Source organism: Vibrio sp. R11-SG3-ISO9, assembly GCF_059834255.1.
Window position 1 is genome coordinate 1 of sequence record NZ_JCBDGU010000055.1, and the last position, 57,671, is coordinate 57,671.

Consider the following 57,671-nt stretch of genomic DNA (forward strand, 5'->3'; position numbering starts at 1 on the left):
TTAGCCTTCTAGGTTAATCAAATAAAAGTGGCATTGCATTTGTCAGTGCCTCTTCCACAAATTAGCTCGTGGTGAGAGATGAGCGCTAAACAAACCCAGCTTCGGCTGGGTTTTCGCGTTTTTGGTATTTGGTAAAGTGTTTTGGGATATCTAATTGTGTCGTTGGTGGCGAGAGAGATTCCATATCTCGCTCGTTCCTCGCGGTAGGGAATGACGATAAATGGGCAACCGGTAACTAACTCTATATGTTCTAAACAGTCATCCCAGAGCCGAGTAGAACGAGGCATCAGGGATCTCGTTCTTGCTCAGGTACAGATAAAGGGGCCGATTGTCACTTGTAAAGGAAGCGTTCTATTTCTTTGATAAAAGGTGATGACCACCACCTCAATATCAAACGCAGTTAAATATCGACGCTTTCACAGTAAATTAATAAGTAACCATGTGCTTATAAATCCATCAATAGTTGAAACTTTAGCGAATATCGCCCGATTAATTGAACTACGATCACACTTTCTCTTGTTATTGAAAATAAAACCAAAAAAATCGATTTTTTTGTTAAAGCTTCTAATCAAAGCGCCGTTAAAGGGATTGAGAGAAATGAGATGTGCCAATGTGAGGTGAGAGACACAGCGGTACATCAGACAATATTGATGTGTGCTTTATGTGAGGTGAGAGTCACTGGCGTGCATCAGAAATGCCTAAAGGAGATCAACTATGGCAATTAATGTAAACACTAACGTGTCTGCAATGACGGCTCAGCGCTACCTAAATGGCGCGGCTGAAGGTACTCAAAAATCAATGGAGCGTTTGTCTTCTGGCTATAAAATCAATAGCGCAAAAGACGATGCTGCAGGCCTACAAATCTCGAACCGCTTAACGTCTCAAAGCCGCGGCCTAGACATGGCTGTGAAGAATGCGAACGACGGTATTTCTATTGCACAAACGGCTGAAGGTGCAATGAATGAGTCTACAAATATTCTGCAACGTATGCGTGACCTTTCTCTACAATCTGCAAACGGTTCAAACAGTAAAGCTGAACGTGTTGCAATCCAAGAAGAAGTAACAGCACTTAACGACGAGCTAAACCGTATCGCTGAAACAACATCTTTCGGTGGTAACAAGCTTCTAAACGGTACTTACGGTAGCCAATCTTTCCAAATCGGTGCGGATTCTGGTGAAGCTGTAATGCTATCTATGGGTAACATGCGTACTGACACTCAAGACATGGGTGGTAAGAGTTACACAGTTGAAGAAGGTAAAGACTCTTCTTGGACAGTAGCGGCAGGTTCTGACCTAACGATGAAGTACAAAGACAAGTTTGGTGAAGAGCAAGAAGTAAATATCTCTGCAAAAGCGGGTAACGATATTGAAGAACTTGCGACTTACATTAACGGTCAAAGTGAAGACGTTAAAGCTTCTGTCGGTGAAGGCGGCAAACTACAACTGTTCGCTTCAAGCCAAAAAGTACAAGGTGATGTTGAGTTTGGTGGTAGCCTATCTGGCGAGCTAGGTCTTGGCGACGGTAAAGAAGTAACTGTTAACGATATCGACGTAACTTCTGTAGCGGGCGCTAACGAAGCTGTTTCTATCATTGATGGTGCGCTTAAGTCTGTAGACAGCCAACGTGCTTCTCTGGGTGCTTTCCAAAACCGTTTTGATCACGCAATCAGCAACTTAGATAACATCAACGAAAACGTTAATGCATCTAAGAGCCGTATCAAAGATACTGATTACGCGAAAGAAACGACAGCTATGACGAAGTCTCAAATCCTACAACAGGCGAGTACTTCAATCCTAGCTCAAGCGAAGCAATCGCCATCAGCAGCTCTAAGCTTATTGGGCTAAGCTTACTTAGTAGGCGGCAATAGAGGTCTACCTTGGTAGGGCTCTAATGCCATGGCTCATTTAAGGTCGGAAGGAGAGTGTCATGGAAATATCATCCAGCGCATCGAACGTCCAGCCTTATGGCTCACCTAATGGCATTAAATTTGCATTCGATGAAGGTAGCAGTGCGCCAAGTGTTTCTAAACCACTAGAAGTTGCACCCAAAGAAAAGGTAGAAAAATCGCAAGAGGATGCTACCGAAGCGGCGATTCAATTAGCTCAAGATAGACAAGAGCTGAATAAAGAAGAGCGCGTTAAAATGGTAGAGAAGATGAATGAGTTTATCTCTTCTATCAACAAGGGTGTCGCCTTTAAAGTGGATGAAGAATCGGGTAGAGATGTGGTGACGATATACGAAGCCACAACAGGTGATATTATTCGCCAAATACCAGATGAAGAAATGCTTGAGATTTTAAGGCGCCTAGCGGCCCAAACCTCAAATAGCGGGCTATTGGAGGCGAAGGTTTAAGTCGTATTATTGAGGTGATTTGATGAGTTTAGGCCCACTTGGGATGTCGTCTGGCATGGATATCAACTCCATGGTCAGCAAAATTGTAGATGCGGAGCGCGTACCTAAGCAGCAACGTATCGACAATGAAAGAACGCGAATCGATTCCAGCATTAGTGCCTATGGAAGACTCAGAGAATCGCTTGATTCGATGAAGAACTTAATGACGAACTTTCGTCAGGAAAAAGCTTTCGCTGTGAGAACAGTTGAAAGTACCGATGACGGAGTTGTGTCTGCAACCGCTACTACGGATGCAATTGCAGGCAAATATGCCATCGATGTGTTGCAGCTTGCCCAAAGCCATAAAGTGGCTTCTGATGTTCTATCGGAAGACATGAAATTTGGCCCAGGTAAGCTGCAGGTTTCGCTTGGTGAGAAGAGCTTTGATGTACAAGTCGGTGAGCGCTCGAAACTTATCGACGTTGTACGAGGTATCAATGGCGCAAGTAATAACCCGGGTGTTCGTGCCTCGGTCATCAACGACGTTGAGGGTCCTCGCCTTATCGTCGCGTCAAACCTATCTGGTGTGGAGCAACAGATCAGCATTAATGTTGACGCTCAGTCGGATAATCCCCTCAAAAAACTTGAATACAAAACTCTTGAAGAGCGCGTAAAAGCCTTAGAATCGGCACGTCTCGCTGCTCAAGAGATCCTTTCAGAGCCTGCTCCAGGGCAAGAAACTGCCCCTATCGAAGCGGCAACTGAAACACCACAAGAGTTGGATGCTGATGGCAACCCTGTGCCACAAGAAGCGTCTGATTCTGAAAACCTACCGCTTGATTCAGAACTCGCTCAAGACCCAAGCAGCCAAACTTTTGGAGAGGCAGCTGCCGCAGCTGGCCAAGCAGCATTAGATGCAGCGAAGGCATCGGCTTCTGTTATGCCAGAAGACAATATCCCCGGTTGGACAGAAACTGCGTCAGGTACCTTGCTCGACTCCTATTACACGCCTGAGTTGGAACTGGATGAGAAAGCGATAGAGAAGGCGCCGGATGTTCCGGGTTGGACTAATGCCGCATCGGGCACATTGACAGACTCTTACGTGACACCGAAAGAAGCTCAGCAAAAGCTTGAGGCTGAGCAAGCTCGTATCGAAGAGAAAACCGCTGAAGAGAAGGCAGCGCTAGCAGAACGTGTTGCCAAGGGCGAGATTACTGAACAACAAGCTAAAGAGATTGAGCGTTCAAAACTTCCTCAAGAAGAGCGAGAGCACCTAGAAAAAATCGATAAAGCTCAAGCGGATCTAGAGAAAGCGCAGAAATCTTTTGATACCTATAGTGGTATGACTGAGGTTCAAGCGGGCCAAGACTCCATGGTTGTATTGGATGGCGTGGCTCAGCTTTCGAGTAACAACAATGTGATTGAAGATGCAATTGAGGGTATCGACATCACAGTAAAAGGCAAAACACCTAAAGATAAAGCTCCTGCAGAGATTGGTGTTGAGTATGACCGTGGTAGTGTGCGTCAGGATATTGAAGCCTTTGTTGCATCATACAATCAGTTCTACCAAGTGTCACAGAGCTTATCGGGTGTCGATCCGACCACTGGTCAAAAAGGACCATTGGCTGGTGATAGCACAGTGAGAAACGCAGACTCACGTTTGAAAAGTGTGTTCTCAACCAGCATTAAAGATGCGCCGCCAGATATCAGTTCCCTAACTGAGTTTGGTATCACCACAACTCGTCAAGGTACCCTCGAAATCAACTACGACATGTTGGACCGCCAATTGAACAACAACTTCGATAAGTTGGGTGATTTTTTTGGTGGTAACAATGGTTTTGCCAAAAAGGTGGAAGACGCCATTCAAGGCATTACAGGTGTAACAGGCTCAATTCGAACGCGTGAACGAAGCTTGGTTGAACAGAACTATCGTTTGGTCGATGACCAAGCGGCACTTGATCGCCGCATGGAAGGGTTGGAAAGTCGCACCCACGCTCGTTTTACTGCGATGCAAGAAGCGACCGGCAAAATGCAGTCCCAGTTGGGCAGTATGATGAATGCGTTGGGCTAATAGATGATGGACGAACTTCAGAAGCTTTGTGAACTAGATCAACAAATTATGGCTAAGTTCGAAATAAGTGAAATTAATACTGAAGAAATAATGACGCTTGTCGATAACAGAGAACAGTTGTTGCAAAACGTGCTTCATTTATTGGATTCACACCCCGACGTTAAGCAAAGCTCGGAATGGTACAATGCCATTACGAGAACAAGAAAATTGGTTGAATTGATGCAAACGGAAACGACACGAGTCGGCAAAGACTTGAAGAAGTACCGCCACGGAAACAAATCAGTTCAACAGTATAAAAAGTTTTTATAGAAGAGGTTTACTATGCGCGGTTCTTTACAGGCATATAAAAAGGTATCAGTGGATAGTCAGCTTACTGCTGCCTCACCCCATAAAATTGTTCAAATGTTGATGGCAGGTGCAATCGAACGTCTTATTCAAGGTAAGGCGGCGATGCAAGCAGGGAATATTCCTGTTAAGGGTGAGCGTCTGGGTAAAGCGTTAGACATCATTATTAGCCTTCGTAGCTGTCTATCAATGGACGATGGTGGTGATATCGCTAAAAACCTAGATCAACTTTATGAGTTTATGATCACTCAAATTTCTGCGGCGAATCACAAAAATGACCCTCAACCTATTGATGATGTGATTGATATCATCCGCGAGATTAAGAGCGCTTGGGACCAGATCCCGAATGAATATCACAATTTAACCTCTGCTGAAGTGGGTATTTAGAGAAAATTCAAAGTTCTAACCGATCTCACATGAGTTAATTGGTTGGTTGCCTTATTTTTTTAATCAAATAAAATAGAAGCCATTAGATAGCCTAATGGCTTTTTTTCGTTGCTGATTTTCATAATTTGTCTATCGTTAATCTTATCAATGATACTTTTTTCTGTTTTATAGATTACGTTGCTTAATGTTTTCCGCATCACACCAATAATAAAGGCAATACATCCTACTTATGCAAGGTTTGTCAAAACTGCTTGTCGTAGACGATAATGCTCAAGAGCGTCACAATTTAAGCACAATATTAGAGTTTGTAGGAGAGGGCTGCGAAGTTGTCAGCTCTGAACAAGCACACAAGGTCGACTGGTCTCAACAGTGGGCGGGGTGCATTATTGGCTCTATTAAGGGCAACGGCTTCACATCTTTACTCAATGAACAGCTGATCAACGCTAACCATATCCCCTTGTTAGTGATGGGCAAGCACAACTATTCTGTGGATGAGTTAACCAACTATGTTGGTGAGCTAGAACTGCCACTCAATTACCCGCAACTTAGTGATGCATTAAGGCATTGCAAAGACTTCTTAGGCCGAAAAGGCGTTAATGTCGTCTCATCAGCACGCAAAAATACTCTGTTTCGCAGCCTAGTCGGTCAAAGCTCTGGTATTCAGGAGGTACGTCACCTCATCGAGCAAGTCTCTTCTACCGAAGCAAACGTGTTGATCTTAGGTGAGTCGGGTACGGGTAAAGAGGTTGTAGCACGTAACATTCATTACCATTCAAAACGCCGTGGTGGACCTTTCGTTCCTGTGAACTGTGGTGCTATCCCACCAGACTTATTGGAGAGCGAACTTTTTGGTCACGAAAAAGGGGCATTTACCGGTGCGATTACCGCACGTAAGGGCCGCTTTGAACTGGCAGAAGGTGGAACCTTATTCCTTGATGAAGTTGGTGATATGCCAATGGCGATGCAGGTAAAACTGCTACGCGTATTGCAAGAACGTTGTTTTGAACGTGTAGGCGGCAACGCAACGCTGCAAGCTAATGTACGTGTCATTGCAGCAACACACCGCAATCTTGAGAGCATGATCGATGATGAAGCGTTCCGCGAGGACCTTTACTACCGATTGAATGTGTTCCCAATTGAGATGCCTGCACTGCAAGAACGTAAAGAAGACATTCCGTTATTACTACAAGAGTTGATGACGCGTATGGAAGCGGAAGGCAGCATGCCGATCTGCTTTACGCCACGTGCTGTTAATTCTTTGATGGAACATGACTGGCCAGGCAACGTTCGCGAGTTGGCGAATTTAGTTGAACGTATGGTTATTCTGTATCCAAACAGCTTAGTTGATGTGAACCATCTGCCAACTAAGTATCGCTATAGTGATATCCCAGAGTTCCAACCAGAGTTCAATAGCTTTGTGTCGGAAGAAGAGCAAGAACGCGACGCATTAGCAGATCTATTCTCTGAAGATTTCAGTTTTGATCAACAAGATGATCTCAATGATAACGCCAATGCTCCTCAAGAGCTGCCGCCAGAAGGTGTAAACTTAAAAGAGTTACTCGCTGATTTGGAAGTGAATATGATCAACCAAGCTTTGGAAGCTCAAGGCGGTGTGGTTGCTCGTGCGGCAGACATGTTGGGTATGCGACGTACAACCCTTGTTGAGAAAATGCGCAAATACAATTTGCAGCGATAAATCCTACTGAATACGGTAGCTCATAGAGAACCCTGATCTACCTTTTAATCAGAGATAGCCGAGTTGTTGACGGCTTAACTATGTGATAAATATAGCGAATAGCCTGATGTGTGTGGTGCATGTCAGGCTATTCTAGTATTTGAGGCCAATTTTTTATATGCACGCATCTGACCAACCAGAAAACCAATCACACTTAGACTCTGTTGAGCAGCAAGTTGAGCGATACAAGCAAGTACTCGATGTGATGCCTGCTGGCGTTATCTTGTTGGATACTCAGGGTGAAGTTAGAGAAGCTAACCCTGAAGCCCACCGCATATTAGGTGTCGAGCTGGTGGGAGAGAAGTGGTTCTCTGTGATCCAGAGTGCATTTGATCCCAAAGACGATGATGGCCACGAAATTTCACTGAAAAATGGACGTAAAGTTCGTTTGGCGATCTCAGCATCAGCCACTGGTCAGCTGATCTTAATTACTGATCTGACAGAAACTCGACTGCTTCAATCGCGTGTGAGTGATCTTCAAAGACTCTCTTCACTAGGAAGAATGGTCGCCTCTTTGGCGCACCAAGTTCGTACACCATTGTCCAGCGCTATGCTCTATGCTTCTAATTTAGCTGCGCCAAATTTGCCACCTGCCACAAAAACGCGCTTTCAAACTAAGCTTATGGATAGACTGCATGACCTTGAGAAGCAGGTTAATGATATGCTGTTGTTCGCTAAAGGTGGTGATAACAAAGTCGTGAAGCCATTTACGGTGTCAGAGTTGATCGCTGAATATCAGCCGATGGTCGAGACGGCACTCAAGACCAACAACATCGATTATTTCCAAGAAGTCGAAGGTGAAGAGACGCAAATGTTTGGTAATGCCAATGCCATTGCTTCTGCTTTGAGTAACTTGGTTCTCAATGCTGTACAGATTGCGGGTAAAGAGTCGCAAATCGATGTGTTTTTCCGACCGGTGAACGGCGAGCTTAAGATCTCGGTTCAAGACAGTGGCCCTGGTGTACCGAAAGAGCTGCAAGGAAAGATCATGGAGCCGTTTTTCACTACGCGCTCTCAAGGCACAGGTCTTGGTTTGGCTGTGGTACAGATGGTGTGCCGCGCTCATGAAGGGCGATTAGAATTAATATCAGAAGAGGGCGATGGCGCATGCTTTACGATGTGCTTACCACTAGAACGCACCTCTACTGCTGAAAGTATTTAAGTTTTAACTGAATTTACACTGGAGAATCACATGGCTCAAAGCAAAGTGTTAATCGTAGAAGATGATGAAGGTCTACGTGAAGCCTTGGTCGATACGCTCGCGCTCGCTGGCTACGAATGGCTAGAAGCGGACTGCGCGGAAGATGCTCTGGTCAAGTTAAAGTCTAACTCCGTTGATATCGTCGTATCCGATGTTCAGATGGCGGGCATGGGCGGATTAGCCCTATTAAGAAATATCAAACAGAACTGGCCGAATCTGCCAGTGCTATTGATGACAGCTTACGCCAACATTGAAGATGCTGTTGCCGCGATGAAAGAAGGCGCGATTGATTACATGGCTAAGCCATTCGCACCAGAAGTCCTTCTGAATATGGTGAGCCGCTATGCACCGGTTAAGTCTGATGACAACGGCGATGCTGTGGTTGCCGATGAGAAGAGCCTTAAGCTATTAATGTTGGCTGACAAGGTGGCTAAAACCGATGCTAATGTGATGGTTCTTGGTCCAAGTGGTTCGGGTAAAGAGGTGATGTCGCGCTACATCCATAACGCTTCTAACCGTAAAGATGGTCCATTCGTTGCGATTAACTGTGCTGCGATTCCTGACAATATGCTTGAAGCAACCCTGTTTGGTTATGAAAAAGGGGCCTTCACTGGTGCGATTCAAGCGTGTCCGGGTAAGTTTGAACAGGCACAGGGTGGTACAATTTTGCTAGATGAGATCAGTGAGATGGATCTTAATCTTCAGGCTAAACTGTTACGTGTGCTGCAGGAGCGTGAGGTAGAACGCCTTGGTAGCCGTAAGAGCATTAAGCTCGACGTTCGTGTGTTGGCAACCAGTAACCGTGATTTAAAACAGTATGTCTCGGAAGGTAATTTCCGTGAAGACTTGTATTACCGACTCAATGTATTCCCAATCTCTTGGCCGCCACTATGCGAACGCAAGGGAGATATTGAGCCACTAGCTAAGCATCTAATTGAACGTCACTGCACCAAGCTGGGGATGCCTGTACCAACGATTTCGGCTGATGCAATCGGCAAACTGGTGAGCTACCGATGGCCAGGAAATGTACGAGAATTAGACAATGTTGTACAGCGTGCGCTAATATTGAGCGAACAAGCTAACATCTCTGGAGAGCATATTTTGCTTGAAGGTGTAGATTGGCAAGATGCCAGCGGCCTACAGCAAATTGTTGAAGGTAACGATGTAGCAACGCCAGATGTTAAACCAATCGCCGAAGCCAACCCTGTTACTAAAGTCTCCTCTGCAGGCGAAGGATTGGGCAATGAATTGCGTGATCAAGAGTACGCGATTATTCTCGAGACGCTGATCGCTTGTAATGGTCGTCGTAAAGATATGGCTGAGAAATTGGGCATCAGCCCGCGTACTCTGCGCTATAAGCTGGCGAAAATGCGTGATGCTGGGATAGATATCCCAAACTAAGATACGATTAATCCTGCATTGAATGTGGACATAGAGTACGATATTTAATCACTCTGCCACTGTCTTTTTATAGACAGTGGCACATTAATTGCTCTATCAATAGTACAGCAACAAAGAAAGTCATAATTTTGACTCTGAGGTAGTAAATGAGAATAGATGGTTTACAAGGCGAGATGCAGGCAATGATGGTCGAAGCTGCAAACACGCGTCCGGCGGCGACTGGACAAACGGTTGGTGCAGATTTCGGCAATATGTTGACGCAAGCCATCAATAACGTGAACTCGTTACAGAAAACCTCAGGAGATCTTCAAACGCGTTTTGATAGCGGTGATGAGAGTGTCTCTCTCTCCGACGTAATGATTGCTCGAAATAAATCTAGTGTGGCTTTTGAAGCGACGATTCAGATCAGGAACAAACTGGTTGAGTCGTACAAAGAGCTGATGAATATGCCGGTATAGTGTTAGGTAGTAGATAGTGGCAGAAAATAGTCAAACAACAGATTTAGCCGTTAGTGATGCGAATGACCATGCACTCGTTGCAGGGGCCGACGTAGATAACGAAGGGCAAAATCCCGATCTAGGTGAGCGCAGTTCATCGAAGTTCGACATGGCAGTAGGTGATCTTGATCTCCTGCGTCAGGTTGTACTTGTTCTTTCGATCTCTATATGTGTCGCATTAATCGTGATGCTGTTTTTCTGGGTAAAAGAGCCAGAAATGCGTCCGTTAGGTGCGTATGAGACTGAAGAACTGATCCCAGTGCTTGATTACCTTGATCAGCAAAAAATCGAATACTCATTAGAAGGCAATACCATTTCGGTTCCGGCCAGTGAATATAACTCATTGAAGCTGGACATGGTGCGTGCCGGTCTGAATCAAGAGAAAAACGCAGGTGACGATATCCTAATGCAGGATATGGGCTTTGGTGTATCTCAACGTCTTGAACAAGAGCGTTTAAAGTTAAGCCGTGAGCGTCAGCTAGCTAAAGCGATCGAACAGATGAAACAGGTGCGTAAGGCACAAGTTTTGTTGGCGTTGCCAAAACAGAGTGTGTTTGTTCGTCACAATCAAGAAGCATCAGCTTCCGTATTTTTGACGCTTAAAACGGGGACCAATCTCAAGCAACAAGAAGTAGATTCTGTTGTGGACATGGTTGCTAGTGCTGTCCCTGGAATGAAAACGTCACGAATTACCGTGACCGACCAACATGGTCGTCTACTAAGCTCTGGTTCTCAAGACCCAGCTTCAGCGGCTCGCCGTAAAGAGCATGAATTAGAGCGTAATCAAGAGCAGGCACTTCGTGAAAAGATTGACTCTGTATTGATTCCAATTCTTGGTTTTGGTAACTACACAGCGCAAGTAGACATTCAGCTTGATTTCAGTGCTGTCGAACAGACTCGTAAGCGTTTTGACCCAAATACTCCTGCAACGCGCAGCGAGTACACGCTAGAAGATTACAACAACGGTAATACCGTGGCAGGTGTACCGGGTGCTTTGAGTAACCAACCGCCGGCGGATGCATCGATTCCACAAGATGTGGCACAAATGAAAGATGGCTCGCTAATGGGGCAAGGCTCGGTTCATAAAGAAGCAACACGCAACTTTGAACTGGATACCACCATCAGCCATGAACGTAAGCAGAGCGGCACGGTTAACCGTCAAACGGTTTCAGTCGCGATTAAAAACCGTCAGTCTGTGAACCCAGATACCGGTGAAGTGGTTCACACACCACTGAGTGAAACAGAGATTAATGCGATCAGACAAGTTCTGATTGGTACGGTTGGTTTTGATGAAGGCCGTGGTGATTTGTTGAATGTATTGAGCGTTCAATTTGCACCGCAAGTGACTGATGTATTGCCAGATGTGCCTATTTGGGAACACCCGAACTTCAACGATTGGGTTCGTTGGTTTGCAAGTGCACTCGTCATCATTGTTGTCGTTCTTGTACTGGTTCGCCCAGCTATGAAGAAACTGCTTAACCCAGCTGAAGACACTGATGATCAAGCATACGGCCCTGATGGACTACCGATTGGTGCCGATGGCGAGACTAGCCTGATTGGCAGCGATATTGAAGGTGGTGAACTGTTCGAGTTTGGCTCAAGCATTGACTTACCAAACCTTCATAAAGATGAAGATGTGTTGAAAGCAGTACGTGCTCTGGTAGCAAATGAACCAGAGCTAGCGGCTCAAGTAGTTAAGAATTGGATGGCAGATGGCTAACGAAATTGTTCCACAAGGTGAAGGTGGAGAAGTAGCAGAAGTTGCGAACGTCGATATCGCGTCAATTTCTGGTGACGAACGCGCAGCGATCTTGTTGTTAAGTCTTAACGAAGAAGATGCTGCGGGTATTATCCGACACCTTGAACCAAAACAGGTTCAGCGTGTGGGTAGTGCGATGGCGCGTGCAGCTGACCTTTCTCAAGAGAAAGTAGGCGCAGTGCACCGTGCCTTCCTAGACGATATTCAGAAGTACACTAATATCGGTATGGGTAGCGAAGACTTTATGCGTAATGCGCTGGTGGCTGCTCTGGGTGAAGATAAAGCGAATAACCTTGTTGACCAGATCCTTCTGGGTACCGGCTCGAAAGGTCTCGATTCGTTGAAGTGGATGGATCCTCGTCAGGTTGCGAGCATCATCATCAATGAGCACCCGCAGATCCAAACTATCGTACTCTCGTACCTAGAGGCGGATCAGTCGGCAGAGATCTTGTCGCAGTTCCCTGAGCGTGTTCGCTTAGATCTGATGATGCGTATTGCGAACCTTGAAGAAGTTCAACCGTCAGCACTGGCTGAGCTGAACGAAATCATGGAGAAACAGTTTGCGGGTCAAGCTGGTGCTCAAGCGGCTAAGATTGGCGGCCTGAAGGCAGCGGCAGAGATCATGAACTACATGGACAATAACGTCGAGGGCGTGTTGATGGATCAAATCCGCGACCAAGACGAAGATATGGCAACTCAGATTCAAGATCTTATGTTCGTATTCGAGAACCTTATCGAAGTCGACGACCAAGGTGTTCAGAAGTTGCTGCGTGATGTACCACAAGACGTTCTTCAGAAAGCACTTAAAGGCGCTGATGAAGGTCTACGCGAGAAGATCTTCAAGAACATGTCTAAACGTGCTGCCGATATGATGAGAGACGATATCGAGGCGATGCCGCCAGTGAAAGTATCGGATGTTGAAGCTGCTCAGAAAGAGATCTTGGGCATTGCGAGGAAAATGGCCGACAGCGGTGAGATTATGCTGTCTGGTGGTGCCGACGAGTTCCTATAAGTTAGAAACGACTAAGCCCCACACTGATGGGGCTTTTCTTTATCGATTTCATTGTTATTTTTCGTTTACATAAACGGCGCGCTTGAACGGTTTGTTCTTGCTCGCTTCTCAACTGCCCATTGCGTTCTAAACTCTATGGATTGAAGTATGGTTATGTAGACTCTTGGTCTATTTGATAGGTATTTATTATGTCAGGTGATAGAAAACGCGGCTTTTTCCGTCCCGATGAGGACAACACGGTAGCGGAACCTCAAAAGTGGGGGCTGCCTGATTATACGTCTGATACGCACCAACAAGCGAAAGAGACGGCTTTCAACTACGACCCAAGCTGGATGCCAACCGTAGAAGAAGCGATTGAAGACGAAGAGTTGGTGCTGACCGAAGAGCAGATCGAGCTAATTAAGCAAGGTGCCTATCAAGAGGGGCTGCATCAAGGTCAAGAAGCGGGCTTCAAGCAAGGCTATGAAAAAGGCAAAGAAGAAGGCTTTGCTGCAGGTCATGCGGAAGGTACCGAAGCGGGTAAGCTTGAAGGTGTAACTGCTGGGCAAGAGTATATTCAGCAGCAAGTCGCAATTTTTATGGGACTTGCCAACCAATTTGCTCAACCTTTAGAGCTGATGAATGCTCAGGTTGAAAAACAGCTCGTCGATATGGTGCTGACCATGGTTAAAGAGGTGGTGCATGTTGAAGTGCAAACCAACCCTCAGATTATTCTTGATACCGTGAAAGAGTCAGTCGAGTCTCTACCTATCTCAGGCCACGCGATCACGCTTAAGTTACACCCTGAAGATGTCACCATCATTCGTTCTGCCTATGGTGAAACAGAATTGGATTGTCGCAACTGGACGCTTATAGCTGAGCCTGCGTTGAATCGCGGTGATGTTCAGATCGAAGCAGGTGAATCGAGCGTGAACTACCGTATGGAAGATCGTGTGCGTCAGGTTATTCAAAATTTTTGTGGCGTGAATCGTCATCAAGGTAACGAATAGTGTTAGCGCTTGCAGAACGCCTTGGCCAATACAAGGTCGACGGTCTTAAATCTCGTCCGATCGCCTCGGGCAAACTTGTCCGTGTGGTTGGACTTACTTTGGAAGCGACGGGGTGTAAGGCGCCGATCGGCAGTCTTTGTCTCGTCGAGACCATGTCCGGCCATATGGAAGCAGAGGTAGTTGGCTTTTCTGGAGACAATCTTTTCTTAATGCCGAGCGAGCAAATCACCGGCATCTTGCCCGGTGCTCGCGTTACACCAATGACCAGTGAGAGTGGTATTCCAGTTGGTATGGAACTGCTTGGTCGCGTGATTGACGGTGTGGGTAACCCATTAGATGGGTTAGGCCCGCTTTATACTGAAAATCGCGCCTCATTCAATGCCGAGCCAATTAACCCATTGGCACGTAAGCCTATCTCAGAGCCTTTGGATGTTGGCCTAAAAGCGATTAACGGCCTTCTTACCGTAGGCAAAGGTCAACGTATTGGCCTGTTTGCAGGTTCTGGTGTTGGTAAGTCGGTGACACTTGGAATGATGACTCGAGGTACAACCGCGCAAGTGGTGGTCGTGGGTCTGATTGGTGAGCGTGGACGAGAAGTTAAAGAATTTATTGAAGAGATCCTAGGTGAGGATGGCCGTAAGCGTTCGGTTGTCGTAGCCGCTCCTGCCGATGCGTCACCTTTGATGCGACTTAAGGGCTGTCAAACGGCGCTTACAGTAGCGGAGTACTTCCGTGACCAAGGCCTTGATGTTCTGCTGTTGATGGATTCACTGACCCGTTTTGCGCAAGCTCAGCGTGAGATTGCTCTTTCAGTGGGGGAACCGCCAGCCACCAAAGGTTATCCGCCATCGGTGTTTGCTAAATTGCCTGCGTTGGTTGAACGCGCTGGTAATGGCAGTGAAGATCAAGGCTCAATAACCGCTTTCTTTACAGTTTTGACCGAAGGGGATGATCTCCAAGATCCGATTGCCGATGCGTCGCGTGCGATTCTGGATGGTCACGTTGTCTTGTCACGTGAAATGGCTGATGCCGGTCACTATCCTGCGATTGATGTAGAGAAGTCGGTGAGTCGTGTTATGCCACAAATCACGTCAGAAGAGCATGTTCTGATGTCGAAAGCGGTAAGACAGGTACTGTCGATTTGTCGTAAGAACCAAGATTTGGTCTCTATCGGTGCCTATAAGCCGGGGACGGATCCAGCGATTGATAGTGCGTTTACGCTTAAGCCGAAACTTGATGAGTATCTGCAGCAGAAAATGAAAGAGACGGTACCTTATGATATGTGTGTCAATATGCTGAAACATGTGTTGGGAGGCTAGGTCTGTGAGGACGATTAATGATATGCCAGTGCTTAATAATCAGAGTGTTTGCTGATGGATAACGCACTTGAATTCTTGCTAGAGCAAGCAAAAGAGAAAGAGAATCAGGCGGTGTTGGCACTCAACAAAGCCAATGCTGAGCTGCAAGGTTATTACGAACAAGTCGCGCAGATTGAGAAATATCGCTTGGATTATTGTCAGCAATTAGTCGACCGCGGTAAAGCTGGTCTAACAGCGAGCCAATATGGGCACCTGAATCGATTTCTTACTCAATTAGATGACACGCTATCCAAACAAAAAGAGGCAGAAGGGCACTTCAAGAGCCAGGTTGATAACTGCCAAGAGTATTGGATGGAACTACGCAAACAGCGTAAATCATACGAATGGTTAATGGAAAAGAAGCAGAAAGAAAAAGCGAAGCTGCAAGACCAACGTGAGCAGAAACAGATGGATGAGTTTTCGACCCTGTTATACAGCCGACAACGTCGCTAGTTTTTCCCTCAACTTCACACTTTATTGACCTTTCTCACAGTATTGTTCTCTCAGGCATGTTTTTTGCTTTATTAGTTCTGTTATTACGCTCTTGAGTCTTTAGGACTCGGAGCTTCACTTTCTTTTTGCCGTTCCAAGTATCTTGGCGTCAAAGCGATTAGATAGAGCTTGTACATATGAATGTTAGTCCTTCTTCAAATTCAGTCACTAGCAAAGCCACTTCATTGCTGGAGCCAAGCGGATCTTCAGCACAAACGAGTGAGGGCGGTGAATCTAAAGGTTTCTTCGCTTCCCTCAAAGACGCACTGGGTCTGGGTGAAGAGGTAAAGGCTGAGCCAAGTAAAGCGAGCAAAGCTAGTGAGTCAGGCGATGCAGAGAAAGTGGCCTCTGACTCTGGTGATGCTGAAAAGTCTGAGAAAGTCGCGGATACAGTGAAGAAGGTCGATGGCGACGAACAAGTGACCGGTTCAAAAACAGCGTCACAGAGTGAAGATGCACTTTTAAAAGGCGAGAGCGACGATAAACCAGCAACCACTGACGGTAAGCAAATAACAGAGAGTAAAGCGGCTGACTCCAATAAGGCTGCGGCTAATGAGAGTGGTGCGCAGAAGTCGGGTGAATCTACAGCTGCTTCAGCGAAAGAGCAGGCACCTGTCGAAGGTATTTCTGCTGCTCAAAAAACGCAAGGTGTTGAGTCGCAATCAAAACCTTCAGTGGAGACAGACAAGCCTCAATCAGCTCAAGCGAATACGTCAGAACTAAAACACATTGATCCAAAAGCGTCGGATGCAAGTAAGGCATCGGCAGCTATGAGTGAAGGCAATAAACTGCTTGGTCAATTGGATGAGGCAAATAAAACCTTACAAGCACCAACAAACGGCAAAGCTTTGCCTCAAGCAGCAGCCACACCGGTGGCAGGCTTCAATGCTCAGTCGTCGCAAGCGATCAAGGCTGACTTGGCATCTAGTGCTGGTCCTATTACTCCAGCTGGTGTGTCGGCGGTGGCTCAACAGCCTCAGCATATGGCGATGATGAGTGCAGGTGTCCCTGCTGGTGTTTCAGTTGGCTCGGTCGGTAGTGAAGCAGTTTTACAAACGGATACTGCGTCCAAAGTGAATACGACTGATGCTCAAACTTCTCAACAGTTGGTCGCACTGGAACAAAAAGTAGCCATGATGACTAACGGCGTACCTGTGTCTCAACTCGACCAAGCACAAGTACAACAGTTGATGCAGCAAGGCGTGACACCGCAGCAACTCGAACAGTTAGTAAAAGCTGAGCAAAGCGCCATGAACTCTGCTTCTCAGCTTTCTCAATCGTCACAACCGTTAACGCAATCTGAACTGGAATTGGCAGCTGAAGTAGAAATGCATACTCAAGCCATCAATCAATTAAATACCCAGATTGAAGCCACTGAAGTGGTTGTTAATGAACTAGAGACCAAACAGTTAAGTGGCGAGGATCTTTCTGACGCCGAAAAGGCTACTTTAGCAAAAGCGTCGTCTGAACTAGTCGTGCTTCAACAGCAGCGTACGCAGTTAGTTGAGCAGGCGAGTCAGCTGTATAGCCAAGCGCCTGCAACGATCAATTGGGATGCACCTATGGAATCGTCAGAAGTTGCAACGGATAACCTCGAAGAGTGGGCAGTAACAGCGGCGGTAGCTGCGGGGGCAACTCAGCATGCAATGCAACAGAATGTCGCAGCAGATAAAGCTCAAGCAGCGCTAGCTCAGTCAAACCAAGCTCAAACGGTTCAAATGCAACAGGCTCAACAAGCGTCAGCCCAACAAGCATCTAATGCAGCGTCTGCACCCGTTTCAGCTCAGGCATCATCGATAGATCCTAACCTTGCCGCTGCACATAATGTTGCGGCTAATCCGATGGGCACAGAGATGTTAGCCGCTAAGGCCGCTTCCAAGGATGCAATTCTAAAAGCAGGTTCAGGAGCTGCAGCGCTGGCAGGTTTGGGGCGAGCAGCAGGCAAAGATGACAGCAAAGAGAGCAGTTTTGCTCAGCAAATAGCCTCAGCGGCAGGTGCACAAGGGACAACACCAGTCGGTTCAGCACCGACGCGAGCAGAAATTCAAGCGGCACAGCAAGCTCCACTTCAGCTGACTAAAGAGCTCGCCAATGAGCAAGTGGCTGAAAAAGTTCAAATGATGATGTCTAAGAATTTGAAGAATCTGGATATCCGATTGGACCCGCCGGAGCTTGGACAGTTAAAGATCCGCATGACAATGAACAATGATGTGGCGAATGTTCACTTTACCGTGACCAACCAGCAAGCCCGTGACGTGATTGAGCAGACATTACCAAGGCTACGTGAGATGCTTGCTCAGCAAGGTATGCAGCTTGCAGATTCATCGGTGCAGCAACAGAGTACCGGGCAAGGACAAGATCGCTACAACAGCGGTGAGGGTGGTGGACAATCAGGCTCAGGAAGTGCAAATGATGGACAAGGTGACGAAAACCTTGATAGCAGCAGCAATCTTGAATTGAATGTCGCGTCAAAGCGTGATGGAATTAGTTATTACGCCTAATATTAGGTGCACATCAGAGAGTTAGATGGTTTTAACGAAGAATTAGAGATAAGCATGGCAGAAGAACAAGAAGCACCCAAAGGCAAAAGTAAATTACTGATCATTATTATTGCCGTAGTCGTGTTGCTACTAGGTGGTGGTGGCGCAGCATTTTTCTTAATGGGCTCTGACGACAGCACAGCGGAAGCCGAAACCGAAGCGCAGGCGCCAGTGACTGCTGCCGAACCTGTCGCTTATGTAAATATTCCACAACCGTTCCTATTTAATGTCTCTGGAGACAAAAAGGATCGTCTGGTTCAGATTAAAGCGCAATTAATGGTGCGTGGCAGCAAGAATGAAGAGCTTGCTCGTTACCACTCTCCATTGGTTGAAAGTACTCTACTGGCTACGTTTGCCTCTGCGACTGTAGACCAGTTACGCTCACCAACAGGGCGCATCGAGCTAAGAGATAAAGCGACAGAAGATATCAAGGCGAGCCTGACTCAGGCCGTTGGACAACCTGTTATTGAAAAAGTGTTATTCACTGACTTTGTGATTCAGTAGGTAATCTGTGACCGATTTATTAAGCCAAGACGAAATTGATGCGCTGTTACACGGCGTAGATGATGTTGAAGAGGTAGAAGAAGTCTTAGAGACTGAGTCGGATAATGCCGTCAACTTTGACTTCTCCTCTCAAGATCGAATCGTCCGTGGTCGAATGCCGACCCTCGAGCTTATTAACGAGCGTTTTGCGCGTCATATGCGCATCAGCTTGTTTAATATGTTGAGAAAAACGGCAGAAGTCTCGATTAACGGCGTACAAATGATGAAGTTTGGTGAATACCAAAATACGTTGTACGTACCGACCAGTCTTAACATGGTGCGCTTCAGACCGCTGAAAGGTACGGCGCTGATCACCATGGAAGCACGTCTAGTATTCATTCTGGTAGAGAACTTCTTCGGTGGTGATGGTAGATTCCACGCCAAGATTGAAGGTCGTGAATTTACCCCAACTGAGCGTCGTATCATCCAACTGCTGCTTAAAATAGTGTTTGAAGACTACAAAGAAGCGTGGTCTCCAGTGATGGGCGTTGAGTTTGAATATCTAGATTCAGAAGTAAACCCAAGCATGGCAAACATCGTGAGCCCAACCGAGGTGATCGTTGTGAGCTCATTCCATATTGAAGTCGATGGCGGCGGCGGTGATTTCCACGTTGTTATGCCGTACTCCATGGTGGAGCCAATCCGTGAATTGCTCGATGCCGGTGTTCAGTCAGATAAGATGGAAACCGATGTGCGTTGGAGCACCGCTCTGCGCGATGAAATCATGGATGTACCGGTTAACTTCCGTGTAAACCTTCTTGAGCAAGATATCTCGCTGCGTGACCTAATGGAGCTACGTCCGGGTGATGTCATCCCAATGGATATGCCAGAACATGCGACCATGTTTGTTGAAGAGCTCCCAACCTATCGTGTGAAAATGGGGCGCTCTGGAGAGAAGCTAGCCGTACAGATATCAGAGAAGATTGAACGACCACACGTGGTTAAAACAGACCTTGCGTTCTTGGGTAAAGACTTGATGTCTGAACTTGAGAATGATGAAGACAACGAATAATAAGTACGAAAATAGGATTTGGTAATGGAACCTAGTGAAGATCAAAAGTTGGCAGACGAATGGGCTGCCGCACTTGGTGAAGATCCGTCGGCACCTTCGATTGACGTGGACGACGTGTTAGCGGCACCACTGGATGAGTTGACTGATTCTTCCTCGCCAATCTCTGAAGATGAGCGTCGTAAGCTCGACACCATCATGGATATTCCGGTGACTATTTCTATGGAAGTTGGTCGTTCGCAAATCAGTATCCGTAACTTGCTGCAATTAAACCAAGGTTCAGTAGTAGAACTTGACCGTATCGCGGGCGAATCTTTGGATGTGATGGTTAACGGAACCTTGATTGCCCATGGCGAAGTCGTTGTGGTTAATGACAAGTTTGGTATTCGTTTGACCGACGTAATCAGCCAGACAGAACGTATTAAGAAGCTGCGTTAATGGCAGTGTGGATTCAAGCGCTGGTGATGGGGGTAATCATGGCCCCTTCTTATGCATTTGCTGCCGCGCCAGACCTCGATTTAGCGACCACATTTGGGTCGCTAATTTTGGTTATAGGCTTCATTTTATTTCTTGCTTGGCTTCTTAAGCGTATGCAAGTACCTGCGATGGCCAATCAGCAAGGTTTGTCGATCATTCGCCAGATTCCGGTAGGCACTAAAGAGCGTATCGCGATTGTTCAAGCGGGAGAAGAGCAGTTCTTGGTTGGCATTACCAGCCAATCGATTCAGCTAATCTCAAAGCTGGAAGAGCCTTTATCAAAAGAGATGTTGGAAAAAAATACCTTTTCAAATCAACTCTCTCAGTTAATGAAGAAAGATGCCAATAAGTAACGGATTTACTCATTCAACGAGTCACAATTTCACTTCAGCTCTTACATCAGTATGTATCACACTCATGCTGATGGTGCCGCTATTGTTGAGCCAATCTGCAATGGCGCAAGCCGAAGATGGACCAATTCCAGCAAACATCGCAGGATCTGAGTCCGTTACGGTCAGCACAATGCAGCAAGATCAAGCGTCAGCTCAAACCATTACCACAGGTAGCCTCACTGGCAGCGGTGGAGGTATTCCTGCCTTTACCATGACTACCAATGATGAAGGTGGCGAAGACTACTCGATTAACCTGCAGATTCTGGCGCTAATGACTATGCTGGGCTTCTTGCCGGCTATGGTTATCTTGATGACGTCGTTTACGCGTATCGTAGTTGTGATGTCTATCTTGCGTCAGGCGATGGGTCTGCAACAGACGCCATCTAATCAAGTGATTATTGGTATCGCTATCTTTTTGACCTTCTTTATCATGTCTCCGGTGATCAATCAGGTAAACGAACAAGCCGTTCAGCCATACTTGAATGAACAAATCTCCGCTCGACAGGCGTTTGACGTGGCTCAGGAGCCGATCAAAGCCTTTATGCTAAAGCAGACTCGAATTAAAGACTTAGAGACCTTTGTTCAGATCTCTGGCGCTGAAGTGCAAAACCCAGAAGATGTATCGATGGCGATTCTGATACCTGCGTTTATCACCTCTGAGCTTAAGACGGCATTCCAGATTGGCTTCATGCTGTTCTTACCATTCTTGATCATCGACCTTGTTGTCGCCTCGGTATTGATGGCTATGGGTATGATGATGCTCTCGCCAATGATCGTATCGCTACCATTCAAACTGATGCTGTTTGTATTGGTTGATGGCTGGAACTTGATACTCTCCACCCTCGCCGGCAGTTTTGCCTTGTAGCTGGGGGAAACATGAATCCAGAGATATTTGTCGAGTTATTTAGGGATGCACTTTGGATGGTACTCATCATGGTATGTGCCATCATCATCCCGAGTTTGTTAATTGGTCTGGTTGTGGCAATTTTCCAAGCCGCGACCTCGATTAACGAACAAACCTTGAGTTTCTTACCCCGTCTGATTGTGACGCTTTTAGCTTTGATGCTGTTTGCGCACTGGATGACGCAGATGATGATGGAGTTCTTTTTCGAACTCATTGAGCGTCTGCCGCAAGTCTTGTACTAACGCCTATGGAATACCCGGCGTCCGTTGTTCTCGATTGGTTAGCGAACTATTTTTGGCCTTATACTCGTATCTCATCAATGTTGATGGTGATGACGGTAACCGGGGCGCGCTTTGTTTCACCCCGTATTCGCCTCTATCTTGGTCTCGCGATTACTTTTGCAGTGATGCCAGCCATTCCTGCTGTCCCACAAGATATTGAACTGCTCTCGTTTAAGGGCTTTTTGACTCTGTTTGAGCAGGTGTTAATTGGTATTGCGATGGGGATTGTGACCCAGTTTATGATTCAGACATTCGTAATGCTGGGTCAGATTCTCGGTATGCAATCGAGCTTGGGCTTCGCCTCGATGGTAGACCCGGCCAACGGACAAAATACTCCGGTTCTTGGTCAGCTGTTTATGTTCCTCGCGACCATGTTTTTCTTGGTCACCGACGGCCATCTGAAGATGCTACAGCTGGTGGTGTTTAGCTTTAAAACTCTACCGATTGGTAGTGGGTCGCTTACTGCTGTTGATTTTAGAGAGCTAGCTCTGTGGCTTGGTATTATGTTCAAAACCGCGTTGGCGATGTCACTCTCTGGCATTATTGCGCTACTTACGATTAACCTGTCGTTTGGTGTAATGACGCGTGCCGCGCCACAATTGAATATCTTCTCGCTCGGTTTCGCGTTTGCGTTGTTGGTTGGTTTGCTATTATGTTGGTACATCTTGGGCGGCCTTTACGGTCACTATGAACTGTTCTGGATGCAGGGCGAGCAGCAAATCTGTCGTCTGATCCGGTTGGATTGTTAGGTCAATAGACCCTAGTAATACCAATCACAGTAAGTAAGTGATCAAAAATAGCGCAGGAAAAAGGCTTGAGAACAAGGCAGAATTTTTCGATAAGTAGTTATCCTACAATCAAAAATTTTAACGCAGTTATCGAGCGTTTTAACAAGCTAGGGTGAGCAATTATTTACTACGATTGGTATAAATAGCAGGAGGCTGAATTGGCAGAGTCAGACGGTCAAGAACGCACAGAAGAGGCCACGCCCAGACGTTTGCAACAGGCCAAAGAGAAAGGGCAGGTTGCAAGGTCAAAAGAGCTCGCGTCAGCGTCAGTACTAATTATCGGAGCCGTCGCTTTAATGTGGTTTGGTGAATCTATGGCCAAAGCACTGTTCGAAGCGATGCAACGTCTGTTTTCTCTCAGCCGTGAAGAGATCTTTGACACCACTAAATTGCTAGAAATAGCGGGTGGTGCGATGGTCAATTTGCTGTTTCCGCTGCTTCTCATTCTGGTTACTCTGTTTGTTGCTGCTGTTATTGGTGCTGCTGGTGTCGGCGGGATCAGTTTCTCAATGCAGGCAGCAATGCCTAAGGCGTCTAAGTTGAACCCACTTAGTGGTATTAAGCGAATGTTTGGTATGCAGAGCTGGGTAGAGTTGATTAAGTCGATCCTTAAAGTGGCTCTGGTGTCGGGTATGGCCATCTATCTGATTCAAGCCTCGCAGGGCGATTTAATGCAGCTGAGTATGGATGTCTACCCACAGAACATCTTTCACGCGCTCGATATTCTGCTTAATTTCATCCTATTGATCAGTTGCTCACTGTTAATTGTGGTGGCTATCGATATTCCATTTCAAATCTGGCAACACGCCGACCAGTTGAAGATGACCAAGCAAGAAGTGAAAGATGAGTACAAAGATACGGAAGGTAAGCCTGAAGTGAAAGGGCGTATTCGTATGCTTCAACGTGAAGCTGCGCAGCGTCGTATGATGGCGGACGTTCCACAAGCCGATGTTATCGTCACTAACCCAGAACACTTCTCAGTTGCGCTGCGTTATAAGCAAGACCAAGACAAGGCGCCCGTTGTTGTTGCAAAGGGGGTTGATCATATGGCGATGAAGATCCGTGAAGTGGCACGTGAACACGACATCTATATCGTACCTGCACCGCCTCTTGCGCGTGCTTTGTATCATACAACAGAGCTTGAACAACAAATTCCTGACGGCTTATTTACGGCGGTGGCGCAAGTGCTTGCGTATGTTTTCCAGCTTAAGCAGTACCGTAAACGTGGCGGTGAACGCCCAAAACTGCAACAATCTAATATGCCGATCCCACCTGAGTTACGTCATTAGATCAAATACTTGAGCTGAGTTGAGTGAATGCGGATAATGACGGTTTACGAAAATCAATGTCGTCATGATGCAGTGTCGATAAATTGACGACTCGACACTGGTATGGTGTTTGCTATACCAATGCTGATTTGATAACCCTGATGTCGCGGTATTACGCAGTGGCATCAAAGATAGCGATGCAGTCCTGATTTATGAAATTCTCCTTACCTTTCTCGGATAAGCTACCCAAGCTACCAAACCGCGCGATGCCAGCTGTAGGTGCGCCAGTGATGGTCTTGGCGACGCTCGCTATGGTGATCTTACCGATCCCAGCTTTCCTACTGGATATGTTTTTCACCTTTAACATTGCATTGGCAATGGTGGTGTTATTGGTAACGGTTTATACCCGACGACCTCTCGACTTTGCAGCCTTCCCTACGGTACTGCTTATCGCAACGCTATTAAGACTTGCGCTGAACGTGGCATCAACGCGTGTGGTTCTTCTCTATGGTCATGAAGGGGGAGATGCGGCCGGTAACGTTATCGAGGCATTTGGTAACGTGGTAATTGGTGGTAACTACGCTGTCGGTCTGGTGGTCTTCTTAATCTTGATGATCATTAACTTCATGGTTGTAACCAAGGGTGCAGGCCGTATTTCAGAAGTAAGTGCACGTTTTACCTTGGATGCATTGCCAGGTAAACAGATGGCAATCGATGCCGACTTGAATGCGGGCTTGATTGACCAAGAGCAAGCGCGTACTCGTCGTTTTGAAGTGACCAAAGAAGCCGATTTCTACGGCTCAATGGATGGTGCGTCAAAATTCGTTAAAGGTGATGCTATTGCCGGTATCTTGATTCTCTTTATCAATATTATCGGTGGTTTGAGCATCGGTATGGCGCAGTTCGGCCTGGGCTTTGGCGAAGCGATCGAGATCTACACCCTGCTAACCATTGGTGATGGCTTGGTTGCACAGATTCCATCGCTATTGCTTTCGATTGCAGCAGCAATGATGGTAACTCGTCAGAACACCGATGAAGACATGGGGCAACAACTGGTGTTCCAGATGTTCGACAACCCGAAAGCTCTGATGATCACCGCGGCGATTCTTGGTGTGATGGGTATTGTGCCGGGTATGCCTCACTTTGCGTTTTTGACTCTAGCGATAGCAGCAGGAGCTGGTGCGTATTTCATTGATAAAAAGCAGAAGCAAAAAGCCAAAGAACCAAAACTGCCAGCTGCGATGGAGCCAGGTGGCGAAGCACCAGCGCAAAAAGAGCTATCTTGGGATGATGTTCAGCCTGTTGATACTATAGGCCTAGAAGTGGGCTATCGTTTGATTCCTTTGGTTGACAAAGACCAAGGCGGTGAGCTGCTTGAACGCGTGAAAGGTGTACGTAAAAAACTGTCTCAAGACTTTGGTTTCCTTATTCCAGCGGTTCATATTCGTGACAATCTTGAATTAACCCCCAACAGCTATCGAATTACTCTAATGGGCGTTGCAGTCGGTGAGGCTGAGATCAAACCGGATATGGAACTGGCGATTAACCCTGGCCAGGTCTATGGCATGATCGATGGTGAACCAACCATTGACCCAGCGTTTGGCCTAGAAGCAGTATGGATCCGTGAAGAGCAGCGTGAACATGCACAAGCTCTGGGTTACACCGTCGTCGATTCATCAACAGTACTCGCGACTCACCTGAGCCAGTTGTTAACCAATAACGCATCACAACTGCTTGGTCATGAAGAAGTGCAAAATCTATTGGAGATGCTCAGCCGCTCTGCACCTAAGCTGGTGGAAGGCTTTGTACCAGACCAACTGCAATTGGGTGTGGTGGTTAAAGTGCTTCAGAACCTGCTTAATGAAGCGATTCCGATTCGAGATGTGCGCACTATCGTACAAACTTTGGCGGAGTATTCGGGCAAGAGTCAAGAACCTGACATTCTTACAGCTGCAGTTCGCATCTCGCTGAAACGACTAATTGTTCAGGAAATCAATGGGATAGAGCCAGAGCTGCCTGTTATAACACTAATTCCTGAGCTGGAACAAATCTTGCATCAAACAATGCAGGCATCCGGTGGTGAATCTGCAGGAATTGAGCCTGGATTGGCAGAGCGTTTACAGACGTCACTAAGTCAGGCAACCCAAGAGCAAGAGCTTAAAGGAGAACCAGCGGTACTGCTTACTTCTGGTGTATTGCGATCAACATTAGCCAAGTTTGTTAAGAACACGATCCCAAGCTTACGAGTCCTCTCTTACCAAGAGATCCCAGACGAGAAGCAGATCCGAATCGTACAAGCTGTTGGAAACTAATCCGCGTAATTAGAACGGACTATTGAATTGAAAATTAAACGATTTTTTGCAAAAGACATGCGAACAGCGTTGCTCCAAGTTAAAGAAGAACTTGGTTCCGATGCTGTGATCATGTCTAACAAAAAGGTCGCAGGTGGCGTTGAAATCGTTGCAGCTATTGATGGTGAGTCTAATCAACCAGCAGCGGCGCCACGACTTAACAAGCCTCAGCCTTCGCAGAGTCAGTATACGCAAATGGCGGCACCAAAATCGGGTCAACGCCAGCTTGATGATGACAAAGTGAGTATTGGCGGTTCTGGCTCAGAGAGCGGCCGTTCAATGACTAAACGCTTTGCGAATATGCTTAAGCAGTACAGCCATGGCGCAGAGGAAGAGTCTCAACACCGTGCGGAAAACGAAGATTCGTTATCTGCGTTGTTAAACCGACAATCGGGTAACAAGCACAATGTTGATTCAGCGTTCTCTTCTCATGAGTCAGGCCTTGCTAAATTAATTGCAGAAGATCGACGTGTTGAGCGTCCACCACATCGCTTAGACCCAACTCGCTACGACCGTGGGCGTGAGCCAGAGTCGTCACGTAACTCAGATTCTGAAATGGAAACGATGCGTGAAGAGATGACCTCAATTCGTCGCCTGCTTGAACATCAAGTTTCAGGACTGATGTGGCAAGAGGTAGAGCGTCGTGAACCACTACGTGCAATGCTGATCAAACGACTTGAACGTATGGGTGTCTCTCCAGAGCTTGCCGACCAAATGGCCTGCTATATCCCTGAAGACACCAAACCTGCGCGAGCGTGGAAAGCACTGTTAGCACTGGTGGCGGATCAGATCACAGTAACCCAGAAAGATATTCTTAAACGTGGTGGCGTTGTGGCTCTTTTAGGGCCAACTGGTGTAGGTAAAACCACAACCGTTGCGAAGCTCGCTGCTCGAGCTGCAATGGAGTACGGTGCTGACAATGTTGCACTCGTTACAACCGACACCTATAGAATTGGTGCACATGAGCAACTCTCAATATATGGAAGAATTATGGGTTGTCCCGTAAGAGTTGCTAAAGATTCTAAAGAATTGGCCGATGTTATATATCAACTGCGTAACCGTCGCCTAATTCTGGTTGATACTGCAGGCATGGGACAGAGAGATGTTCGCCTGTCTGAGCAGTTAGACACACTGATGCAAGAGAGTGGTTCCGTAATTCACAGCTACTTGGTGTTGCCGGCTACAGCGCAGCGCAAAGTTCTGCAAGAGACGATAGAACACTTTAGAAGAATCCCGCTGTCGGGATGCATCCTAACTAAGCTAGATGAATCGCTAAGTTTGGGTGAATTCATCAGTGTAGTAATACAAAATGCATTACCAGTTGCGTACATCGCAAATGGTCAACGAGTTCCTGAAGATATCGTTATTGCTCAACCGAAGTACATGATTGCTAAGGCGAATGAGCTACTCGAGAAATCGACAGAGAATGAACCTCATTACTGGAATAGCGATTCTGAAGGACTCTAGGCGGCGGATAAATATGACTGAAAATATGATACATGACCAAGCTAGCGGCCTCCGTCGCTTAACAAAGCCTTCTTTGACCAAAGTTATTGCGGTAACTGGTGGTAAAGGTGGTGTGGGTAAATCTAACGTCACTCTTGGACTGGCTATCTGTATGGCACGTCAGGGCAAGAAGGTTATGGTGCTGGATGCCGATTTAGGCCTGGCTAACGTAGACATCATGTTAGGTATTCGTTCTAAACGAAACCTAGGCCACGTATTGGCGGGTGAGTGTGAGCTAAAAGACGCGATTGTGGAAGGTCCACACGGAATCAAGATTATTCCAGCAACGTCTGGCACTCAGAGCATGACCGAACTATCGCACGCGCAACACGCCGGTCTGATTCGAGCGTTTGGTACGCTAGAAGACGAAATGGACGTCTTGTTAATCGATACGGCAGCTGGTATATCTGACATGGTTGTGAGCTTCTCAAGAGCTGCACAAGACGTTGTTGTGGTCGTCTGTGACGAACCAACTTCTATCACTGATGCATATGCCTTGATTAAGCTTTTGAGTCGTGAACATCAGGTTCAGCGATTCAAAGTTGTCGCAAATATGGTCAGAAGTTACCGTGAAGGGCGAGAATTATTTGCAAAATTGACGCTTGTCACAGAGCGTTTCTTGAATGTGAGCCTCGAACTCGTAGCATGTATACCTCTAGATGATAAAGTACGTCAATCAGTCAAGAGACAGAAAATCGTAGTGGATGCGTTCCCGCGCTCTCCAGCTGCGTTAGCAATTAGCTCATTGGCGAATAAAGCGTTAACTTGGCCGATTCCGAAGACCCCAAGTGGTCACTTGGAGTTTTTCGTGGAACGTCTGTTAAATCGCAGTACATATGCAGAGGAACCATTTGGTGAATAAAGCGCTTACCTACAATCAACGCGGAAACCTCGATGGGCAGCAAGCCTTCTTCGAGAAGTATTCTGTGCTGGTTAAACGTATCGCTCATCACTTGTTGGGGCGATTGCCGCCTAATGTATTGGTGGATGACTTGATTCAAGCTGGTATGATCGGCTTGATTGAAGCACAGCAGAACTACGATGGTTCAAAAGGCGCGAGTTTTGAAACTTACGCTGGTATTCGAATTCGTGGTGCAATGCTGGATGATATCCGACGAGGCGACTGGGTGCCGAGATCGGTTCATAAGAACAACCGCGAGATCAGCAATGCGATTGCTGAACTTGAAGCGACTTTGAACCGAGATCCAAGCGATGCTGAAATCGCGAAGCACATGGGACTGACTTTAGAGCAGTACCACAGCGCTTTAACGGATATAAATTGTTCAAAGTTGGTCGGAATCGAAGATTTAGGCGTCTCAGATGATGTAATATCTCCGAATGAAGACTCTCAAGATAACTTACCTTTTCAGGGAGTTGCTGATGAGTCGTTTCGACAAGCTTTGATCGATTCAATAAAACAACTTCCAGAAAGAGAAGGCTTGGTCCTATCTCTTTACTATGACGAAGAACTCAATTTAAAAGAGATTGGGGAAGTATTAGGTGTCAGCGAATCTCGTGTCAGCCAGATATTGAGCCAATCTATGCAGCGTCTGCGCACTAAATTAAGTGCCTGGACACAGAACGACTAACAACACTGATTTTTATTCAGTGGAGGCTAATTTGAACAAAAACATGAAAATTCTCATTGTTGATGATTTTTCAACGATGCGCCGTATTGTTAAAAACCTACTTCGTGACTTAGGTTTCAACAACACTCAAGAAGCAGATGACGGTCTAACCGCACTTCCTATGCTGAAAAAAGGCGAATTTGATTTCGTGGTAACTGACTGGAACATGCCTGGGATGCAAGGTATCGACTTGCTGAAGCATATCCGTGCTGATGCGGAGCTGAAGCACTTGCCTGTACTTATGATCACTGCAGAAGCAAAACGTGAGCAGATCATTGAAGCAGCGCAAGCGGGTGTTAATGGTTACATTGTTAAGCCTTTCACTGCTGCAACGCTAAAAGAAAAACTAGATAAGATTTTTGAGCGCTTATAAGCCTCAGAGAGAAAGATTTAGGCGCTTCTGGGGGAGCAATAACTTTTTGGTTTCCCGTTTATCCCATAGATTGAAGCGTCGTAGTATATGCGGAGTAAGGCCGAATTCAGGATGATTTCATTAGAACAAGCAAAAAAATTAGTAGAGCTGCTTGAAAACGATGAGCAGCAACAAGCTGATTCTCTTGTTAGAAGCATGTATGAAGAGAATGTTGGTCTTCAAGACAACCCAATGCTTCAAGAAATAGGTTCTCTGACCCGCGATCTCCATGACTCTTTGACACAATTCAATTTCGATGAACGCATTAGTGTTATCGCAAATGATGAAATCCCAGACGCTCGGGATCGCCTTCAATATGTCATTGATAAAACGGAAGTCGCAGCAAATAAAACGATGGACGCGGTCGATCGTTGTATGCCAATCGCAGACAACCTACACGAGTGTTTACTTCAAGTAAGGCCTCAATGGAATGAACTGATGCATGGCCGCATTGAGCTGGCACAATTTAAAGCTTTATGTCACCGCATTGATGGATTACTTGTTCAGGTAGAAGGTGATAGCACCGAACTGCGCGGACAACTGACTGAAATCTTGATGGCTCAAGACTTCCAAGACTTAACTGGCCAAATCATTGGTAAGGTTATCACTCTTGTAAATGAAGTTGAGGGCCGCTTAGTTGAGATCCTGACCGTGTTTGGTGCGGATCAAGCTAGCCAAAATAAAGAGACCGATAAAAAAGCGTCAACCGAACCTGAAGGGCCAATCATGAACCCTGAAGAGCGAGCAGACGCAGTGGCATCTCAAGATGAAGTCGATGACTTGTTATCCAGTCTTGGATTTTAAAGGTAACGTATGAGCTACGAATTAGACGAAGACATTCTTCAGGACTTTTTAGTCGAAGCGGGCGAAATTCTTGAACTACTTTCTGAACAGTTAGTAGAACTTGAGAATAACCCAGATGATAAAGATCTACTAAATGCTATTTTCCGAGGTTTCCATACCGTGAAAGGTGGTGCAGGTTTCCTTGCACTCACTGAACTGGTTGATACCTGTCATGGCGCTGAGAATGTGTTCGACATTCTAAGAAATGGCCAACGTAGCGTAACAGCCGGTTTGATGGATACCATGCTTCAAGCACTGGATACCGTTAACGTACAGTTCCAAGCTGTTCAAGACCGAGAGCCTTTAGAGCCTGCAGAACAATCTCTGCTGGATGAATTGCATCGTCTATGTAAACCAGAATCAGAAGATGAGGTTGCTACTCCTGCACCTGTAGTTGAAGCGCCAGCACCCGTCATTGAGCCTGTTGCTGCACCGGAACCTGCAGCAACAGCTGATACCAATATCAATGCATCATCAGTCGATGAAATCTCTCAGGATGAATTCGAAAGACTGCTAGATGAACTGCACGGTAAGGGTGGTTCACCAACTGCAGCTGCAGAAGTGACACCGCCTCCAGCTCCAGCAGCGCCAGCACCTGCGGTAGATAGCGGTGACATTACAGACGATGAGTTTGAAAAACTGCTCGATGAATTGCATGGCGCAGGTAACAGCCCGTCTAACGCGAGTGCAGCGCCACCACCTCCACCTCCACCGCCAGCAGCACCAGTTGCCTCAGTTTCTGCAAGCGCAGATGGCGACGACTTGATGACGGATGAAGAGTTTGAAAAACTGCTCGATCAACTGCATGGTTCAGGTAATGGCCCATCAGCAGAAGAGTTAGATGCAGCGACCAAGCCAGCTGAAGTGAAGCCAGCTCCTGCTCCAGTAGCAACTGCGCCTCAGGCTGTTGCTGCACCTACAGCGGTACAAACCCCTGAACCAGTGAAAGCGCCAGCGCCTGTTAAGTCAGAAGCAAAAGCACCTGCCGCTAAGAAGCAACAAGCAGAAGCAACGGTACGTGTTGATACCTCAACACTAGACACCATCATGAACATGGTTGGTGAACTTGTGTTGGTACGTAACCGTCTAGTGAGCTTAGGTTTGAACAGCAACGACGAAGAAATGTCGAAAGCTGTTTCTAACTTAGACGTAGTTACTGCAGACCTACAAGGTGCAGTAATGAAGACGCGCATGCAGCCAATTAAGAAAGTATTTGGCCGTTTCCCACGCGTTGTACGTGACTTGGCTCGTAGCCTTAAGAAAGACATTGTACTTGAGATGCGTGGTGAAGAGACCGATCTCGATAAGAACCTCGTAGAGGCTCTTGCGGATCCATTGATTCACTTGGTTCGTAACTCAGTTGACCATGGTATTGAAATGCCTGAAGCACGTGTTGCTGCGGGTAAGTCTCGTACTGGTAAAGTGATTCTGTCTGCTTCACAAGAGGGTGATCATATCGAATTGGCTATCGTTGATGATGGCGGCGGTATGGACCCAGATAAGCTTCGTGCAATTGCGGTGAAACGTGGTTTGATGGATGAAGATGCTGCATCTCGTCTTTCGAACAAAGAGTGTTTCAACTTGATTTTTGCTCCAGGCTTCTCAAGTAAAGAACAAATTTCAGATATCTCTGGCCGTGGTGTAGGTATGGACGTAGTTAAAACTGCGATCAATACCCTGAACGGTTCTATCGATATCGACTCAGAAATGGGTAAAGGAACTAAGATCACAATCAAGGTTCCACTGACGCTAGCAATTCTACCGACATTGATGGTTGGTGTTGCTGGTCACCCATTCGCACTGCCATTGGCATCAGTAAACGAGATCTTCCACTTAGATCTTAGCCGTACAAACGTAGTTGATGGTCAGCTGACGATCATCGTTCGTGAAAAATCGATCCCGCTATTCTATCTACAGAATTGGTTAGCACCGAAAGCAGGCATCGTTGAGCTACGTAAAGGTCATGGTCACGTGGTTATTGTACAGCTCGGAAGTCAACGTGTTGGCTTTGTGGTTGATACTTTGATCGGCCAAGAAGAAGTGGTAATTAAACCTCTAGATAATTTGCTACAAGGCACGCCAGGTATGGCGGGAGCAACGATCACCAGTGATGGTCATATCGCTCTTATCTTAGATGTACCAGATCTACTGAAGCAGTACGCAGCAGCGTCTAGAATTTAATTTAAGGATAAATATGGCGATTAAAGTATTAGTCGTTGATGATTCGAGCTTTTTCCGTCGTCGAGTAAGCGAGATCATCAATTCAGAAGCGCGCCTAGAAGTCATTGACGTTGCCGTAAACGGCAAAGAAGCGGTCGAAAAAGCCAAAAGGCTGAGACCTGATGTCATCACAATGGATATTGAGATGCCAGTTATGGACGGTATTACTGCCGTCCGTGAAATCATGGCTGCAACACCAACGCCGATTCTAATGTTCTCTTCGTTAACACATGATGGTGCGAAGGCAACACTGGATGCGTTGGATGCAGGTGCTCTAGACTTTTTGCCGAAAAAGTTTGAAGACATTGCTCGAAACCGTGATGAGGCAGTTTCACTGCTACAACAACGTGTTATTGAGATCGCATCAAAGCGTGCGCTACTAAGACGTACAGCTTCGATTTCTCGCCCAGTGACGCCAGCTGCATCAACGGCAGCACCTGCAGTTTCTTCGTTGCGCCAACCAGCTGCTCCTGCTAAGCCAGCAGCAGCTAAGTTCCGCGCATCAGGCAAGAAGTATCAATTGACTGCTATTGGTACATCAACGGGTGGCCCTGTAGCACTTCAGAAGATTCTGACGCGTATCCCTGCGAATTACCCGCATCCAATTGTGTTGATTCAGCATATGCCGGCAACATTTACCGCAGCATTTGCGAGTCGTTTGAACACCTTATGTAAGATTGAAGTGCGTGAAGCTCAAGATGGCGACATGTTAAAACCTGGCGTTGCTTATCTAGCACCAGGCGGCAAACAGATGATGATAGATGGCCGTCCGGGTTCAGCTCGACTGCGTATCATCGATGGTGGCGACCGCATGAACTACAAACCTTGTGTGGATGTGACATTTGGCTCTGCGGCGAAGATCTATAACGACAAAGTGCTGTCTATGGTACTTACCGGAATGGGTGCAGATGGTCGTGAGGGTGCACGCATGCTTAAATCTGCAGGTTCAACCATTTGGGCACAAGATGAAGACAGCTGTGTTGTATATGGTATGCCTCAAGCGGTTGCTAAAGCGGGCATTTCAACTGAAGACCTTCCTCTTGAGCGAATCGCCGAGAGAATGTTGGTTGAAGTTGGCTTAGCTTAGGTAGCGCATCATGATTGTTTGGAGTGTTGCAAACCAAAAAGGTGGTGTAGGTAAAACTACAACAACGGTGACTTTAGCTGGGCTTTTGAGCCAAAAAGGTCATCGAGTTTTGTTGGTAGATACCGACCCACATGCATCACTGACGACGTATCTGGGTTACGACTCAGATACGGTCGAATCCAGTTTGTTTGACCTGTTTCAGTTGCGTGAGTTTACCGCTGAAACGGTGGCACCTTTGACTCTGCAAACAGAGGTTGAGGGTATCGATATCATTCCCGCGCACATGTCTTTGGCGACCTTAGACAGAGTGATGGGAAACCGTAGCGGTATGGGCTTAATATTAAAGCGCGCACTTGCAGCGGTGCAAGATGACTATGATTACGTGTTGATTGACTGTCCACCAATTCTTGGTGTGATGATGGTGAATGCGTTAGCAGCAAGCGATCGTATTTTGATCCCAGTGCAGACCGAGTTCTTGGCTATGAAAGGTCTTGAGCGAATGATCCGTACTTTGACCATCATGCAGAAGTCTCGCAAAGCGCCTTTTAAGGTAACGATTGTTCCTACTATGTACGACAAGCGTACCAAGGCGTCGCTGCAAACATTAACCCAGTTAAAACATGACTACCCGAATCAGGTGTGGACATCAGCAGTACCGATCGACACCAAGTTTAGGGATGCAAGTTTGAAGCGATTACCAGCGTCTCATTTTGCATCCGGCAGTCGTGGTGTATTTGCGTATAAGCAGCTGCTTATTTATCTCGAGAGGCTGGGTATTAATGAGCTCCAGTAAAGATTCAGCCATCGAGCAAGGCAGCTTATCAAGCGAACAAGCCCTGGATGATTATTTCACGGCTTTGCTTGATGAAAGCTTCGAAACCGAAGAAATTTGGGTTGACGACGAGGTCGTAGAACCACAACCTAAAGAGCCAGAGCCAGAGCCAGAGCCAGAGCCAGAGCCAGAGCCAGAGCCAGAGCCAGAGCCAGAGCCAGAGCCAGAGCCAGAGCCAGAGCCAGAGCCAGAGCCAGAGCCAGAGCCAGAGCCAGAGCCAGAGCCAGAGCCAGAGCCAGAGCCAGAGCCAGAGCCAGAGCCAAAACTTGCGGAATATTCGAGTTACTCTGAGATTCGCTCGGCAGAGTTTGAGGTCCCAAATCTTGAAGACGTGCAAAAGCTACTGAGCCAGTTGGAGTCGACTAATGTCGTTGAAGAGCTAAACCTCGACGACTTGATGGATCAGAACACGCAACAAATTGCGCTCCATTCGACGACCACTGTTGATATGCCTGTGGAAACGGATTTGGCACCTAAGATGGAAGTGGCTTCGCCAACTCTTGAAGTGGAAACGCCAGAACCACCAGTGGTAGAGCAACAAGCTGAAGAAGAGATTCAAAGCTGGGACATCGAAGAGCCCCTTTTTGAAAATGTAGCTGAAACGGTCGCGGAAGCAGAGCCTCAAGTCTTCAGTGAACCGGTTTATCAGCCGAGTATTGAAGCCGCTGAAGAGACGATTTCCGTACAGGAAGATTTAGAAACGGTAGAGCAAGAAGTTGAGCTTGAAACTCAAGCGGGTGGGGCAAGTAACTTCACTTCGTGGGAGAGCACAGTTCGTAGTGAAGACTTCCAAGTACTCTACTTTGATGTGAATGGTGTAACTTTTGCAGTCCCACTGGATGAACTTGGTGGCATACACCGTTTAGAAGAGTTGAGCCATCTGATTGGTCGCCCAGCTTGGTATTTAGGTCTTCAATCTAATCGAGATAGTCAATTAGATGTGGTCGATACCGCAAAATGGGTGATGTCTGAGAAGTTAACCAGTGACGAATACAAAGAAAACTATCAATATATAGTTATGCTTGGTGAGAGCATGTGGGGACTGGCGAGCACTGAGCTCAAAGGTACTGAGCTCTTAAATACAGATAAAGTACGCTGGCGAGAAATGGCAGGTAAACGTCCATGGCTCGCGGGTATGGTTAAAGAAAAAATGTGTGCTTTGATTCATGTTGAAGCATTGATCGCCATGCTAAATGCAGGGTTAGATGTAAAAGCATTAGATTAATAATAGTGAGCCGGTAACGGCGGCAAGAGGATTGAATATGTCTCAATTGAGTGAAGTTGAAGTAAGAAAAGATCAAACCAATGATGAAGTACTTCAATGGGTGACATTCCAACTTGAGGAAGAAACTTACGGCATCAACGTAATGCAGGTGCGTGAAGTTCTTCGTTATAGTGAGATTGCTCCAGTACCAGGTGCTCCAGACTACGTACTGGGTATTATTAACCTACGTGGTAACGTTGTAACAGTTATCGATACACGTTCACGTTTTGGTCTAATGCAAGGCGAGATCACTGACAACACTCGTATCATCGTTATCGAATCTGAGCGCCAAGTGATTGGTATCTTAGTTGATAGCGTGGCAGAGGTTGTTTACCTTCGTTCTTCTGAAATCGATACTACGCCAAGCGTTGGTACTGATGAAAGTGCTAAGTTCATCCAAGGTGTGAGCAACCGTGACGGTAAGCTTCTGATCCTAGTTGATTTGAACAAGCTACTAAGCGAAGACGAATGGGATGAGATGGCTCACCTGTAATGTTTGAAGCGCTTCCCTTAAGCCCAGCTGCACTGATTATTGGAGTTGGGTGTTTTACGCTATTTATCGTCGTGCTGTTGGGCAAAGTGAAAAGTGTCCTACAAAAGCAGCTCGACCACTCTCGTGCGCAGGTTCGTAGCTTAGAAAAAGAGCTTCAAAAATCGAGCAAGCAGTTACTAGAGGTGCGCTCTGTTGTGGTTGGTCTTGGCCAGAAAGTGACAGAGCAAGAAGATGTGATTAAGCATCTAAATGAGCGTATTGTTGAGTTAGAGCATGCCGATACAGACGGTAGACTCTACACTCGAGCGACCAAAATGGTTCAACTTGGCGCTGGAATAAACGAGCTTATCGAAGAGTGTGAACTGCCAAAAGCAGAAGCTGAGCTAATGATGTCTCTGCAGAATAAATTAGCAGGCAAAGAGAAGATCCCATCTCTTCGTAGCAACCCATCATCTTATGATGAGCAGCCTAAGTCTTACGATCGCCGTAAGCCACCACGTCGCTAAAAATAAGTTAAGCGCGAAACGCGAATCCAAAAAGAAGCTCAGGCTTCTTTTTTTGTTTTTGGTGCTTACTAATTGAAAATCTTACTTATAGAACGCTGTGTCTAAGTGTTTGTATCTTTGAGATATTATGTATTAAACATAAAATGTGTAAATTTTGACACAGCGTTAACAGTTTCTTACTGAGTTTGTTCTTTCGCAAAGACCTATTCCTGTTTTGTCACCATAATGGTGTGCTACTATACCCCTCTTATTATTGGACCTATATTTCCTATGTTAGAAGTCTCAAATTTAACCGCTATTCGTGACGAAAGAGTTCTCTTTGAATCTTTGTCTTTTCAACTCAAAGCTGGCGAACTCGTTCAGGTTGAGGGAAGAAATGGTACTGGCAAGACGACACTACTTAGGATCATCACCGGATTAGGCGATCGAGACGAAGGCACCATTTCATGGGATGGTCAGTCAATAGAGTCCAATCGCGATGCTTACCATCAAAATCTACTGTTTCTTGGTCACCAAACCGGTGTTAAGCGTGAGTTAAGTGCTTACGAGAACTTAAGCTTTTACCAATCTATTCACAGTGGCAAAGCAAGTAAGGAAGAACTGTACGGCGCACTTGCGCAAGTTGGTTTGGCAGGGCGAGAAGATGTGCCAGCAGGGCAGTTGTCTGCAGGACAGCAGCGCCGAGTAGCGTTGGCTCGTTTGTGGTTGAGCAAGCAGATGCTGTGGATCTTAGATGAGCCACTAACAGCAATCGATAAGCAGGGTGTGAAAGTTCTCGAGAATTTGTTTTCACAACATGCAGACAATGGCGGAATTGTGTTACTTACAACGCACCAAGATATGTTCGCCGACAGCCCGAAACTAAGAAAAATAAAGCTGGGTGAATAATATGATCGCTTCAATGACAATGATTATCCGACGTGAGCTTCTAATTGCGTTTCGTCGCCAAGCCGATATTTTCAACCCGTTGTGGTTCTTTATTATCGTTATCACTTTGTTTCCATTGAGTATTGGTCCCGAGCCTAACCTTCTTGCACGTATCTCTGCGGGGATCGTTTGGGTCGCTGCTCTGTTATCGGCTCTGCTTTCACTAGAGCGTCTATTTCGTGATGATTTTCAGGATGGAGCACTAGAACAGATGATGCTCATGCCCATCCCGTTGCAGTTGGTAGTATTGTCCAAGGTCATAGCACACTGGTTATTGACTGGTTTACCATTAATTTTAATTAGTCCACTTTTGGCTGTTCTGCTATCGCTGGATTTTGATACATGGCTTTCAGTTGTGTTGACCTTGCTGGTAGGGACGCCCGCGTTGAGTTTTATTGGTGCTATTGGTGTTGCACTGACGGTTGGGTTACAGAAAGGGGGCGTACTGCTGAGTTTGCTCATCCTACCGCTTTATATCCCAATTTTGATTTTTGCGACCTCGGCAATTGATGCGGCAGCACTAGGTGTTGCGTATAACGGTCAATTGGCTGTGTTAGGCGCGATGCTAATGGGTGCGATGACATTAACGCCTTTTGCTATTAGTGCAGCATTACGTGTGAGCGTGAACTAATTAAACAGATTTAGGTGTGAACTAATTGACACCATTGGACTCCTAGAGTCGCCATACGGAAAGCAACCGTAAATAAATTATAATAACTATAGCTTTAACAGCTGTAAGTAATATGAAGTAAGAGTGAGATTACAACATGTGGAAATGGCTCCATCCCTATGCCAAAGCGGAAACCTCTTATCAGCTTGCTGGTAAGCTTCTGCCATGGTTCTCAGTTCTAGCACTAGTGTGTCTATCCGTTGGTACCGTTTGGGGGCTTGCATTTGCACCTTCAGATTACCAACAAGGCGATAGCTTTAGAATTATCTACATTCACGTTCCATCAGCGATTTGGTCGATGGGTGTCTACATGTCGATGGCGATTGCAGCCTTTATCGGCCTTGTGTGGCAGGTGAGATTGTCGGATATGGCATCACTGGCAATGGCTCCAATCGGCGCTGTATTTACCTTTATTGCGCTTTTGACTGGTGCAGTTTGGGGTAAGCCAATGTGGGGTGCTTGGTGGGTGTGGGACGCTCGTTTAACATCAGAACTGATCTTACTATTTTTGTACTTGGGCGTTATCGCTCTGCACCACGCTTTTGATGATCAGAAAACAGCGGCAAAAGCAGCAGGTATTCTTGCTATTGTCGGTGTGATTAACCTACCTATTATTCACTTCTCAGTAGAGTGGTGGAATACACTGCACCAAGGTGCGACGATCACTAAGTTCGATAAGCCATCGATCTCAAGCGATATGTTGTGGCCACTGCTTCTTAATATTTTCGGTTTTGCATTCTTCTTCGGCGCCGTGATGATGGTTCGTTTCCGTAACGAAATCATCAGCAAAGAAGGTCATCGTCCGTGGGTCCGCAAACTAGCGGCCGAAAAAGCGTAATCGGGGTAGGTAATTATGTATTTTGAATCTCTAAGTGATTTCTTTGCGATGGGCGGTTACGCCTCTTACGTTTGGAGTGCATTCGGAATCACTTTTCTTGCGATGATCATCCTGCTAGTAGTTAGCGTTCGTCGTGGTAAGCAATTGCTCAATGAAGTACAAGCTAAAGTTGATCGCCAGGCGCGAATCGATGCAGCGAAAAAAATGGAGAACACTCTATGAACCCAAGGCGTAAAAAGAGACTGGGCATTGTCCTAGCTATTTTTATTGGTATTAGTGCGACTGTCGGTTTGATGGTTTATGCACTGAATCAAAACATGGATCTGTTCTACACACCAACGGAATTGGTAAACGGTAAAGACGGCCATAAGCCAGAAGTAGGCCAACGCCTGCGAATTGGTGGCATGGTTGTTGTTGGCTCTGTGAAGCGTGATAACGAATCTTTGCGCGTAAGCTTCGATTTAGCGGATGTTGGCCCTAAGGTAACCATTCTTTACGATGGTATTCTTCCTGATCTTTTCCGTGAGGGACAAGGTATTGTTGCTCAGGGCGTATTAAAAGATGCGACGACCATCGAAGCATTTGAAGTTCTAGCTAAGCACGATGAAGAGTACATGCCTTCTGAAGTCGCTGAAGCGATGAAAAAGACACACGAGCCTTTGCAATACTCGACTGAACAAAAAGAAGGAAGTGCTAAATGATAGCCGAGATCGGCCACTTTGCCATGATCCTATCGCTAGGGTTGGCATTGTTGCTGAGTGTGCTCCCACTCTACGGAGCAGCTCGCAATAACACTTTGTTGATGAACAGTGCCCGCCCACTTTCTTGGGGTATGTTCATTTTCCTAGCGATTTCGTTTTTTATTCTATGTTACGCGTTCTACACCAATGACTTTACTGTCCAGTATGTAGCGAGTAACTCAAACAGCCAGCTACCTTGGTACTACCGTATTACGGCGGTATGGGGTGCACACGAAGGCTCACTACTGCTTTGGGTATTAATCCAAGCAGGTTGGACTGTTGCGGTAGCGGTGTTTAGCCGTGGTATGCCACAAGAGTCGGTAGCGCGTGTTCTGGCGATCATGGGTCTGATTACTGTCGGTTTCTTGCTGTTCATCATTGTGACCTCGAACCCGTTCTTACGTACCTTGCCATTCTTCCCTGTTGATGGTCGTGACTTAAACCCGCTTCTACAAGATCCAGGTTTGATCATTCACCCACCAATGCTTTACATGGGTTATGTAGGCTTCTCGGTAGCGTTCTCTTTTGCAATTGCATCTCTAATGAGCGGTCGCTTGGATACGGCATGGGCGCGTTGGTCTCGTCCTTGGACAATCGCGGCTTGGTTATTCCTAACTCTAGGTATCGCACTAGGTTCATGGTGGGCTTATTACGAACTAGGCTGGGGCGGCTGGTGGTTCTGGGATCCAGTAGAAAACGCATCATTCATGCCTTGGCTGGCAGGTACTGCTTTAATGCACTCTTTAGCGGTGACAGAAAAGCGCGGTACATTTAAAGCGTGGACAGTACTGCTAGCAATCTCAGCATTCTCGTTGAGCTTACTGGGTACCTTCCTCGTTCGTTCAGGTATCTTGGTATCGGTTCACGCCTTTGCTTCAGATCCTGCTCGCGGTATGTTTATCTTGGGCTTCTTAGTCTTTGTTATCGGTGGTTCTTTACTTCTGTTCGCTGTAAAAGGCGCAGCAGTACGAGTTCGTGGTAACTTCGACCTTGTTTCTCGTGAGAACTCACTGCTTGCGAACAACGTGCTACTTATCGCAGCGCTTGTGGTTGTATTAGTTGGTACATTGTTACCGCTTGTGCATAAGCAGATTGGTCTTGGTTCAGTATCTATCGGTGCTCCATTCTTCGATATGCTGTTCTTCTGGTTGATGATTCCTTTCTCGTTCCTACTTGGTATCGGTCCACTGATCCGTTGGAAGCGCGACAACCTGTCTAAGCTTGTTAAACCAATGGTTGTGTCTGGCGTATTGTCACTTGGTTTGAGCTGGTTGATGGTGAGCGTGCTTGCTGAATACTTCAGCGGTACTGCGTTTGCTGGCTGGGTAATGGCATTCTGGATCATCTTCATGCACGGCTTTGAGCTGCATGAACGTGCGACGCACCGCCATAGTTTCTGGACGGGTGTTACTAAGATTCAGCGCAGCCACTGGGCTATGATGTTGGGTCACCTTGGTCTTGCCGTTACTGTTATCGGTATCGCTATGGTACAAAACTATAGCATCGAGCGTGATGTGCGTTTGGCTCCAGGTGAATACTACCAACTTGAAGAGTACGATTTCTACTTTGCAGGTGTTCGTGACAAAGACGGTCCGAACTACGATGGCTACATTGCTGATTTTGAAATCACAAAAGATGGTAAGTACATCAACACATTGCACGCAGAGAAACGTTTCTACACCACTGCCAAGTCTATGATGACTGAAGCAGCGATTGATCGCGGTGTGACTCGCGACCTGTACATTGCGATGGGTGAACGTCTAGATGACAATAAATCTTGGGCTGTTCGTGTTTACTACAAACCATTCGTTCGTTGGATTTGGGCTGGCTCTCTGATCATGTCGATTGGTGGTGCTATTGCGATCAGTGACCGTCGTTACCGTTTCCGCAAGCCAGCGAAAAAGACAGCAGAGAAGCAGGAGGCTTAATGAATAAGAAGATACTTTTCATTCCATTGATTGCTTTTATGGCACTGGCTGTCATTTTTGCAACTCAGCTTGTACGCAACCAGTCGGGTGATGACCCGACTAAGCTTGAATCAGTATTGATTGGCAAAGAGGTTCCTGAATTCCGTCTAGAAGACCTAGCGGAGCCGGGCAAACTGTACGACCAAGCTGTATTTAAAGGCGAGCCTCTGCTTCTGAACGTTTGGGCTACATGGTGCCCAACGTGTTACGCAGAGCACTCTTACTTGAACAAACTAGCTGCACAAGGCGTTAAGATCATTGGCTTGAACTACAAAGATGATCGTACAAAAGCGGTAGGTTGGTTGAATGAGCTTGGTAACCCTTACCTAATCAGTTTATTCGATGGCAATGGCATGTTAGGCCTAGATCTAGGCGTATATGGTGCTCCAGAGACTTTTCTGATTGATGCGAACGGCGTTGTTCGTTACCGCCACGTTGGTGATGTAAACCCAACTAACTGGGCATCAACGCTTGAGCCTATGTATCAAGACTTGTTGGAGGAAGCAAAATGATTAAACACGCACTGATTGCGCTGTTAGCAACGTTTGCTATTTCTCTAACAGCTACTGCGGCTATTGAGATCCATGAGTTTGATAACTTGCAACAAGAGCAGCAGTTCAAAAATTTGAGCAACACGCTGCGTTGTCCAAAATGTCAAAACAACACCATTGGTGATTCGAATGCAGAACTAGCAGTCGACCTTCGCCAAAAAGTGTATGAGATGACGAAAGAGGGCAAGTCTGAGCAAGAGATCATTGATTACATGATTGCACGCTACGGCAATTTCGTTACCTACAATCCGCCATTAACGCTAGCAACATCGATCCTATGGGTTGGTCCATTTGCCGTTGTGGTATTTGGTTTCGCGCTGATTGTACTACGCAGCAGAAAGTCGAAAGCGAAAGCTGTAGAGTCAAATGAAGATTGGGATGCTGACAAAGAAGCACGTTTAAAAGCGTTACTCGATGAAGAGAACGACGGAGACAAGAAGTAATGACTCTATTTTGGATTTCTACAATTATCCTTTCATTAGCTGCTGTCGTGTTGATTGTCTTGCCATTTGTGAACAAGAAAGCCAACAACGATGAAGCTCTTCGTGATGAATTGAACAAGGCTTTCTATAAAGATCGTCTAGATGAGCTAGAAGTTGAAGCGGAAGAAGGTTTAGTTGATAACCAACAAGAGCTGATTGCTGATCTTAAGCAGTCTCTTCTTGATGATATTCCAGCAGAAAAAGCGAACAAGAAGACCCAGATTTCAACAGTTGTTGTGGTTGTGCCGTCTGTGCTGATGGTAATCGCGCTTAGTTACGGTATGTACTTTCAGTTTGGTGCGATGGACAAGGTTCAGCACTGGCAGCAAGTGAGTGCAAATCTACCGGCTCTATCTAAGAAGTTGATGTCTGCAGAGGGCAGTGCGCTGACGGACGATGAGTTGGAAGACCTAACGCTTGCACTTCGTACACGTCTGCACTACCAGCCTAAAGATTCGACAGGTTGGTTATTGTTGGGTCGTATCGCTCTTGCGAATCGCGACGCGCAAACGGCTATCGATGCAATGGAGCGAGCTTACAAGCTTGAGCCAAATAACGAAGACGTTCAGTTAGGTTTTGCACAGGCGTTAATGCTATCGCCAGATGAAGCGGAACAGAACCAAGCTCGCCTGCTACTAAGCCGTTTGGTACAGAAAGACTACGTCGATTTGCGTGTATTCTCACTGCTAGCGTTTGATGCATTCGAGCGTCAAGACTATCCGTCAGCGGTGAAATACTGGAGCATCATGCAACAGATGATCGGTCCTCAAGACAGCCGTTACGAGATGCTATCGCGCAGCATCGAGAGTGCTCAGAAGAAAATGGGTAACTTGATGGGTGTAGCGGAAGGTAAAAGTGTTGCTGTGACCTTGAACCTAGGTGAGCAAGTTAATGCTGATCCTAATGCTGTACTTATCGTGTCAGTACATAGAGCAGATGGTTCTCCTATGCCAGTGGCCGCAGCTCGCTACCCGCTAGGTGCATTCCCTCGAACCGTTGTACTGGATGATGGTAATAGCATGATGGAGGGCATCAAGCTGTCTAGTCTTGAATCTCTGATGGTTCGCGCTAGGCTTGATACAGATGGCAACGTTGCGACTCGCGAAGGCGATTGGTACGGTGAGAGTGAGGTGGTAGAGCTAGGTTCTCCGGTAACACTAAGTATTGACCAGCAGTATTAATAAGCGAATTGCACAAGCGAGGCTATTCCGATTTCTTTAGAAACGTTATAGACTTACGCAAACAATTGAGGCCAGCGATTGCTGGCCTTTTTATTATTCCTTATGGAAAAGGTGTTATGTCTATCAGCATTTTAAGACTTTTTAGCTTAATCTTAGCTGCCACTATTACGGTCGGGTGTTCAAGTGTGCCCGATGAAGAAGTCGCACAATCAGATAGCCAAGTGACGACGGAATATGAAGCTGAATCGCATCCTAATGACCCTTTTGAAGGCTTCAACCGTGCTATGTGGGATATCAACTATGAGTATCTTGATCCTTACTTAGTACGCCCTGTGTCTCTTGCTTACGTTAACTACACACCAGTTCCGGTGCGTACCGGTATTTCTAACTTTCTAGCGAACTTGGATGAACCAGCCAGTATGGTCAATAACTTGATCATGGGTAATGGTGAAAAAGCGCTGGATCACTTCAACCGTTTTTGGATTAACACTACTTTCGGTTTGGTTGGTTTGATTGATATTGCGAGTGAAGCGGGCATCACCAAATACGATGATAAATCGTTTTCTGACGCTATCGGTCACTATGGGGTTGGCAATGGTCCATACTTCATGATTCCGGGTTATGGTCCTGTGACCACGCGTGAAGTGGCAGATCAGGTCGATGGTCTATATGTGCCACTCTCGTTATTGAACTTCTGGGCAGGTTTAGGTAAGTGGGCACTAGAAGGTATGGAGTCGCGTGCTCAACTCGTATCTCAAGAAGCGTTGCTTGAAGATTCTCCAGACCCTTATGCTCTGACGCGTGATATCTATATTCAACGTCGTGACTTTAAGGCAGAAATTGAGCCAGAAGAGGTCGACCTAGAAGAGGAAGATTTGATTGATGGCTATTTGGAAGACTTTTAACGATTAGCCTTAGCAAGTCAGTAGATATAAAAAAGCTCGGTAAGTACCGAGCTTTTTTGATCTTGCTTTGTATTCAAATAGCCTAGAAACGGTAGTTCGCTTGAACACCCACTAGCCAGATGCTGCCTGAGGTTTCACCAACAAACTTACCACCGATAGCTTCAGCTTGATCATCTGATGCGTAGCCGCGAGATTCTGTGATCGGAGCGTCTTTAGCTAGAATATATGTAAATCCTGCATCCAGAGATAGTTGCTCTGACCATTGGTAGCCTGCACCAATGCTTAGCCAAGTACGGTCGGTTTCTGGGATAGTGATTGTACGGTTTTTGTCACTAACAGCTGACGTATCGTAAGCGATACCTGAACGAAGAGTTAGTTTTTGATTTAACTGATAAGTACCGCCTAGTGCCAAACGGTAGTTGTCTTCCCAGTTTTCAACTTTTACTGTGTGGCTACCATTGTTGTCCAATTCAGCTTGAAGTTTTTCGAACGAACTCCAGTCTGTCCAGTTAAAGCTAACATGAATCGCTAGTTTATCTGAAAGTTGGTGGTAGGTTGCTAATTCTGCTGTAGCAGGAAGTGCAAGGTTCATGTAGCCAGTATCTCGTTGACCGCCTGCTAGACCGAAGCCTAGACCTTCTGCATGTCCTTCTAACTTCAGGTCAACTTCAGATTTGTATGAAAAGCCGATACGGTGTGCTTCGTTGATTTGCCAAGCTGTACCAATTTGCCAACCCCATGCAGTATCGTCACCTTCCATGTATTTTAGTGTGGTACCTGCTGGTACAGAGATAGGCATTCCTGTACCAGGATCAACACCAACTGCATTCTTTTCAGGCGCTGTAGCGCCAAAGCTACCTTCACCCATCACGTATCGTACGCCACCACCAATACTTACAGCTTCGTTCAGTTGGTATGCAATGTTTACATTTGCTTCTTTAGTTATGACGCTTGCTTCGTTGCCAAAGTGAGAAGCTGCAAAGTCTTTGCCTAGGTCTGTTTCCATACCGTAGTTGGTACCAAAAGCTAAACCGACCGCAAGTTTTTCATTATAGCGATGCGAAAGGTAGAAGTTAGGAATCACAGCATCATTAGCGAAATCATTTGAAGATGCATTAGTTGAGCCTAGTGCTGGGTGTGCATGTGTTACTTCACCGCTTACATCAATATTTGGGTCAACGTAGATTGCGCCAACAGAAACCTGTGTACCTTCTAGGTAGGTAAGCATCGCAGGGTTACGCCATTGTGCGCCTGCATTGTCTGCCATTGCTGCTTCACCTGCGTATGCACGACCAAGGCCAGTTGCTGAGTATTCTGCTAGTTGGAAGCCTGCAGCGTGTGTTACACCAGATGTAGAAAGTAAACCAACTGCCACTGCAGCAGATAGGAGAGTCTTATTCATTTTCATTATTATGTTCGCTGAATCATAAGTATTAAGGTCAGTGATTTTACTTTTAGAGCTATTACTTTAAAAATGAAATTCGAATAAAACACTGTTTTAGGTATTAAATGATTAAAAATGACCTGATTGCAGCTAAAAAAACTGAATGTTTCGAGGGTGTTACGGATTTTGAGCGTACACTTGTAGTGATATAAAGGCGTTACAGGATACAGGTGTAAGCTTAATTGGGAGATCGTTGTTTAGTCTAGGTAATAAAAAAGGGTCGCTGATAGCGACCCTTTAAATTTGATATTGTGCTTAGAATCTATGAGTGTATTGAACACCGAACAGCATTGCGGTCGCTTTCGTTGTGGTATTTAAAGTTAGACCACCATTTGCCGCACCACCGTTAATTGTATCTTCAACCTTAACGTCCTCACCTATTAGGTAAGTAAAGCCAAGATCAAGCGTTTGATCTTTGTTGAAGTGGTAGCTTGCACCTGCCGAGAACCATTGACGGTCCGAATCTGGTACAGAAACTGAAGTTAGAGAGTCTTGTACACCTTCATCGAACATGTAACCGATTCGAGCTTCCCAGTTTTGGTTAATGTAGTAGGTACCACCAATTGAGTAGTGGTAAGTATCTTGCCACTTGTAATCTTTGATGTTTGTTCCATCTGTAGTTACAAGTGCATCAAAGTCACTCCAACTGATGTATTGAATGCTGTAGTGAACGGCAAATTTAGTGTTCTCGATGCGGTGGTAACCAGAGAACTCTGCCATTGAAGGTAGAGGAATCTTTAGGTCGCCAATGTTGCCATTGCCTTGGTACGATACTGTGCCACTAACTTCAATTTCAGGGCTGTAATGGTAGCTCAATCCAAAGCGATTGTTTTCGTCCAACTCATAAACCGCACCCAAGTTGAACCCAACACCCCAACCTGATGCATCAACATCCATTAGGTTCTGTTTAGAAGTCGTGCCTGTTGGTCCAACGCCTGCTACAACAACGTTCATTGTAGAGTCACGTTTTAGTTCACCTTCGCCATAAATTACGTCAATACCACCACCAACACTCCACTGTTCGTTGATGCGGTATGAGGCGGCAAAGAGTAAATTCATCGAGCTAACATTAGTAGTGCCACCAAATGCATCTGCACCAGGTACTACTGTTAGAGGATTGCCACTACCATCTACAACTAAAGTACCAGTCCCTGAACCCCAGTTGTCATCAAATTCATTGGTAGTACCGAAGTTAGAATATGCGCCAAAGCCCACAGCAAACTTTTCATTAATAGGCATTGCGATGTAAAGGTTTGGTACAACTGAAGTTGCGTCGTTTGTTGCATCTTCAACCGATTGAGTACCTAAAGGAGAACTGTATTCAGAACCTTTGACCGTAACTTCTGAATCGATGACATTAAAGCCTAGAGAAATTTCAGTTTGGTCGAAAAGAGCAAGCGCTGCCGCATTACGAGCCATCGCAGATGCGTTGTCCGCGATTACTGCATCACCAGCAAATGCACGACCAAGGCCTGTTGCTGATTGTGAGTTAAGTTGGAAACCTGCTGCCATTGCTTGTGAAGAGGCGAGTGTAATTGTCGTAATTGTTACTGCTAAAAGAGACTTTTTAAACAGACGCGTGTTGTTTGTCATTTATTAATTCCTTTATGTATCCGCCTCTACAGGGCGATTTATTTGAGCTTTTGCTCAATGGGGGCTGATCCTAAGCGTTAGTATAGAGGATACAAATCCGACCATTGAGAAATTTGAGCATAAAATTACGGAAATGACGCCTATCTGACACGAAAATGGTAGGAAACGCTGTTTTTTAGAGTTTTAACTCTAGCGTTATATATTTTGTGAATGGTTGTGGTTCTATTTATAAAACAAAGCCCCGCAATATCAGTGATATAGTGCTGGGCTCAGTGTTTACGGGCGTTTGACTAGCAGATTAGCTCATCGGTTTGATCATTTTAGATAGCTTTTCTGCAATCTTGTCGACATCTTCACCTTCCATGCCAACGAGTATCAAACTGCTGTCATCGATAGGGGTGATGGAACCAGACATACCATCTTCTTCGAAGTTCTGACTTTTGTCTGAAGGTATACCGGTTAAAAACAGCGTTACTTTGCCTTTTTCACCTTGGAATACCATGTGCATTGCGTTGGATTTACCAAAGCCACAGTGGTTCAGGTAATAAACGTGATACGGGAAAGTATCATCGAATTGGAACGCAAATGGGTTCATCTTAGTGTTGATTTGATCAGACGATACATTCTCATCTAATACTTCAACAAACGGCTTTTCAGTGACAACGTGTTTTAACGCGGTGTCAGCTAAACTTGCATGTGCAGGAGAAACAAACGCGTTGCCCCAATTAACTTGCCCCACAAGAAGACCAGCGACAAAAGCAACAGATGCTGCCATTGCCATAGCACGGCGAGCGAAAGTAGGCTTAACCACTTTACTCTCTTCATAAGACGTTTGGTTGAATAAGATGCGATCGGCAAGATCGTCAGGCACATCCACGTTCATGGCTGAATGAATTTGCTTATCGAGAGCAAGAACATCATCCAAGAATTTACTATTGGCCTCACTGTTTGCTGTAGCATCCATGATGTCTTGATTTCGTTGTTTCGGTTCCGACAATATACGACGACGGAATTCTAAATCATCCATTATGTTGCCCCCTTTCGGCCTCTTCTGAATCCAGCATCTCTTTGAGCTGGTTTCGCGCCCTAAATAATCGTGTCATTACCGTGTTTTTGTTTAGCTCTAAGACATCAGCGATCTCTTCACCACTAAACCCACCAATCACCTGAAGAAAGAGTGGTTCACGGTAATCAACGTCTAATTTCATGATCTGGGCTTGTAGCCACTGGTGCTGGTGATGCGGGTCGTCACTGACTTTAGCATCATTACCGTGGTCATCAATATCAACCAGATCAAATTGTTTGCGTTCAAAACGTCGAGCATTTTCGCGGCGTAAAATCGTGATTAACCAAGATTTCGCTGCTTTCTCATCTTGCAGACTGTCTAATGACTTCCATGCCCGTAGGCAAGTTTCCTGCACTAAATCCTCGGCAATGCTTTTGTCTTTGCATAACCAATAGGCATAGCGAAACAGGTCGCGATGATAAGCACGCACGAGCGCTTCGTATTTTCTTTGTTTGTCCATATCAGAGTTGACCGGACGCTTGGCAGTTTTCTTTCCAAACATTTTTATTATCGACACATGAGCCTCCATATTTGCTCTGTGGATAGAGTGTCTTTGTTCGTTGTGCTTTGTTTTCTATGCTGTAATCGATTGAAGATTGTAAAATCACATTAAAATTGATCTACTTCAAAATCTAAGACTTCGAACAGGCTATAGTACATCTTGTCGTCTAGTTAGTCTTTATGGCTAACATGTTGAGCAAGACGACACTTCCTTTTGAAGGCTGACTTTACTTTCTCCTAATCAGGAAACTGATTATTTCAATTGGCGTAACGTTAATTGCTTTAAAACATTCCAACCACACAGTTCTGTGTGGTTTTTTTTTGCCTCAAGAACTTAATAAGCAACACAGTTCTTATACATCACAAATGATTGTTCCTGCTTTTAGTTTAGCGTTTATTTGAGCCTTAATAATCCGAAAGGTTCGATTCAATATCACACTTCTTATCACTGAGCGCTTTCTACCCGTGTCACGTTTATTTAAACGGCCGTTTGATTAAATTAACAACTTCTTTACAATGCATCAGGTCAGACCTCTCAAACTTAAGGAGAAACCATGGGCAAACAGGAAGTCAAAACTCGTTCGGGAGAGCGTGTTGCCGTTGTCGCTGGATTACGAACCCCATTCGCTCGCCAAAGTACAGAATTTAGTCAAGTGCCTGCGGTAGATCTAGGAAAAATGGTCGTGAGCGAAATGCTTGCGAGAACAGATATTGACCCTGCACTTATCGAGCAGGTGGTATTTGGCCAAGTGGTTCAAATGCCAGAAGCGCCAAACATCGCACGTGAGATTGTGTTGGGTACAGGAATGAACATTCACACTGATGCTTACAGTGTGACTCGTGCCTGTGCTACAAGCTTTCAAGCGGCGGCCAACGTTGCAGAAAGTATCATGGCAGGAACGATTGATGTGGGCATTGCGGGCGGTGCAGATTCGTCATCTGTTCTGCCGATTGGTGTGTCGAAGAAACTTGCGGCTAACCTTCTTGCTCTGAGCAAAACAAAAACGCTAGGCCAAAAACTAAAAATACTAAAAAGCCTGTCAGTGAAAGATCTCATGCCAGTTCCGCCAGCGGTCGCTGAGTATTCTACCGGCTTGTCTATGGGACAAACGGCTGAACAGATGGCAAAAACGCACGGCATTACGCGTGAAGAACAAGATGCACTTGCTCACCGTTCACACTCTCTTGCTTCTCAAGCTTGGAAAGATGGGAAGATTCAAGATGAAGTGATGACAGCTTTCCCTGCACCTTATAAGAAGTACATCTCAGAAGATAATAATATTCGCCATGAATCGACGCTAGAGGGCTACGCGAAGTTGCGTCCAGCCTTTGACCGTAAATACGGTAGTGTAACGGCAGCAAACGCGACACCACTAACCGACGGTGCAGCAGCAGTTATGTTAATGCGTGAAGGTAAGGCAAAAGAGCTTGGCTTAGAAGTGATGGGCTACATTCGTGGCTTTGCTTTCTCAGCCATCGGTGTTGAAACCGACATGCTGATGGGGCCAACTTATGCGACCTCAAAAGTGTTGGAGAATACCGGATTAGAGCTGTCTGATCTGACGCTTATTGATATGCACGAAGCCTTCGCAGCACAAGCTTTGGCGAACGTGAAAATGTTTGCAAGTGATGAATTTGCCCAGCAAAACCTTGGTCGAGGTAAAGCGATTGGTGAAATCGATATGGACAAGTTCAACGTCCTTGGTGGTTCCATCGCTTATGGTCACCCATTTGCCGCAACCGGTGCTCGTATGATGACGCAGACTCTGCGTGAGCTGAAACGTCGTGGTGGTGGTTTAGCGTTGAATACAGCGTGTGCCGCTGGTGGTCTTGGTGCAGCAATGATCTTGGAGGTAGAGTAATGTCTAATAATGCTGAAGTGAACACAGAAAACGAAGTTGCTATCAATAATGAATCAGCTCCAGCGTCAGCAGAGAAGGCGTTCTCGCTGAGCATCGATGATCAAAATATCGCTTGGTTGGCGATTGATGTTCCTAATGAAAAAATGAACACGCTACAGGCCGCTTTTGCTGAAGAGATGAAGAGCATCTTTGAACAGCTAAAAGAGAAACAGAGTAGCGTTAAAGGTCTGATTGTTCATTCCTTAAAACCTGACAATTTCATTGCTGGCGCCGACGTTCGAATGCTAGATGCATGCACCAGTGCCAGTGAAGCTGAATCGTTAGCAAGACAAGGTCAGGAGATGTTCCAAGAGCTGTCTGACTTACCATATCCGGTAGTTGCTGCGATTCACGGTCCTTGTTTAGGTGGTGGTCTAGAGCTTGCTCTAGCGTGTGACTACCGAGTTTGTACTGATTCAGACAAAACCCGTTTAGGCCTACCAGAAGTACAGCTAGGCCTATTGCCAGGCTCTGGAGGTACTCAGCGTTTGCCTCGCCTGATTGGCTTGTTACCATCGCTAGACCTTATCTTAACGGGTAAGCAGTTACGTGCGAAAAAGGCGAAGAAGTTAGGCGTTGTCGATGCCTGTGTGCCTGAAACTATTCTCCTTAAAGTAGCGAAAGACTTAGTCGAGAAGAACGCGGGTAGCAAGAAGGGTAAACGTCTGGCGTCGAAGAGCCAAGCTTCGACGAAAGAGAAACTGATTTCTCGAAACGGCCTGGGTCGTAAGGTTATTTTCGAGCAAGCAGCCAAGAAAACCAATCAGAAAACACGTGGTAATTACCCAGCAGCTGACGCGATTCTTGACGTGATTCGTCATGGTTTAGAGAACGGATTTGATAAAGGCTTGAAATATGAAGCGCAGCGTTTCTCTGAGCTAGTAATGAGTGACGAATCAAAAGCCCTTCGTTCTATCTTCTTCGCTACAACAGAGATGAAGAAAGAGCATGGTGCCGATGCTGAGCCAAATCGCGTTAACCGCGTGGGTGTCTTAGGTGGTGGCCTGATGGGTGCTGGTATCAGTCACGTAAGTGTTGCTAAAGCTAAGGTTCCAGTTCGTATTAAAGATGTTTCGAACGATGGTGTTCTGAACGCTTTGAATTACAACTACAAGCTGTTCAATAAGCAGAAGAAGCGCCGCATTCTGAGCCGTGCAGGTTTGGAAAGCAAAATGCTACAGCTATCAGGTGGTATCGATTTTACTAGCTTCAACCATATTGATGTAGTGATCGAGGCAGTATTCGAAGATCTGGATCTTAAGCAAAAAATGGTCGCGGATATCGAAGAAAATGCGAAGCCAGAAACGATCTTTGCCACTAACACCTCGTCTCTGCCAATCCATAAGATTGCAGAGAAAGCAGAGCGCCCTGAAAATGTTGTCGGTCTTCACTACTTCAGCCCAGCAGAAAAAATGCCATTGGTTGAGGTTATCCCTCATGAAGGAACGTCAGATCAGACTATCTCAACAGTGGTTGCTCTCGCGAAGAAGCAAGGTAAAACACCTATCGTTGTGAAAGATAAAGCGGGCTTCTATGTAAACCGTATCCTAGCGCCATACATGAACGAAGCAGCTCACCTTCTGCTAGCGAATGAGCCTATCGAAAAGCTCGACAGTGCTCTGCTTGATTTCGGTTTCCCGGTGGGGCCAATTACTCTGCTAGATGAAGTAGGCGTAGATATTGGCGCTAAAATCATGCCGATTCTAGTGAATGAGTTGGGTGACCGTTTCCAAGGTCCTGACGTGTTCGATGTTCTATTGAACGACAACCGCAAAGGGCGTAAGAGCGGCAAAGGTTTCTACACTTACAAAGGTAAGAAGAAAGAAGTCGACAAGTCAGTCTACAAACTTCTGAAGCTTCAGCCAGATCCTAAGTTGAGTGATAACGACATCGCAATGCGCTGTGTGCTGCCAATGCTAAATGAAGCTGTTCGTTGTCTAGATGAAGGCATCATCCGTAGTCCACGTGATGGTGATATAGGCGCTATCTTCGGTATCGGTTTCCCTCCATTCCTAGGTGGTCCGTTCCGTTACATGGATCAAATTGGCGTGAAGTCGCTGGTTGAAATGATGAACGAATTTGCTGTGAAGTACGGTGATCGTTTCGCTCCGTGTGATGGTCTACTGACTCGCGCAGGTCTGGATGAGCCGTTCTATAATTAGAGTGGTATAAACTCATGACAAAGCCCGCATACATTGACGATGCGGGCTTTTTGTTTGGTGCGTGCAGTAAGCAGGTTCCCGACTCAGTCGTTCCTCCTTCTCGGGAATGACGGTAAAAGTTCATGAAAAATGACTTCATCTCCTAAAGCGACGAAGGAGCGTAGTAGGAGATCTCTTTTAGCGCGAGGCAGATCAAAAAAGGTTGATGCACTAACATCAACCTTTGAGTCCTAAAGAGTAAATTATTTAACCGAGCTCAGTATCTTTCGGGCGCAGCTGGAACTCTTCAATAGAGCCAATCTCAACGCCCATAGACAGAGATGGTTCCTCTTGATGAGCGTTACCTTGCGCATGCATCACCAAACGGTTTGCGGTGCGTGGCTTGAGCTGGTTGACCACAAAACGAATCATGTCGCTGCGTGATAGTTCTTTTAGCTCTTCCAACACGCGTTCACGCTGGTTGAAGTCGGTATCCTTGTTACCAATTGCGACCCACAGACGTTGAGCACGACCTCGTAATGTAGTGTCGGGTGTTGATATCTGATTCCAAAGCCCACGCTTACTGCTGTGCCATTGATAGTCATTGAGTTCTAACAGCACCATGTAAAAGGCATTAAGAAACTCGTCGATGGATGAAATCAAGTCAACAGGGGCGGCATTGGGTGACTGTACATAGAGCACGATACCAGGGTGGCGGTTGAGTGGCATGTTGCCAGTGCCAACCATATATCCGAGCTGTTGCTTGGTGCGAATTTCATGGAAGAAGGTGGCCGACATCAAATGGTTAGCCAAAGAGTAGAGAGCGATGCTTTGTGGCGAAATGTCGGGACATTGGTAGTAAACCACAATTGCGGAATCATCTTGGTTGCACACCACTTCACGCTGAAAGCTGCCATTTTCTCCAAGCATAACCAGTGGTCGCAATGACTCTTCATACGCTTGGTCTTTGACTCTTAGAGCATCTTTCAGTGATTCTGCCATCTGCAAGGCATCGTCTTGACGCCAATCACCGTAAACAAACATCTCGACATGTAGCTCAGCTAAAATAGCTTGAACAAATGACGAGAGCTCATCAACTTCAATGGTTTCTAGTGCTTCGATTAACACCGAATAGGGTGGGTTATTTGGCTGTAGTAACCCAGTCATCGCGTTAAATAGCTGCGAGATAGGACGATCTTGCGAAGCGTTGCTCCAGCTTCTAAGCAGTTGGCTCTTAATCGTGTCAAAACGAGCAGGACTGAACTGGCGAGAAGCAAAGCGCTCCAGAATCATATTTAGAAGCTGCGGTTGCTTACGGCTAAAGCCCGAAATCGTCAGTGTCACGCCGCCTTGATGGGTATACATGTTGTATCCCATTCCGGCAATTTCAGCCTGATATGTCTCTTTTTCGAGTGAATCTAAGAACATTTCGACGCACAATCGAGTCTTAACAATGTTCCTTGGACTTGCTACAGAGTGAGGGCTATCGATCGCGACGTACACCACGCCTTTTGGCACGCGAAATTCGGTGTCTTGTAGGTGCCACAATTTAAACCCGTCCAATTCTTGTAGAAGAGTCGGATGAGTTTTTTGCTCTTCAAGCTCTGCTGGGTCTAGGTCGTAACAGATGAATGGGTTTTTACCCGGTAATTCAAACTCCCATCCAGGGTTGATGCATTGGAAAGATTGCTTTTGCTCTTTGGTAAAAGGGTGCACCGAGTAAGGCGTGAAGTACCATTTCGCTTGACGATCATACTCAAGTCCTTGAGCAATCAGCGTTGAGCGCATGTTGTCGACGGTAAAGTGTTTGAGTAAAGAAAGTTGTAATGCTTCATCGTAACATTCCATTTTGTAGTCACCGTAGACCACGTCATGCTCTGGATAGTGCTGCATATTCATCACAAGGTGGCTAACGACATCCATCGGACGAGCTGGTTCTTGGAAGCGGAATGCAGATTCGAGAACAGCGCGCTTTTCAAGGTAGCGCCACTCTTGCATGCCTTCTTTTTCAATCAACTTGATGTATTGAAATACCGCTTGGGTGATCTCATCAACTTTCGTTAAGCCTTCGACAGAGAGTGAACAGCTCACCGTGAAATCACGATAGTTGCTGCCACTGGCTCCACCGCCAGCAGAAAGCGAAGTGATCCAGCCTTTCTCTTTCAATTGCATCATCAGACTGCCTTCACCCTCATAGCCCAGTAAATGTGCAAAGAAGGAGAGGGGCTTAATGCTGTAATGTTCATCCATGCTTGGCATCGGGAAGGTCAGTATTAGTTTGCGAATCTCTTTAATCGGTTCGACAAACACCTGAACGCCAGTGCTTTCTGGGCCAACAATCGAAACGTCGACTTTCTTCCCTTGTCGCTGATGATTAACAATGCTGCTGAATCTTTGCTCAACCCAACTCTGCATTTGGTCGAGAGGCTGATTACCCGACAAGGTTAGCGTCATTAAATCGGCGGAATATTGTTGCTGGTGGAAATCCAGGATCTCTTGGCGAATGGTTTGTCCGTTTCTATCGCCTAGCGTTTCAATGTTACCGACAGAAAACTTGGCGAAAGGGTGCTCAGGGTTGACCAACTCTTTGGTCACTTGATAGAGGCGTCGCGAGTCGTCGTTGAGCTTCATTTTGTATTCAGAATCAACTGCTTGGCGTTCTTTATCTAGCGCTTCTTCATTGAATAACGGAGCCGTGAAAAACTGGCTGAAGCGGTCGAGCGCATTTTCAAACGCATCTAACTCGACATCGAAAAAGAAACAGGTATGTTCTGTGCCAGTCCAAGCATTATTGCTGCCACCATGTTGGCTAATAAAACTTTGGAACTCTCCGACCTTTGGATACTTTTCAGTTCCCAAAAAAAGCATATGCTCTAGGTAATGAGCTAAACCTTCTCGATCACTTGGGTCATCGAAGTGCCCGACATTGACCGCTAATGCGGCGGCGGCTTTTTGAGCGTGTTGGTCATGAACAAGCAACACTCTTAAGCCATTATTAAGCGTTAAGTAGCGGTATTGGTGTTCGTCGTTTGGGCTTAGATGCACACGCGTGTCTCCAGAGAAGGTAGTGTTTAAATTATGTACCCGATGTAAATCGGTGCAAACCTTGTAATCCTATTTTGGGATATGAAGAGCTTTTTGTTGCTTTTGAAATCGATTTTATCGATTTTTATCAGTGATTTATTTTCTTTTAATAAGATTGTTAAGAAAGTCGAACTCTTTGGCAAGTGACTTGGTATAATTATTTACAACGAACAAAGTTTCTATAACTTTAGAGTCACCCCTAAGTAGCGTTCAGGCGGTCGATTGATTGCTAAGCTTTTAACGGCTACATAGACAGGATAGAACATGAAAGTATTCATTATGCGTCACGGTGAAGCAGAGCATTTTGCAAACACAGATGCAGAGCGTGCGCTCACTAAGCGTGGTAAGAAGTTATCGCTTGCAGTAGCACAAGCTGCCGCAGAACAAGGCGTAACTCATTTTGATAAAGTATTGGTTAGCCCATACTTGAGAGCGCAGGAGACTTGGTTAGAGATCTCTGAAGTGTTTTCTGGCGATAAGGTAGAAACGAGCGAAGACATCACCCCTTATGGTGTGTCCGACCAAGTTTTTGATTACACCATTGCGATGGCTGAGGTTGAAAACCTAGAGAGTGTGTTGTTTGTGTCGCACTTGCCATTGGTCGGGTATTTAACGGCAGAGTTTGCCACTGGTATGACGCCACCTATGTTCCCAACGTCGGGATTGGTCTGTATCGATTTTGATTTAGAGACCAAAAAAGGTGAGCTAGCTTGGAATATTAACCCTTAATCGGTTATCTCCAAACTAAGCTATTCGC

Annotated in this window: 53 protein-coding genes; 48 read left to right on the top strand and 5 right to left on the bottom strand. The window is 46.1% G+C overall.

All coding sequences use genetic code 11. The annotated features are described in order from the left end of the window. The first annotated feature begins 714 nt into the window (after positions 1 to 714). The 45 genes from AC6R05_RS20645 (at position 715) to AC6R05_RS20865 (ending at position 45,184) form a co-directional block, all read left to right on the top strand. A complete protein-coding gene (locus tag AC6R05_RS20645) occupies positions 715 to 1,845 on the top strand; it encodes a flagellin (protein WP_032549674.1) in 1,131 nt (376 codons plus the stop codon). 82 nt (positions 1,846 to 1,927) lie between these two features. Next, positions 1,928 to 2,353, top strand: a complete 426-nt coding sequence (gene flaG / locus AC6R05_RS20650; RefSeq protein ID WP_239842564.1) for a flagellar protein FlaG — start codon at positions 1,928 to 1,930, stop codon at positions 2,351 to 2,353. 22 nt (positions 2,354 to 2,375) lie between these two features. Continuing rightward, positions 2,376 to 4,403 (top strand): flagellar filament capping protein FliD, encoded by a 2,028-nt coding sequence (gene fliD / locus AC6R05_RS20655; protein ID WP_500648493.1) that lies wholly within the window; start codon positions 2,376 to 2,378, stop codon positions 4,401 to 4,403. 3 nt (positions 4,404 to 4,406) lie between these two features. Beyond that, positions 4,407 to 4,712, top strand: coding sequence for a flagellar protein FliT (gene fliT, locus AC6R05_RS20660; protein ID WP_285466440.1), 306 nt, complete (start codon positions 4,407 to 4,409; stop codon positions 4,710 to 4,712). Between the two features lie 12 nt (positions 4,713 to 4,724). Then, complete coding sequence (fliS, locus tag AC6R05_RS20665; RefSeq protein WP_008218262.1) at positions 4,725 to 5,135, top strand: flagellar export chaperone FliS; 411 nt, start codon at positions 4,725 to 4,727, stop codon at positions 5,133 to 5,135. Positions 5,136 to 5,364: 229 nt separating this feature from the next. Next, a complete protein-coding gene (locus AC6R05_RS20670; RefSeq protein WP_032549669.1) occupies positions 5,365 to 6,831 on the top strand; it encodes a sigma-54 dependent transcriptional regulator in 1,467 nt (488 codons plus the stop codon). A 157-nt stretch (positions 6,832 to 6,988) separates the two neighbouring features. Beyond that, complete coding sequence (locus AC6R05_RS20675; protein ID WP_285466439.1) at positions 6,989 to 8,032, top strand: sensor histidine kinase; 1,044 nt, start codon at positions 6,989 to 6,991, stop codon at positions 8,030 to 8,032. A 30-nt stretch (positions 8,033 to 8,062) separates the two neighbouring features. Next, complete coding sequence (locus tag AC6R05_RS20680) at positions 8,063 to 9,472, top strand: sigma-54-dependent transcriptional regulator (protein ID WP_500648494.1); 1,410 nt, start codon at positions 8,063 to 8,065, stop codon at positions 9,470 to 9,472. A gap of 146 nt (positions 9,473 to 9,618) precedes the next feature. Next, on the top strand, positions 9,619 to 9,930 hold the full coding sequence (fliE, locus tag AC6R05_RS20685) for a flagellar hook-basal body complex protein FliE (protein ID WP_032549664.1): 312 nt from the start codon (positions 9,619 to 9,621) through the stop codon (positions 9,928 to 9,930). 16 nt (positions 9,931 to 9,946) lie between these two features. Further along, positions 9,947 to 11,689, top strand: coding sequence for a flagellar basal-body MS-ring/collar protein FliF (gene fliF, locus AC6R05_RS20690; protein ID WP_150871436.1), 1,743 nt, complete (start codon positions 9,947 to 9,949; stop codon positions 11,687 to 11,689). Then, entirely contained in the window at positions 11,682 to 12,740 is a 1,059-nt protein-coding gene (gene fliG / locus AC6R05_RS20695; protein WP_032549661.1) for a flagellar motor switch protein FliG, read from the top strand. Before fliF ends, fliG begins: the two co-directional genes overlap by 8 nt. A 188-nt stretch (positions 12,741 to 12,928) precedes the next feature. Further along, positions 12,929 to 13,729 carry a flagellar assembly protein FliH gene (gene fliH, locus AC6R05_RS20700; RefSeq protein WP_500648495.1) on the top strand — a complete coding sequence of 267 codons (801 nt, stop codon included), beginning with the start codon at positions 12,929 to 12,931 and terminating at the stop codon, positions 13,727 to 13,729. Further along, on the top strand, positions 13,729 to 15,048 hold the full coding sequence (fliI, locus tag AC6R05_RS20705; protein ID WP_500648496.1) for a flagellar protein export ATPase FliI: 1,320 nt from the start codon (positions 13,729 to 13,731) through the stop codon (positions 15,046 to 15,048). The genes fliH and fliI overlap by 1 nt, the downstream gene beginning before the upstream one ends. 54 nt (positions 15,049 to 15,102) lie before the next feature. Beyond that, positions 15,103 to 15,540 (top strand): flagellar export protein FliJ, encoded by a 438-nt coding sequence (gene fliJ, locus AC6R05_RS20710; RefSeq protein ID WP_032549657.1) that lies wholly within the window; start codon positions 15,103 to 15,105, stop codon positions 15,538 to 15,540. Between the two features lie 176 nt (positions 15,541 to 15,716). Further along, positions 15,717 to 18,080, top strand: a complete 2,364-nt coding sequence (locus tag AC6R05_RS20715) for a flagellar hook-length control protein FliK (protein ID WP_500648497.1) — start codon at positions 15,717 to 15,719, stop codon at positions 18,078 to 18,080. A gap of 54 nt (positions 18,081 to 18,134) precedes the next feature. Next, positions 18,135 to 18,623 carry a flagellar basal body-associated protein FliL gene (gene fliL, locus AC6R05_RS20720; protein WP_032549757.1) on the top strand — a complete coding sequence of 163 codons (489 nt, stop codon included), beginning with the start codon at positions 18,135 to 18,137 and terminating at the stop codon, positions 18,621 to 18,623. A gap of 7 nt (positions 18,624 to 18,630) precedes the next feature. Beyond that, positions 18,631 to 19,674 (top strand): flagellar motor switch protein FliM, encoded by a 1,044-nt coding sequence (gene fliM / locus AC6R05_RS20725; RefSeq protein ID WP_032549655.1) that lies wholly within the window; start codon positions 18,631 to 18,633, stop codon positions 19,672 to 19,674. A 24-nt stretch (positions 19,675 to 19,698) separates the two neighbouring features. Further along, a complete protein-coding gene (gene fliN, locus AC6R05_RS20730; RefSeq protein WP_004739851.1) occupies positions 19,699 to 20,109 on the top strand; it encodes a flagellar motor switch protein FliN in 411 nt (136 codons plus the stop codon). Then, positions 20,109 to 20,501, top strand: coding sequence for a flagellar biosynthetic protein FliO (fliO, locus tag AC6R05_RS20735; RefSeq protein ID WP_500648498.1), 393 nt, complete (start codon positions 20,109 to 20,111; stop codon positions 20,499 to 20,501). The genes fliN and fliO overlap by 1 nt, the downstream gene beginning before the upstream one ends. 64 nt (positions 20,502 to 20,565) lie before the next feature. Further along, a complete protein-coding gene (gene fliP, locus AC6R05_RS20740; RefSeq protein WP_500648514.1) occupies positions 20,566 to 21,405 on the top strand; it encodes a flagellar type III secretion system pore protein FliP in 840 nt (279 codons plus the stop codon). 11 nt (positions 21,406 to 21,416) lie between these two features. Beyond that, the gene (gene fliQ / locus AC6R05_RS20745) at positions 21,417 to 21,686 is read left to right on the top strand and encodes a flagellar biosynthesis protein FliQ (RefSeq protein ID WP_004739854.1); all 270 of its coding nucleotides are present in this window, start codon (positions 21,417 to 21,419) and stop codon (positions 21,684 to 21,686) included. Positions 21,687 to 21,691: 5 nt separating this feature from the next. Continuing rightward, positions 21,692 to 22,474: a flagellar biosynthetic protein FliR gene (fliR, locus tag AC6R05_RS20750; protein WP_032549653.1), complete on the top strand. Its 783-nt coding sequence runs from the start codon at positions 21,692 to 21,694 to the stop codon at positions 22,472 to 22,474. Between the two features lie 197 nt (positions 22,475 to 22,671). After that, positions 22,672 to 23,802: a flagellar biosynthesis protein FlhB gene (flhB, locus tag AC6R05_RS20755; protein WP_032549651.1), complete on the top strand. Its 1,131-nt coding sequence runs from the start codon at positions 22,672 to 22,674 to the stop codon at positions 23,800 to 23,802. Positions 23,803 to 23,993: 191 nt separating this feature from the next. Continuing rightward, positions 23,994 to 26,093 (top strand): flagellar biosynthesis protein FlhA, encoded by a 2,100-nt coding sequence (flhA, locus tag AC6R05_RS20760; protein ID WP_032549650.1) that lies wholly within the window; start codon positions 23,994 to 23,996, stop codon positions 26,091 to 26,093. A gap of 27 nt (positions 26,094 to 26,120) precedes the next feature. Further along, positions 26,121 to 27,599, top strand: coding sequence for a flagellar biosynthesis GTPase FlhF (gene flhF, locus AC6R05_RS20765; protein WP_150871451.1), 1,479 nt, complete (start codon positions 26,121 to 26,123; stop codon positions 27,597 to 27,599). A gap of 13 nt (positions 27,600 to 27,612) precedes the next feature. Further along, positions 27,613 to 28,500, top strand: coding sequence for a MinD/ParA family protein (locus AC6R05_RS20770; protein ID WP_032549648.1), 888 nt, complete (start codon positions 27,613 to 27,615; stop codon positions 28,498 to 28,500). Then, complete coding sequence (locus AC6R05_RS20775) at positions 28,493 to 29,227, top strand: RNA polymerase sigma factor FliA (protein WP_152468337.1); 735 nt, start codon at positions 28,493 to 28,495, stop codon at positions 29,225 to 29,227. Before AC6R05_RS20770 ends, AC6R05_RS20775 begins: the two co-directional genes overlap by 8 nt. A 43-nt stretch (positions 29,228 to 29,270) precedes the next feature. Continuing rightward, positions 29,271 to 29,639: a chemotaxis response regulator CheY gene (cheY, locus tag AC6R05_RS20780; protein WP_008218307.1), complete on the top strand. Its 369-nt coding sequence runs from the start codon at positions 29,271 to 29,273 to the stop codon at positions 29,637 to 29,639. 111 nt (positions 29,640 to 29,750) lie between these two features. Further along, on the top strand, positions 29,751 to 30,482 hold the full coding sequence (locus AC6R05_RS20785) for a protein phosphatase CheZ (RefSeq protein ID WP_150895501.1): 732 nt from the start codon (positions 29,751 to 29,753) through the stop codon (positions 30,480 to 30,482). Positions 30,483 to 30,491: 9 nt separating this feature from the next. Then, a complete protein-coding gene (locus tag AC6R05_RS20790; RefSeq protein ID WP_500648499.1) occupies positions 30,492 to 32,702 on the top strand; it encodes a chemotaxis protein CheA in 2,211 nt (736 codons plus the stop codon). A gap of 13 nt (positions 32,703 to 32,715) precedes the next feature. Then, on the top strand, positions 32,716 to 33,828 hold the full coding sequence (locus AC6R05_RS20795) for a protein-glutamate methylesterase/protein-glutamine glutaminase (RefSeq protein ID WP_032549644.1): 1,113 nt from the start codon (positions 32,716 to 32,718) through the stop codon (positions 33,826 to 33,828). Between the two features lie 10 nt (positions 33,829 to 33,838). Further along, positions 33,839 to 34,621, top strand: coding sequence for a ParA family protein (locus AC6R05_RS20800; protein ID WP_500648500.1), 783 nt, complete (start codon positions 33,839 to 33,841; stop codon positions 34,619 to 34,621). After that, positions 34,608 to 35,885 carry a chemotaxis protein CheW gene (locus AC6R05_RS20805; RefSeq protein WP_500648501.1) on the top strand — a complete coding sequence of 426 codons (1,278 nt, stop codon included), beginning with the start codon at positions 34,608 to 34,610 and terminating at the stop codon, positions 35,883 to 35,885. The genes AC6R05_RS20800 and AC6R05_RS20805 overlap by 14 nt, the downstream gene beginning before the upstream one ends. Before the next feature lie 37 nt (positions 35,886 to 35,922). Continuing rightward, positions 35,923 to 36,417 (top strand): chemotaxis protein CheW, encoded by a 495-nt coding sequence (locus AC6R05_RS20810; protein ID WP_032549641.1) that lies wholly within the window; start codon positions 35,923 to 35,925, stop codon positions 36,415 to 36,417. Beyond that, positions 36,417 to 36,923: a DUF2802 domain-containing protein gene (locus tag AC6R05_RS20815; protein ID WP_150871466.1), complete on the top strand. Its 507-nt coding sequence runs from the start codon at positions 36,417 to 36,419 to the stop codon at positions 36,921 to 36,923. The genes AC6R05_RS20810 and AC6R05_RS20815 overlap by 1 nt, the downstream gene beginning before the upstream one ends. 270 nt (positions 36,924 to 37,193) lie before the next feature. After that, positions 37,194 to 37,811, top strand: coding sequence for a cytochrome c biogenesis heme-transporting ATPase CcmA (ccmA, locus tag AC6R05_RS20820; protein WP_032549639.1), 618 nt, complete (start codon positions 37,194 to 37,196; stop codon positions 37,809 to 37,811). Between the two features lies 1 nt (position 37,812). After that, positions 37,813 to 38,481 carry a heme exporter protein CcmB gene (gene ccmB, locus AC6R05_RS20825; RefSeq protein WP_032549638.1) on the top strand — a complete coding sequence of 223 codons (669 nt, stop codon included), beginning with the start codon at positions 37,813 to 37,815 and terminating at the stop codon, positions 38,479 to 38,481. A gap of 136 nt (positions 38,482 to 38,617) precedes the next feature. Then, complete coding sequence (locus AC6R05_RS20830) at positions 38,618 to 39,358, top strand: heme ABC transporter permease (protein ID WP_032549637.1); 741 nt, start codon at positions 38,618 to 38,620, stop codon at positions 39,356 to 39,358. Positions 39,359 to 39,373: 15 nt separating this feature from the next. After that, positions 39,374 to 39,580 (top strand): heme exporter protein CcmD, encoded by a 207-nt coding sequence (gene ccmD / locus AC6R05_RS20835; protein ID WP_032549636.1) that lies wholly within the window; start codon positions 39,374 to 39,376, stop codon positions 39,578 to 39,580. Further along, positions 39,577 to 40,059, top strand: a complete 483-nt coding sequence (ccmE, locus tag AC6R05_RS20840; protein ID WP_032549635.1) for a cytochrome c maturation protein CcmE — start codon at positions 39,577 to 39,579, stop codon at positions 40,057 to 40,059. The genes ccmD and ccmE overlap by 4 nt, the downstream gene beginning before the upstream one ends. Beyond that, the gene (locus AC6R05_RS20845; protein ID WP_150871473.1) at positions 40,056 to 42,026 is read left to right on the top strand and encodes a heme lyase CcmF/NrfE family subunit; all 1,971 of its coding nucleotides are present in this window, start codon (positions 40,056 to 40,058) and stop codon (positions 42,024 to 42,026) included. The genes ccmE and AC6R05_RS20845 overlap by 4 nt, the downstream gene beginning before the upstream one ends. Then, on the top strand, positions 42,026 to 42,577 hold the full coding sequence (locus AC6R05_RS20850) for a DsbE family thiol:disulfide interchange protein (protein ID WP_150871475.1): 552 nt from the start codon (positions 42,026 to 42,028) through the stop codon (positions 42,575 to 42,577). The genes AC6R05_RS20845 and AC6R05_RS20850 overlap by 1 nt, the downstream gene beginning before the upstream one ends. Then, positions 42,574 to 43,059, top strand: coding sequence for a cytochrome c-type biogenesis protein (locus AC6R05_RS20855; protein WP_032549632.1), 486 nt, complete (start codon positions 42,574 to 42,576; stop codon positions 43,057 to 43,059). The genes AC6R05_RS20850 and AC6R05_RS20855 overlap by 4 nt, the downstream gene beginning before the upstream one ends. Continuing rightward, on the top strand, positions 43,059 to 44,279 hold the full coding sequence (gene ccmI, locus AC6R05_RS20860; protein ID WP_500648502.1) for a c-type cytochrome biogenesis protein CcmI: 1,221 nt from the start codon (positions 43,059 to 43,061) through the stop codon (positions 44,277 to 44,279). Before AC6R05_RS20855 ends, ccmI begins: the two co-directional genes overlap by 1 nt. Positions 44,280 to 44,395: 116 nt before the next feature. Further along, positions 44,396 to 45,184, top strand: a complete 789-nt coding sequence (locus AC6R05_RS20865; protein WP_500648503.1) for an MlaA family lipoprotein — start codon at positions 44,396 to 44,398, stop codon at positions 45,182 to 45,184. 82 nt (positions 45,185 to 45,266) lie between these two features. Here AC6R05_RS20865 and AC6R05_RS20870 read toward each other — a convergent pair whose 3' ends face one another. The 4 genes from AC6R05_RS20870 to AC6R05_RS20885 form a co-directional block, all read right to left on the bottom strand. Next, entirely contained in the window at positions 45,267 to 46,592 is a 1,326-nt protein-coding gene (locus AC6R05_RS20870; protein WP_152468346.1) for an outer membrane protein transport protein, read from the bottom strand. Positions 46,593 to 46,883: 291 nt separating this feature from the next. Next, entirely contained in the window at positions 46,884 to 48,221 is a 1,338-nt protein-coding gene (locus AC6R05_RS20875; RefSeq protein ID WP_500648504.1) for an outer membrane protein transport protein, read from the bottom strand. Positions 48,222 to 48,519: 298 nt separating this feature from the next. Then, the gene (locus AC6R05_RS20880) at positions 48,520 to 49,248 is read right to left on the bottom strand and encodes a DUF3379 domain-containing protein (protein ID WP_150895479.1); all 729 of its coding nucleotides are present in this window, start codon (positions 49,246 to 49,248) and stop codon (positions 48,520 to 48,522) included. After that, positions 49,241 to 49,789 (bottom strand): sigma-70 family RNA polymerase sigma factor, encoded by a 549-nt coding sequence (locus AC6R05_RS20885; protein WP_172974261.1) that lies wholly within the window; start codon positions 49,787 to 49,789, stop codon positions 49,241 to 49,243. The genes AC6R05_RS20880 and AC6R05_RS20885 overlap by 8 nt, the downstream gene beginning before the upstream one ends. 553 nt (positions 49,790 to 50,342) lie before the next feature. On the opposite strand from AC6R05_RS20885, the gene fadI reads away from it, so the two are divergent. Together fadI and fadJ are read left to right on the top strand one after the other, a co-directional pair. Beyond that, positions 50,343 to 51,650 carry an acetyl-CoA C-acyltransferase FadI gene (gene fadI / locus AC6R05_RS20890; RefSeq protein ID WP_032549624.1) on the top strand — a complete coding sequence of 436 codons (1,308 nt, stop codon included), beginning with the start codon at positions 50,343 to 50,345 and terminating at the stop codon, positions 51,648 to 51,650. After that, positions 51,650 to 53,851 (top strand): fatty acid oxidation complex subunit alpha FadJ, encoded by a 2,202-nt coding sequence (fadJ, locus tag AC6R05_RS20895; protein ID WP_500648505.1) that lies wholly within the window; start codon positions 51,650 to 51,652, stop codon positions 53,849 to 53,851. Before fadI ends, fadJ begins: the two co-directional genes overlap by 1 nt. Positions 53,852 to 54,097: 246 nt before the next feature. On the opposite strand, the gene AC6R05_RS20900 is transcribed toward fadJ, so the two are convergent. After that, the gene (locus tag AC6R05_RS20900) at positions 54,098 to 56,875 is read right to left on the bottom strand and encodes an insulinase family protein (RefSeq protein WP_500648506.1); all 2,778 of its coding nucleotides are present in this window, start codon (positions 56,873 to 56,875) and stop codon (positions 54,098 to 54,100) included. Between the two features lie 303 nt (positions 56,876 to 57,178). On the opposite strand from AC6R05_RS20900, the gene sixA reads away from it, so the two are divergent. Continuing rightward, on the top strand, positions 57,179 to 57,643 hold the full coding sequence (gene sixA, locus AC6R05_RS20905) for a phosphohistidine phosphatase SixA (RefSeq protein ID WP_500648507.1): 465 nt from the start codon (positions 57,179 to 57,181) through the stop codon (positions 57,641 to 57,643). Positions 57,644 to 57,671 lie beyond the last annotated feature (28 nt).

Excerpts from the sequence above, each read along its gene's own strand:
- AC6R05_RS20815 (WP_150871466.1), top strand. The coding sequence starts at position 36,417 with ATGTTTGAAGCGCTTCCCTTAAGCCCAGCTGCACTGATTATTGGAGTT.
- fadI (WP_032549624.1), top strand. The coding sequence starts at position 50,343 with ATGGGCAAACAGGAAGTCAAAACTCGTTCGGGAGAGCGTGTTGCCGTT.
- fliS (WP_008218262.1), top strand. The coding sequence starts at position 4,725 with ATGCGCGGTTCTTTACAGGCATATAAAAAGGTATCAGTGGATAGTCAG.
- fliJ (WP_032549657.1), top strand. The coding sequence starts at position 15,103 with ATGGATAACGCACTTGAATTCTTGCTAGAGCAAGCAAAAGAGAAAGAG.
- AC6R05_RS20880 (WP_150895479.1), bottom strand. The coding sequence starts at position 49,248 with ATGGATGATTTAGAATTCCGTCGTCGTATATTGTCGGAACCGAAACAA.
- fliN (WP_004739851.1), top strand. The coding sequence starts at position 19,699 with ATGGAACCTAGTGAAGATCAAAAGTTGGCAGACGAATGGGCTGCCGCA.
- fliQ (WP_004739854.1), top strand. The coding sequence starts at position 21,417 with ATGAATCCAGAGATATTTGTCGAGTTATTTAGGGATGCACTTTGGATG.
- AC6R05_RS20885 (WP_172974261.1), bottom strand. The coding sequence starts at position 49,789 with ATGTTTGGAAAGAAAACTGCCAAGCGTCCGGTCAACTCTGATATGGAC.
- AC6R05_RS20845 (WP_150871473.1), top strand. The coding sequence starts at position 40,056 with ATGATAGCCGAGATCGGCCACTTTGCCATGATCCTATCGCTAGGGTTG.
- AC6R05_RS20770 (WP_032549648.1), top strand. The coding sequence starts at position 27,613 with ATGACTGAAAATATGATACATGACCAAGCTAGCGGCCTCCGTCGCTTA.
- AC6R05_RS20830 (WP_032549637.1), top strand. The coding sequence starts at position 38,618 with ATGTGGAAATGGCTCCATCCCTATGCCAAAGCGGAAACCTCTTATCAG.
- flhA (WP_032549650.1), top strand. The coding sequence starts at position 23,994 with ATGAAATTCTCCTTACCTTTCTCGGATAAGCTACCCAAGCTACCAAAC.
- AC6R05_RS20870 (WP_152468346.1), bottom strand. The coding sequence starts at position 46,592 with ATGAAAATGAATAAGACTCTCCTATCTGCTGCAGTGGCAGTTGGTTTA.
- ccmI (WP_500648502.1), top strand. The coding sequence starts at position 43,059 with ATGACTCTATTTTGGATTTCTACAATTATCCTTTCATTAGCTGCTGTC.
- fliL (WP_032549757.1), top strand. The coding sequence starts at position 18,135 with ATGGCAGAAGAACAAGAAGCACCCAAAGGCAAAAGTAAATTACTGATC.
- ccmD (WP_032549636.1), top strand. The coding sequence starts at position 39,374 with ATGTATTTTGAATCTCTAAGTGATTTCTTTGCGATGGGCGGTTACGCC.
- ccmB (WP_032549638.1), top strand. The coding sequence starts at position 37,813 with ATGATCGCTTCAATGACAATGATTATCCGACGTGAGCTTCTAATTGCG.
- AC6R05_RS20680 (WP_500648494.1), top strand. The coding sequence starts at position 8,063 with ATGGCTCAAAGCAAAGTGTTAATCGTAGAAGATGATGAAGGTCTACGT.
- AC6R05_RS20800 (WP_500648500.1), top strand. The coding sequence starts at position 33,839 with ATGATTGTTTGGAGTGTTGCAAACCAAAAAGGTGGTGTAGGTAAAACT.
- AC6R05_RS20785 (WP_150895501.1), top strand. The coding sequence starts at position 29,751 with ATGATTTCATTAGAACAAGCAAAAAAATTAGTAGAGCTGCTTGAAAAC.
- fliT (WP_285466440.1), top strand. The coding sequence starts at position 4,407 with ATGATGGACGAACTTCAGAAGCTTTGTGAACTAGATCAACAAATTATG.
- fliH (WP_500648495.1), top strand. The coding sequence starts at position 12,929 with ATGTCAGGTGATAGAAAACGCGGCTTTTTCCGTCCCGATGAGGACAAC.
- AC6R05_RS20675 (WP_285466439.1), top strand. The coding sequence starts at position 6,989 with ATGCACGCATCTGACCAACCAGAAAACCAATCACACTTAGACTCTGTT.
- sixA (WP_500648507.1), top strand. The coding sequence starts at position 57,179 with ATGAAAGTATTCATTATGCGTCACGGTGAAGCAGAGCATTTTGCAAAC.
- AC6R05_RS20850 (WP_150871475.1), top strand. The coding sequence starts at position 42,026 with ATGAATAAGAAGATACTTTTCATTCCATTGATTGCTTTTATGGCACTG.
- fliP (WP_500648514.1), top strand. The coding sequence starts at position 20,566 with ATGCTGATGGTGCCGCTATTGTTGAGCCAATCTGCAATGGCGCAAGCC.
- AC6R05_RS20795 (WP_032549644.1), top strand. The coding sequence starts at position 32,716 with ATGGCGATTAAAGTATTAGTCGTTGATGATTCGAGCTTTTTCCGTCGT.
- AC6R05_RS20875 (WP_500648504.1), bottom strand. The coding sequence starts at position 48,221 with ATGACAAACAACACGCGTCTGTTTAAAAAGTCTCTTTTAGCAGTAACA.
- AC6R05_RS20715 (WP_500648497.1), top strand. The coding sequence starts at position 15,717 with ATGAATGTTAGTCCTTCTTCAAATTCAGTCACTAGCAAAGCCACTTCA.
- fliR (WP_032549653.1), top strand. The coding sequence starts at position 21,692 with ATGGAATACCCGGCGTCCGTTGTTCTCGATTGGTTAGCGAACTATTTT.
- ccmE (WP_032549635.1), top strand. The coding sequence starts at position 39,577 with ATGAACCCAAGGCGTAAAAAGAGACTGGGCATTGTCCTAGCTATTTTT.
- ccmA (WP_032549639.1), top strand. The coding sequence starts at position 37,194 with ATGTTAGAAGTCTCAAATTTAACCGCTATTCGTGACGAAAGAGTTCTC.
- fliE (WP_032549664.1), top strand. The coding sequence starts at position 9,619 with ATGAGAATAGATGGTTTACAAGGCGAGATGCAGGCAATGATGGTCGAA.
- cheY (WP_008218307.1), top strand. The coding sequence starts at position 29,271 with ATGAAAATTCTCATTGTTGATGATTTTTCAACGATGCGCCGTATTGTT.
- fliG (WP_032549661.1), top strand. The coding sequence starts at position 11,682 with ATGGCTAACGAAATTGTTCCACAAGGTGAAGGTGGAGAAGTAGCAGAA.
- fliO (WP_500648498.1), top strand. The coding sequence starts at position 20,109 with ATGGCAGTGTGGATTCAAGCGCTGGTGATGGGGGTAATCATGGCCCCT.
- AC6R05_RS20805 (WP_500648501.1), top strand. The coding sequence starts at position 34,608 with ATGAGCTCCAGTAAAGATTCAGCCATCGAGCAAGGCAGCTTATCAAGC.
- AC6R05_RS20790 (WP_500648499.1), top strand. The coding sequence starts at position 30,492 with ATGAGCTACGAATTAGACGAAGACATTCTTCAGGACTTTTTAGTCGAA.
- AC6R05_RS20865 (WP_500648503.1), top strand. The coding sequence starts at position 44,396 with ATGTCTATCAGCATTTTAAGACTTTTTAGCTTAATCTTAGCTGCCACT.
- fadJ (WP_500648505.1), top strand. The coding sequence starts at position 51,650 with ATGTCTAATAATGCTGAAGTGAACACAGAAAACGAAGTTGCTATCAAT.
- fliD (WP_500648493.1), top strand. The coding sequence starts at position 2,376 with ATGAGTTTAGGCCCACTTGGGATGTCGTCTGGCATGGATATCAACTCC.
- AC6R05_RS20670 (WP_032549669.1), top strand. The coding sequence starts at position 5,365 with ATGCAAGGTTTGTCAAAACTGCTTGTCGTAGACGATAATGCTCAAGAG.
- AC6R05_RS20810 (WP_032549641.1), top strand. The coding sequence starts at position 35,923 with ATGTCTCAATTGAGTGAAGTTGAAGTAAGAAAAGATCAAACCAATGAT.
- flaG (WP_239842564.1), top strand. The coding sequence starts at position 1,928 with ATGGAAATATCATCCAGCGCATCGAACGTCCAGCCTTATGGCTCACCT.
- AC6R05_RS20645 (WP_032549674.1), top strand. The coding sequence starts at position 715 with ATGGCAATTAATGTAAACACTAACGTGTCTGCAATGACGGCTCAGCGC.
- AC6R05_RS20855 (WP_032549632.1), top strand. The coding sequence starts at position 42,574 with ATGATTAAACACGCACTGATTGCGCTGTTAGCAACGTTTGCTATTTCT.